This window comes from Parabacteroides caeci, from assembly GCF_023656795.1.
Taxonomy (GTDB): Bacteria; Bacteroidota; Bacteroidia; order Bacteroidales; family Tannerellaceae; genus Parabacteroides; species Parabacteroides segnis.
The window spans coordinates 1-57671 of the sequence record NZ_JAMOKT010000027.1 but is presented as its reverse complement, the minus strand read 5'-3'; the positions used below and the strand labels follow the sequence as shown (position 1 = coordinate 57671).

General features: G+C 44.0%; 42 protein-coding genes (1 of these 42 running past the window's edge). 19 read left to right on the top strand and 23 right to left on the bottom strand.

The window, feature by feature from the left end; all coding sequences use genetic code 11:
• The 3 genes from creD to NBH15_RS14735 all read right to left on the bottom strand — a co-directional run.
• A protein-coding gene (creD, locus tag NBH15_RS14745; protein ID WP_128133005.1) for a cell envelope integrity protein CreD crosses the window boundary here: on the bottom strand, positions 1-36 show its start. Its footprint begins 1323 nt before the window's first position; only the first 36 of its 1359 coding nucleotides appear in the window; it begins with the start codon at positions 34-36; its stop codon lies beyond the left edge, outside the window.
• A gap of 63 nt (positions 37-99) precedes the next feature.
• Positions 100-390 (bottom strand): winged helix-turn-helix domain-containing protein, encoded by a 291-nt coding sequence (locus NBH15_RS14740; RefSeq protein WP_128133006.1) that lies wholly within the window; start codon positions 388-390, stop codon positions 100-102.
• Complete coding sequence (locus NBH15_RS14735) at positions 387-1010, bottom strand: hypothetical protein (RefSeq protein ID WP_233566695.1); 624 nt, start codon at positions 1008-1010, stop codon at positions 387-389. Before NBH15_RS14735 ends, NBH15_RS14740 begins: the two co-directional genes overlap by 4 nt.
• A 129-nt stretch (positions 1011-1139) precedes the next feature.
• On the opposite strand from NBH15_RS14735, the gene NBH15_RS14730 reads away from it, so the two are divergent.
• Genes NBH15_RS14730 through NBH15_RS14705 form a run of 6 tightly spaced genes read left to right on the top strand, consistent with a single transcriptional unit; the run spans position 1140 to position 6168 of the window.
• Positions 1140-2135, top strand: a complete 996-nt coding sequence (locus tag NBH15_RS14730; RefSeq protein ID WP_186961599.1) for an AAA family ATPase — start codon at positions 1140-1142, stop codon at positions 2133-2135.
• Positions 2135-2671: a basic helix-loop-helix domain-containing protein gene (locus tag NBH15_RS14725; RefSeq protein ID WP_128133009.1), complete on the top strand. Its 537-nt coding sequence runs from the start codon at positions 2135-2137 to the stop codon at positions 2669-2671. Before NBH15_RS14730 ends, NBH15_RS14725 begins: the two co-directional genes overlap by 1 nt.
• A 37-nt stretch (positions 2672-2708) precedes the next feature.
• Positions 2709-3737 (top strand): agmatine deiminase family protein, encoded by a 1029-nt coding sequence (locus NBH15_RS14720; protein ID WP_128133050.1) that lies wholly within the window; start codon positions 2709-2711, stop codon positions 3735-3737.
• Positions 3734-4609 (top strand): carbon-nitrogen hydrolase, encoded by an 876-nt coding sequence (locus NBH15_RS14715; protein ID WP_186961600.1) that lies wholly within the window; start codon positions 3734-3736, stop codon positions 4607-4609. The genes NBH15_RS14720 and NBH15_RS14715 overlap by 4 nt, the downstream gene beginning before the upstream one ends.
• 1 nt (position 4610) lies before the next feature.
• Positions 4611-5597: an aminodeoxychorismate synthase component I gene (locus tag NBH15_RS14710; protein ID WP_244050928.1), complete on the top strand. Its 987-nt coding sequence runs from the start codon at positions 4611-4613 to the stop codon at positions 5595-5597.
• The gene (locus NBH15_RS14705; protein ID WP_244050929.1) at positions 5581-6168 is read left to right on the top strand and encodes an aminotransferase class IV family protein; all 588 of its coding nucleotides are present in this window, start codon (positions 5581-5583) and stop codon (positions 6166-6168) included. The genes NBH15_RS14710 and NBH15_RS14705 overlap by 17 nt, the downstream gene beginning before the upstream one ends.
• Here the strand turns inward: NBH15_RS14705 and NBH15_RS14700 are convergent.
• Both NBH15_RS14700 and recQ read right to left on the bottom strand, forming a co-directional pair.
• Positions 6161-6367 carry a winged helix-turn-helix domain-containing protein gene (locus tag NBH15_RS14700; RefSeq protein WP_128133012.1) on the bottom strand — a complete coding sequence of 69 codons (207 nt, stop codon included), beginning with the start codon at positions 6365-6367 and terminating at the stop codon, positions 6161-6163. The genes NBH15_RS14705 and NBH15_RS14700 overlap by 8 nt on opposite strands.
• 177 nt (positions 6368-6544) lie before the next feature.
• Positions 6545-8377, bottom strand: a complete 1833-nt coding sequence (recQ, locus tag NBH15_RS14695; protein ID WP_128133051.1) for a DNA helicase RecQ — start codon at positions 8375-8377, stop codon at positions 6545-6547.
• A gap of 304 nt (positions 8378-8681) precedes the next feature.
• Here recQ and NBH15_RS14690 point away from each other — a divergent pair, with 304 nt between their 5' ends.
• From NBH15_RS14690 to NBH15_RS14640, 11 genes are all read left to right on the top strand, one after another.
• Complete coding sequence (locus NBH15_RS14690) at positions 8682-9968, top strand: DEAD/DEAH box helicase (protein ID WP_007658434.1); 1287 nt, start codon at positions 8682-8684, stop codon at positions 9966-9968.
• A gap of 59 nt (positions 9969-10027) precedes the next feature.
• Positions 10028-10621 carry an RNA polymerase sigma-70 factor gene (locus NBH15_RS14685; protein ID WP_128133013.1) on the top strand — a complete coding sequence of 198 codons (594 nt, stop codon included), beginning with the start codon at positions 10028-10030 and terminating at the stop codon, positions 10619-10621.
• 79 nt (positions 10622-10700) lie between these two features.
• Positions 10701-11723 carry a FecR family protein gene (locus NBH15_RS14680; RefSeq protein ID WP_128133014.1) on the top strand — a complete coding sequence of 341 codons (1023 nt, stop codon included), beginning with the start codon at positions 10701-10703 and terminating at the stop codon, positions 11721-11723.
• A gap of 42 nt (positions 11724-11765) precedes the next feature.
• On the top strand, positions 11766-15293 hold the full coding sequence (locus NBH15_RS14675) for a SusC/RagA family TonB-linked outer membrane protein (protein WP_250822950.1): 3528 nt from the start codon (positions 11766-11768) through the stop codon (positions 15291-15293).
• Positions 15294-15303: 10 nt separating this feature from the next.
• Positions 15304-17217 carry a RagB/SusD family nutrient uptake outer membrane protein gene (locus tag NBH15_RS14670; protein WP_244050932.1) on the top strand — a complete coding sequence of 638 codons (1914 nt, stop codon included), beginning with the start codon at positions 15304-15306 and terminating at the stop codon, positions 17215-17217.
• A gap of 18 nt (positions 17218-17235) precedes the next feature.
• Positions 17236-18753, top strand: coding sequence for an arylsulfatase (locus tag NBH15_RS14665; protein WP_128133016.1), 1518 nt, complete (start codon positions 17236-17238; stop codon positions 18751-18753).
• Between the two features lie 77 nt (positions 18754-18830).
• The gene (locus NBH15_RS14660) at positions 18831-20249 is read left to right on the top strand and encodes a sulfatase (RefSeq protein WP_199676196.1); all 1419 of its coding nucleotides are present in this window, start codon (positions 18831-18833) and stop codon (positions 20247-20249) included.
• Between the two features lie 5 nt (positions 20250-20254).
• A complete protein-coding gene (locus NBH15_RS14655; RefSeq protein ID WP_250822949.1) occupies positions 20255-21784 on the top strand; it encodes a sulfatase-like hydrolase/transferase in 1530 nt (509 codons plus the stop codon).
• Between the two features lie 98 nt (positions 21785-21882).
• Positions 21883-23289 (top strand): Gfo/Idh/MocA family protein, encoded by a 1407-nt coding sequence (locus NBH15_RS14650; RefSeq protein WP_250822948.1) that lies wholly within the window; start codon positions 21883-21885, stop codon positions 23287-23289.
• 252 nt (positions 23290-23541) lie between these two features.
• Positions 23542-23832: a nucleotidyltransferase domain-containing protein gene (locus tag NBH15_RS14645; RefSeq protein WP_128133018.1), complete on the top strand. Its 291-nt coding sequence runs from the start codon at positions 23542-23544 to the stop codon at positions 23830-23832.
• A gap of 20 nt (positions 23833-23852) precedes the next feature.
• Positions 23853-24296, top strand: coding sequence for a toxin-antitoxin system antitoxin subunit (locus NBH15_RS14640; RefSeq protein WP_250822947.1), 444 nt, complete (start codon positions 23853-23855; stop codon positions 24294-24296).
• Between the two features lie 99 nt (positions 24297-24395).
• On the opposite strand, the gene NBH15_RS14635 is transcribed toward NBH15_RS14640, so the two are convergent.
• From NBH15_RS14635 to NBH15_RS14580, 12 genes are all read right to left on the bottom strand, one after another.
• Positions 24396-26318, bottom strand: a complete 1923-nt coding sequence (locus tag NBH15_RS14635) for an NAD(+) synthase (protein ID WP_250822946.1) — start codon at positions 26316-26318, stop codon at positions 24396-24398.
• Between the two features lie 49 nt (positions 26319-26367).
• On the bottom strand, positions 26368-26694 hold the full coding sequence (locus NBH15_RS14630; protein ID WP_244050936.1) for a hypothetical protein: 327 nt from the start codon (positions 26692-26694) through the stop codon (positions 26368-26370).
• Positions 26695-26891: 197 nt separating this feature from the next.
• The gene (locus NBH15_RS14625; protein ID WP_250822945.1) at positions 26892-29078 is read right to left on the bottom strand and encodes a glutamine synthetase III family protein; all 2187 of its coding nucleotides are present in this window, start codon (positions 29076-29078) and stop codon (positions 26892-26894) included.
• A 55-nt stretch (positions 29079-29133) separates the two neighbouring features.
• Positions 29134-30168, bottom strand: coding sequence for an aspartate--ammonia ligase (asnA, locus tag NBH15_RS14620; RefSeq protein WP_250822944.1), 1035 nt, complete (start codon positions 30166-30168; stop codon positions 29134-29136).
• Between the two features lie 750 nt (positions 30169-30918).
• Complete coding sequence (locus tag NBH15_RS14615; protein ID WP_128133024.1) at positions 30919-32145, bottom strand: LL-diaminopimelate aminotransferase; 1227 nt, start codon at positions 32143-32145, stop codon at positions 30919-30921.
• Positions 32146-32210: 65 nt separating this feature from the next.
• The gene (dapF, locus tag NBH15_RS14610; protein WP_128133025.1) at positions 32211-33023 is read right to left on the bottom strand and encodes a diaminopimelate epimerase; all 813 of its coding nucleotides are present in this window, start codon (positions 33021-33023) and stop codon (positions 32211-32213) included.
• A gap of 366 nt (positions 33024-33389) precedes the next feature.
• Positions 33390-35543, bottom strand: a complete 2154-nt coding sequence (locus tag NBH15_RS14605; protein WP_128133026.1) for a glycosyl hydrolase family 95 catalytic domain-containing protein — start codon at positions 35541-35543, stop codon at positions 33390-33392.
• A 70-nt stretch (positions 35544-35613) separates the two neighbouring features.
• Positions 35614-37284 (bottom strand): RagB/SusD family nutrient uptake outer membrane protein, encoded by a 1671-nt coding sequence (locus NBH15_RS14600; protein WP_128133027.1) that lies wholly within the window; start codon positions 37282-37284, stop codon positions 35614-35616.
• Between the two features lie 18 nt (positions 37285-37302).
• Positions 37303-40662, bottom strand: coding sequence for a TonB-dependent receptor (locus tag NBH15_RS14595; protein WP_250822943.1), 3360 nt, complete (start codon positions 40660-40662; stop codon positions 37303-37305).
• Between the two features lie 342 nt (positions 40663-41004).
• Complete coding sequence (locus NBH15_RS14590) at positions 41005-42027, bottom strand: FecR family protein (protein ID WP_250822942.1); 1023 nt, start codon at positions 42025-42027, stop codon at positions 41005-41007.
• 65 nt (positions 42028-42092) lie between these two features.
• Entirely contained in the window at positions 42093-42671 is a 579-nt protein-coding gene (locus NBH15_RS14585) for an RNA polymerase sigma-70 factor (RefSeq protein ID WP_128133030.1), read from the bottom strand.
• Between the two features lie 396 nt (positions 42672-43067).
• On the bottom strand, positions 43068-45287 hold the full coding sequence (locus tag NBH15_RS14580) for an alpha-N-acetylglucosaminidase (RefSeq protein ID WP_250822941.1): 2220 nt from the start codon (positions 45285-45287) through the stop codon (positions 43068-43070).
• A 173-nt stretch (positions 45288-45460) separates the two neighbouring features.
• On the opposite strand from NBH15_RS14580, the gene NBH15_RS14575 reads away from it, so the two are divergent.
• On the top strand, positions 45461-45799 hold the full coding sequence (locus tag NBH15_RS14575; RefSeq protein ID WP_128133031.1) for a cupin domain-containing protein: 339 nt from the start codon (positions 45461-45463) through the stop codon (positions 45797-45799).
• Positions 45800-46114: 315 nt separating this feature from the next.
• On the opposite strand, the gene asnB is transcribed toward NBH15_RS14575, so the two are convergent.
• The 3 genes from asnB to gltB are packed head-to-tail and all read right to left on the bottom strand — an operon-like array spanning position 46115 to position 53845.
• Positions 46115-47779 carry an asparagine synthase B gene (asnB, locus tag NBH15_RS14570; RefSeq protein WP_250822940.1) on the bottom strand — a complete coding sequence of 555 codons (1665 nt, stop codon included), beginning with the start codon at positions 47777-47779 and terminating at the stop codon, positions 46115-46117.
• A gap of 12 nt (positions 47780-47791) precedes the next feature.
• A complete protein-coding gene (locus NBH15_RS14565) occupies positions 47792-49213 on the bottom strand; it encodes a glutamate synthase subunit beta (RefSeq protein ID WP_128133033.1) in 1422 nt (473 codons plus the stop codon).
• A 33-nt stretch (positions 49214-49246) separates the two neighbouring features.
• On the bottom strand, positions 49247-53845 hold the full coding sequence (gltB, locus tag NBH15_RS14560; RefSeq protein ID WP_244050939.1) for a glutamate synthase large subunit: 4599 nt from the start codon (positions 53843-53845) through the stop codon (positions 49247-49249).
• Positions 53846-54152: 307 nt separating this feature from the next.
• Between gltB and NBH15_RS14555 the strand changes: the two genes are divergently transcribed.
• A complete protein-coding gene (locus tag NBH15_RS14555) occupies positions 54153-54977 on the top strand; it encodes a GNAT family N-acetyltransferase (protein WP_128133034.1) in 825 nt (274 codons plus the stop codon).
• A 28-nt stretch (positions 54978-55005) separates the two neighbouring features.
• Here the strand turns inward: NBH15_RS14555 and NBH15_RS14550 are convergent, their stop codons facing one another.
• The 3 genes from NBH15_RS14550 to NBH15_RS14540 form a co-directional block, all read right to left on the bottom strand.
• Positions 55006-56532: a sensor histidine kinase gene (locus NBH15_RS14550; RefSeq protein WP_128133035.1), complete on the bottom strand. Its 1527-nt coding sequence runs from the start codon at positions 56530-56532 to the stop codon at positions 55006-55008.
• A 101-nt stretch (positions 56533-56633) separates the two neighbouring features.
• A complete protein-coding gene (locus NBH15_RS14545; RefSeq protein WP_007658393.1) occupies positions 56634-57089 on the bottom strand; it encodes a GNAT family N-acetyltransferase in 456 nt (151 codons plus the stop codon).
• 15 nt (positions 57090-57104) lie between these two features.
• Positions 57105-57464: an MBL fold metallo-hydrolase gene (locus NBH15_RS14540; protein ID WP_233566705.1), complete on the bottom strand. Its 360-nt coding sequence runs from the start codon at positions 57462-57464 to the stop codon at positions 57105-57107.
• Positions 57465-57671: the final 207 nt, after the last annotated feature.

Sequence of the window (57671 nt, the reverse complement as noted above, 5' to 3'; positions counted from 1 at the left end):
ATTGATTTTTGTTACTTTTTTAATTGTTGTTTCCATAAACCAAACCTGTTTTATATAGTTTAAAAGTACTTTGTAATTCAAAGTAAAAGGATAAAAAAATTATTTGATAAGTTCTTCCAGTGCATTCAAATGCTCTTTGAAACTTTTTCGTCCTTCTTCGGTGATGGAATATTGGGTATTGGGTTTCCGTCCGATGAATTGTTTGACGGACTGGATATATCCGAGAGCCTCCAGGGCTTTCAGGTGGCTGGCCAGGTTTCCGTCGGTCAACTCCATCAGTTGCTTCATGGTGTTGAAGTCGGCTGATTCGTTTACCGAAAGGATAGACATGATACCTAATCGTATCCGGCTTTCGAAGGCTTTATTTAATTGGGACAGTATGTTTTTCATTCTTTTTTCAAATCATATTTGATGTACATAGCTGTGCCGTAAATGATATGGCAAACTCCGAATCCGATAGTCCAAAGCAAGAGGCTCCAGTCGGGGAACAGGGCGGCAACAATACCTAATACGACTTCCGTCAAACCTAAATAATGTACTTCGTCAAGGGTGTATTTGGATACATTAATTAATGCCAGGCCGTAGAAGGTCAGCGTCATGGTGATAGCCATAGCCAAATCGCCGCGTAGCAGGAAAATAAGGGCGAAGATACCTCCGGCAACCAAAGGGATACCGAGGTTATAAAGTGTCCTTTTTATCAGACTTTTGGAGGGCATCAGGTTCTTTTTCACCGATTTTCTCCAGGAGAAATAGATACCGAAACAAATAGAGAAGAGTAGCACGGCGGAAGCGTCGGTTATCAGCAAAGTGATTTCGCGGAACATGACTTCGTGTGTCGTATCGAAGTTGGCACTGGCCGGTTCCCGTAAAATATGGAAATAGGCAAGCGCTGCTCCGATAATGGCTATGGCTCCGGCTGATATGCCTGACAAACCGCTTAACGAAAGGAATTTAGATGATTTCTCCATCATCTCGCGGATAGCTTTTATGTCTTCTATTTGTTTATTCATATACTTAAAATAAAAAGTACTTTGTGCTGCAAAGTTAATGAGGTTTCTGAAGATTCCAAATAAATGGAGAAGATTTTCTAAATATTATTACCTTTGCATTTACAGTATAATTAAAGTCATACAAAAAGAATGCATACAAAAATAAGCCATGTCCATATAAATAACTTCAAATCGATCAAAAACGTTGTTTTAAATGATTGTAGAAGGATTAACCTGTTTATCGGTAAACCGAATGTAGGTAAAAGTAATTTATTGGAGGCAATGTCCTTATTTTGTCTTCCTTATTTAAAATTTGCAAAGAAAAGGAGTATTCAGCAGTTTATTCGTGTTGAAAGCGATGCAGAACTTTTTTTTGATGGTCATATAGAGACACCTATACGGATAGAGACGGATGTTGTAAATGCTGAGGTTCATTTAGATAGTATGGGACTTTCATTTCTTTTAAATTATAAAGACCATACTGATGCGGAATTTTCTTTATCTTTTTCCAATATGCTCTTGTCTGGGAAAAAGAATATTGAGATCTCGGCAGCAAACCCATTCAGGAGTTATTTTTATCCAAATTCCTTTGAAAAGGAAAAATTGCCGTTAAATTATCTTCTGCCTCCGAATGGAAGTAATTTAATGAACATAGTAACTTTGTTGCCTGATTTGAAGAGGGAGTTAACAGCCATATTCAAAGATTACGATTTGAAGTATGTGTTCGATACGAATAGTCAGGAAATTAAAGTTCTTAAAGAGAAGAATCCGGGAGAGATTTTTTTGATTCCGTTTCATTCTATTGCTGATTCTTTGCAACGTATGATTTTCTATACAGCTGCTATTGAAAGTAATGATAATGCAGTTCTGATTTTCGAAGAACCTGAGGCACATTCTTATCCGCCATTTATATCTAAAGTAACACGAAGTATTATAGATTCGGAAAATAATCAGTTTTTTATTACTACCCATAGTCCTTATGTCGTAAATGACTTTCTGGAACTGCCTGGAAATGATTTGGCTATTTACTTAGTAGATTTCAGAAATGGAGAAACAATAGTGAAGAGGGCGGCTGAGAGTGAGTTACAGGAAATGTATGAATTTGGGGCTGATTTATTTTTTAATACGGAAACTTTCTTAAAATAATGGCAGAACTTTACATAATTCCGGAATGTTACGTTGACACTAATTTGCTCGAAACATTAGTTCCTACAGCAAAAGGTTATAATCACCAGAAAGGCTGTAATAACGTTGTTAAAGTCATGAAAGAGAAGCTTGCTGATGAGTTTGCCGTTGGAATTGTCGATAAAGATAAAAGGCAAATTCGTTATGTGGATGAATTTGAAGAGGTGGGGCATACTGATTCTCTGTTTTTTTATAAACATCCTGACAAAGCTCATTATCTGGTCATGATTTCACCGGCAGTAGATGGGTTTATTCTTAAATGTGCAGAAGATGTGGAAACTGATATGGAACAGTTTGGTTTTTCATCTGATCTGAAGTCTTTTACAGAGCAAACGAAAAAGGTTTCCAGCAAGGAAGATGCTACGTTCAAGAATTTATTTCAGGAACTCAAAAATGCGGATGAGGTGGTAGTCTTAAAGAAAGCATTGAAATACTTGAAAGAAAATAAATATCAATCGGACCCAGAGACGCTTAAAGCTATTATTGAAGGGATATGATATTTTTGTTAATGGTTTGAAAATTAAATTAGCAGACATGGATAATAAAACGATATTACCGGCAGAATGGTATCCTCAGAGTGCTGTTCAACTGACCTGGCCGCATGAAGGGACCGATTGGGCTCCGATACTGGACGAGGTGGTTCCTTGTTTTGTGGAGATTGCCAAAGAGGTGATCAAACGGGAGAAGTTACTGATTGTTTGTCCGGATGAAACGGCGGTACGCTCGCAGTTGGGAGAGGTGGATTATAGCCGTGTTATTTTCCGTGAGATGGAGACGAACGATACCTGGGCGCGTGACCATGGGGGGATTTCCGTGTTTGATGACGGGGTGCCGGTGGTGTACGATTTTGTGTTCAACGGTTGGGGGATGAAGTTTGCTGCCAACCATGATAATCTGATTACGCGGAAACTGTTTCATGGCAAGACTTTTGCCGATGAAGTGGTTCCTGTCAATATGCAGCCGTTTGTATTGGAAGGCGGCAGTATCGAGTCGGATGGAAAGGGAACTTTGCTGACTACGGTCGAATGTCTATCTTCCGTGAACAGAAACGAATATCTCCAGCAGGAAGAACTGGAAAATTATCTCAAGCAGGTGTTCGGGCTGGACCGTATCCTGTGGTTGGAAAGCGGTTATCTGGCGGGAGACGATACTGACAGTCATGTCGATACGCTGGCGCGTTTTTGCAGTGAGGATACGATAGCCTATGTGCAGTGCACGGATGAGGAAGACGAGCATTTTGCCGAACTCCGGGAGATGGAAGAGGAATTGAAGGAGTTCACGCAGGTAAATGGCGAACCTTATCGGTTGGTTGCTTTGCCGATGGCGGATAAAGTGGAATGGGAAGGTGAGCGTTTGCCGGCTACCTATGCCAATTTCCTGATTATAAACGGGGCGGTGCTTGTTCCGTTCTATAATTCGCCGAAAGATGAAGTGGCGAAAGCGGCCTTGCAGACGGCGTTTCCGGACAGAGAGATTGTAGGTATTAATTGTTTACCGTTAATTAAACAACATGGCTCATTGCATTGTGTGACGATGCAGTACCCGAAAGAATTTATTGTATGAAGATAGGATTGATTCAACAGGCAAATACCTGTGACCGGACAGATAATATAAAGAAACTGAAAAATAGCATCCGGCTTTGTGCCGACGAAGGTGCGGAACTGGTTGTCTTGCAGGAATTGCATAACGGCCTGTATTTTTGCCAGACGGAAGATACGCAGATGTTCGACTTGGCGGAAACGATTCCGGGACCGTCTACGGAAGAGTTCGGGGCTTTAGCAAAAGAGCTGGGCGTGGTTTTAGTACTTTCCCTGTTCGAGCGGCGTGCTCCGGGATTGTATCATAATACAGCCGTGGTGATTGAGAAAGACGGTTCGATTGCCGGAAAATATCGTAAGATGCATATACCGGACGACCCGGCTTACTACGAAAAGTTTTATTTCACTCCCGGCGATTTGGGATTTGAACCGATAGAGACGTCTGTCGGGAAGTTGGGCGTATTGGTTTGCTGGGACCAGTGGTATCCGGAAGCAGCCCGCCTGATGGCGATGAAAGGTGCTGAGATGCTGATTTATCCGACGGCTATCGGCTGGGAGAGCAGTGATACGGAAGAAGAGAAAAAACGTCAGCTGGGTGCCTGGATAACTGTGCAGCGCGGACATGCCGTGGCTAACGGACTTCCGGTGATTACGGTAAACCGTACCGGACATGAGACGGATCCTTCGGGACAGACAAACGGTATCCAGTTTTGGGGAAATAGCTTTGTAGCAGGTCCCCAGGGAGAGTTGTTGGCTGAGTTTCCGAACGACCATGAAGAGGTGCGTGTGGTAGAGATTGATAAAGCACGGAGTGAGAATGTGCGCCGTTGGTGGCCGTTCTTCCGTGACCGTCGTATCGATGCTTTCGGCGGACTGACAGAGCGATTTTTGATATAATATGAAGTTTTGCAATAAAGAAGAAGCTGTCCGGTATATGAATCGATTGGGATTATCCGGGCGGCCTTTTATATTTGTCGTTGATTATAAGCAGGAGCAAGTTTGGGTGGCGGAGCCGGAGGAGGTAGAGCCGGGTGAGGTGTTGTATGATTTGAATGGCGTTACCAATGTGACGTCAAAAGCGGAAGCCTTTCCTGAAAAACATGTTGAATGGGAGACTAATCCGGTTTCTTTTGAAACTTACTCCCGGTCTTTCCGGACAGTGACCGAGCATATTTATGCCGGTAATTCTTATCTGGTCAATCTGACTTGTGCGACTCCGGTACGGACGAACCTGACGTTGAAAGAGATTTTTTATCTTTCCCATGCTCCTTATAAATTATGGGTGAAAGAGCGTTTTGTTGTTTTCTCACCTGAAATATTCGTGCGTATCGAGAATGGATTTATCTATTCTTATCCGATGAAAGGGACGATCGATGCCTCTTTGCCTGATGCGCGGGAACGGATTCTGGCAGACAGAAAGGAGGAGGCGGAACATGCCACGATTGTCGATTTGATCCGTAATGACCTGAGCCAGGTGGCATCGGAAGTGACGGTGTCGCGATACCGGTATATAGATGAGTTGCAGACAAACAGGGGAAGACTGTTGCAAGTCAGTTCAGAAATTAGAGGTAAGCTACCGGAAAACTGGAAAGCCTCATTGGGAGACATACTATTCCGGCTGTTGCCCGCAGGCTCTATCACCGGAGCTCCCAAGAAAAAGACGATGGAGATTATCGGGGAAGCTGAAACATACGAACGGGGATTTTATACCGGGGTTATGGGATATTTTGACGGCCATCGTCTGGACAGTGCCGTGATGATTCGTTTTATCGGGCAGGAGGGAGGAGATTTCCTGTTTAAGAGCGGCGGTGGGATTACTTCCCAAAGCGATTTAGAAAGTGAATATAATGAAATGAAACAAAAAGTATATGTGCCAATTTATTGAAACAATCCGTATCGAGGATGGAAAGGCGGTTAATCTGGCCTTTCATAATTACCGCTTCAACAAGACGCGGAGAGATGTGTTCGAATGTAACTTGCCTGTAAACCTGGCGGATTATATCCAGCCCGGAGATTATTCCGGACGTACCAAATGCCGGGTCGAATATCAGGAGGAAGTGGAGAAGGTGGAATATCTACCTTACACCGTTCGTCCGGTGAATCGTTTGAGACTGGTCACGTCGGACGGGCTGGATTATACTTATAAAAGTGCTGACCGTCAGAAGTTGGATGACTTATTTCGCCAGAAGGGAGATGCGGACGATATCCTGATCGTGCGTGATGGTATCGTGACGGATACTTCGATTGCCAATATTGCTCTATGGAATGGTAGCCAATGGGAGACACCCGAGGTCCCTTTGTTGGAAGGAACGATGCGGGCATCTCTATTAGGAAAGGGGAGGATTGTTCCGGCTGTTATTCGTCCGCAGGATTTGTCCCGTTATTCGTTGGTTCGCTTGTTTAATGCGATGATCGGGTTTGGTGAGGTCGAATTTCCGGTGGAGAACATTATTTAATAATGTAATAAACGGTATTGCTGATACGTGCCTGATATACTTTGTTGTCGTGCATGAGCGAGCATAGAGCCAAACAGAGCTCCGTGTCTTTAAAATTTGTTGCTCGTTGTAATTCAGCAAATGTACTCTTTCCAACCTGACACAAAGTCTCATACAATTGAGAGATGCTATGAGACAACTTTACACTTAGCGTATTCATAAGCTGTTATTTTATAAGTTAATACTATATAGAACCGGCGGTAGAGGGATACTGTCCGGTTCTTTTTTCGAAGACTAAAGTACCAGATATTTTTGTAAGAACCGTCTCTTTTTTTACTGTAACGGTAATTTTTGCTTCTTAAACGTATTATTGGGAAACTGAAATAAAAACGGGCGGTTATCTGTCTTTGGGCAACCGCAGTACGAACCGTATCAGTGCCACGAATACCTTTCCGTATTTTTCCAGTTTGATTTCTCCCACACCACGTATTTCGCTGAACTCTTCCAGGGTAACAGGCTTTTTTTGTACCATATCTTCCAGTGAATCATCGGAAAAGATGATGTAGGCTGGTGTCTGTTCGCGTTCGGCAATCTGCTTGCGGAGTTGCTGGAGCGAGTCGAGCAGCGTTTCTTCGACCGATGCCGATTGGATGGGTTTGATGGGGCGGTATTTGAATTTCGAGTCTTTTCTTCTGAAATAAGTTTTTTCTTCCGGCTCTTTATAGATAGCCATCATCGCTTTCTGTTCACCGAACAATACTTTTCTTCCCAGTGGAGTGACTTTCAGTATTCCGGCATTGACGTAATCGATTTCGATATATCCCAATTGAAGCATCTGGTAAAGATATTCTTTCCATTCTTTATAGGAAAGGTCTTTTCCGGCACCGTATGTTTTTAATTTATCGTATCCTTTTTCTGTGATTTCTGTTTTCTCCGAGCCGCGGAGGATATTAATCAGCATATTCATGCCGACAAATTCACCGGTACGGAAGATGGCGCTTAACGCTTTTTGGACGAGTATGCTGCCGTCGAACCGTTGGGGAGGGTTTTTGCATACATCACAGTTGCCGCAGTCCTGGTCGCTTTCTTCTCCGAAGTAACTGAGGAGGATACGCCGGCGGCAGATGTCCGCTTCACAATAACGGCGCATGCGGTTCAGTTTCTGGAGGTTGGTGTCTTTTTGCCCGCTTTCTTCGGCAAAACGGCGGAGGACGAGCAGGTCGCCTACCGAATAGAACAGCAAGGTGTCGCTTTTCATCCCGTCGCGTCCGGCACGGCCTATTTCCTGGTAGTAGTTCTCGATACTTCCGGGCATATTATAATGTACGACCCAGCGCACATTGCTTTTATCTATTCCCATCCCGAAGGCAACGGTTGCACAGACCACGTTTACCCGATCGTTGATAAAATCATCCTGTGCCTTTTCGCGTTGAACGGGCGGGAGTCCGGCATGATAGGCAACGGCCTTGATCCCGTAAGAAGAGAGTTCTTCTGCCAGGTTCTCGGTACTGTTCCGGCTCATGCAGTAAACGATGCCGCTCTGATGGCGGTGGGCATGGATGAAATGGACGATGGCGGAAGTTTTCTCCTTTTTGTTCAGTCCCCGGCGGATAGTCAGGGACAGGTTCGGACGGTCGAAGGACGAAACGAAAACTTCCGGATCACGCAGCTTCAATTGGGTGACAATGTCGGTACGTGTGACTTTGTCGGCTGTAGCTGTCAGGGCGACGATCGGAACTTTAGGGAACTGTTCTTTCAAAACGGACAGTTGGGTATATTCAGGACGGAAGTCGTGTCCCCAATGTGAGATACAATGGGCTTCGTCGATGGCGATCAGGGATATATCCATACGGGGAAGCAGCCAATGCAGTTCGCCAACCAGTGCTTCGGGCGACAGGTAAAGCAGTTTTATTTTACCCTGGATGCAGAGTTGTTTTATTCTGTGTCGTTCTTCTTCCGGCATCATGCTGTTGAGTGCGGCTGCCGGGATACCGTTGGCAACCAATCCGCCTACCTGATCTTTCATCAGGGCGATCAACGGAGAGATCACGACGGCTGTTCCCGGCATATAAATGGCCGGTAACTGGAAACAAATTGATTTTCCTCCACCGGTAGGCATCAGCACCAGTGAATCCTCTTTCCTCAAAATACGTTGTATGATCTCCGCCTGTAACGGGCGGAAAGAAGTATATCCGAAAAACTTCTTTAGCAGCAACTGTAACTCTTTCATCATCTAAAAATCAATTTACAAAGATAATATATTATTTGATACAATATTCAAAGGTTATTTTTGCTCTTATATTATCGTTTTAGAGAAAGAGGTACGTCTGATTTTATTTAGAGGTAGGTGTAAATTGAATTAGACGTACCTCTAAATTGATTTACACCTACCTCTTTTTATAAAGTATACAGAATGTCTTTCGGAAGTATTCTTATACATTTTAGTAGTTGATTAGGATGATTCCCGTTTTATTTATTACCTTTGCATTCAATTATTTATTTAACGAGCCGCGATGGCTCAACATTATTATTAGATGACATTTGAACAATTAGAACTGATAGAGCCGATACAAAAAGCTCTTACAAAAGAAGGTTATACAATTCCAACCCCTATACAAGCAGAAGCAATTCCCTACGTTTTAGACGGATATGACTTATTAGGTTGTGCACAGACCGGAACAGGTAAAACGGCTGCATTTTCCATTCCTATTATTCAGAATTTGTATAACGAACGTCAGCATGGTAAAGTGCGTGGTATCAAAGCATTGATACTGACACCAACCCGCGAACTGGCTATCCAGATCGGAGAAAGTTTTACGGCATACGGTAAATATACCGGTGTGAGGCATACCGTTATATTCGGTGGTGTAGGACAGAAGCCTCAGACCGATGCGCTCGAACGTGGCGTAGATGTATTGATCGCAACCCCCGGACGTCTGCTTGATTTGATCAACCAGGGATTTATCAGCCTGAAATATCTCGATTATTTTGTATTGGATGAGGCCGACCGTATGCTGGATATGGGATTTATCCATGATATCAAACGTATTTTGCCTTTGTTGCCCAAAAAGCGCCAGTCGCTGTTTTTCTCGGCAACGATGCCGCCGGAGATAGAACGCCTGGCGGGAACGATCCTGCATGAGCCGCAGAAGGTGGAAGTTACTCCGGCTTCATCGACGGTGGATAAGATCGACCAGTCCGTTTATTTCGTGGAAAAGGCGGAGAAGGTAAGCCTGCTGACGCATTTGCTAAAAGATTCTTCTTTGGAATCGGTACTGGTATTCACCCGTACGAAACATGGGGCGGACAAAGTGGCCCGTGTCCTGGCAAAAGCGAATATCGGAGCGGAAGCTATCCATGGAAACAAGAGCCAGACAGCCCGCCAGCGTGCACTGACTAATTTCAAGGACCATACCACCCGTGTACTGATCGCTACGGATATTGCTGCCCGCGGTATCGACGTGGACCATCTTTCGCATGTGATAAATTACGAACTGCCGAATGTGCCGGAAACATACGTACACCGTATCGGACGTACAGGCCGTGCCGGACGCAGCGGTGTCGCTTATTCATTCTGCGATGCAGAGGAAGTGCCGTACCTGAAAGATATCCAGAAGCTGATAGGCAAACAGATACCTGTTGCCGGCGGAAATGAATTTGAAACGGCAGATGTAAAAGCAGCCGTGGCAGAGAAGAAAGAAGCCATCAAGCAGGAATCGAAAAGACGTAATATGTTCGGCAGCAAGCGCGACGGTAGTTTCTGGCGGAATAAGAAGCGGGCTGAGGCGGGAAACCAGAAGACTGCCAAAAAGAAATCATAAAGTACCCGATACTTTGCAGAATTTTAGTATTTTTGCGCAAAGTATGAAATGGAGTATAAATGCCGGAAATAAGAGAGGATACTATAAAACGATTAAATAAGGGAGATACAAAATCATTTGAATTATTGTATTCCACTTACTATGTGTATCTTTGTGCTGTTGCGACTAAATATATTTTTAATTCCGAAACAGCTCGCGAAATAGTAAATGATGTATTTTTAAGTGTGTGGAACAATCGTTCCACACTGACATACCCAGCACAACCCTACCTGATTCGTTCCGTACAGAATCGTTGTCTTAACCACCTTCGTCAGAAACGTATTCAAATGGTTCCGATATCGGATGTGCGGGTAGATTTACTGGATATGCAGGAACAGCAAATTGCGGCTGAATCTCATCCTTTAGCTTATCTGGAGAATAAAGAGTTCGAAGAGAGGATTTATAATGCCATAGACCAATTACCTCTAAAATGTCGTACTATATTTATTGAATACCTTTATCATAATAAAACTTACGAAGAGATTGCTCGGACACATCAGATCTCTACAAGTACGGTACGTGGACAAATAAAAATAGGCTTGGCCAAGCTTAGAGTTCTTTTAGGCGATTTATACCCACTATTTCTACTCTTGTGTGATTTTTCTGAAAAATAATCGTATTTCCTTTAAACGCAATGTTCGTTTCTTGTGTATATAAGAGCAGGTAGCCGAAAAAACGCTGCCTTGAAATAATATGCAAGAAAGAAGGAATGAACATATAGAAGAGCTGGTTTTTGACTATTTAATGGGGGAACTGGCTGAGGATCAAAAACAAGAACTGCTCGCTTGGTTGCAAGCTGATAAGGAAAATAAAAAGTTGTTTTCTGAGATGACAGATAGATGGGCTATTGCTCATGTTCCTCTTTTTGACTTGAACAAGAAAAGTGATTTCAAAAAGAACTTTGATTTTTTAAATGTTTCCGATTGTATACGATCGAAGAAACAGAAAGTCCTGAATTTCTGGATAAGAGGTGTTGCCGTAATTTTGCTGGCATTAACCATAGGTAGTCTGTCGTATTATGCCGGAATTCAACATAAATATGTAGAGGATTTGCAAGCCTTTGAGACGGTCATACCGATGGGGGCACGCTCAAAGATTATTTTACCCGACCGTTCTGTCGTTTGGATGAACGCAGGTTCCTCTTTGAAATACACTACTGCTTACGGAGATGAAAAACGTGAAGTCTGGTTGAGCGGAGAGGCCTATTTTGAGGTTGAGCCGGATTCGTTGGTTCCGTTTTATGTTAATTCCGAGGATATTGATGTAAAGGTTTTAGGTACGAGTTTTAATGTGAAGGCATACGATGACGACGACGAGGTTTCGGTGACTTTACTTTCTGGAAAAGTCGATGTGCGTGCAGCATGTCCGGGAGATAAAAACGGAATTCAAGATGCAATATTATTCCCGGATCAGATGTTGCGATACGACAAGAAAACCCATCTGATGAAAACGATGACCGTAAAAGCTTCGGATGCTTGTTTGTGGATAGACGGTTATATGAAATTTACTGATTTATCATTTGCTAGAATAGCAAAAGAATTGGAGCGAAAGTATGATGTTCGCATAACGATATTGAGCGAGGTGTTGAAGAAAGAGATCTTTTCAGGAAGTTTTTCAGCAGATTATAGTTTATCTCATATTTTAAAGGAGATAGATGTGGAGAAGAAATACAAATGGTCTAGAAAAGGAAACAATATAATAATTGTGGATAGATAATTTTAAACAGATATAATTGTATAATCTTAATTTTTGTGATTTATGAAAGTAACCAAATGGGGAAAAACTTGTAGATTAGCGATTGCAGTTAGTGTTTTTGGTGGGTTACCATTAACTACGGAAATGTTATCAGCTACGGAATTGCAGACCGCTTATTTATCTGTGCAAATGGAGAGCGCTACGCTTCGGGAACTTTTCGATTTGATCGAAAAACGATTTCACTATTCTTTTCTGATCAGGAATAATGATATTAACCTGGAAGAGAAGATACGGCTGGATGTCGATAAAATGTCAGTAGAGGAAATACTTACTAATGCGTTAAAAAATCAGCATGCTGATTTTTTTATAAACGACAAGAGAATTGTCGTTTATAAAAAAATATCTAAACCTGTATCTGATAAAAATACAATACTTCCCGGTATTCAACAATCTAAGGGACAGGTAAAAGGACAGGTCATAGATGCGGTGACCGGAGAGCCAGTTATCGGTGCAAGTATTATTGAAAAAGGAACTACGAACGGAGGGATAACGGATATCAATGGTAATTTTTCTTTAAAATTAGCCGGAAATGAAAATACTATACAGATATCTTATATAGGCTATATTACACAAACGATCAAAGTCACCTCTGATAGAATGTTATATGTTAGATTGAAAGAAGATACTCAAGCTTTAAGTGAAGTTGTTGTTGTTGGATATGGAGTTCAAAAAAAAGAAAATTTGACAGGGGCTGTTTCTATGGTTTCTATGTCGGAAGCTTTAGGAGATCGCCCGGTGACAAATGTAGGGACGGCTTTACAAGGAACAGTTCCTGGTTTGGTTATAACTGGAGATGCTATTCCCGGTAAATCGAAAACTTTTAATATTCGTGGAACAACCTCTATTAACGGTGGAGGGCCTTTAATACTTGTCGATAATGTTCCTGCGGATATCGATTTAATCAATCCTGAAGACATCGAATCTGTATCAGTATTGAAAGATGCGGCTTCTGCTGCTATTTACGGGGCCCGTGGTGCTTTTGGAGTTGTTTTGATCACAACAAAGAAGGCTAAAAAGAATAGTCGGTTACAATTGAATTATAATAATAATTTCGGATTTATAAAAAGTATCAATAGACCGGAACAGGCTTCGATTATAGATATTTTGGAAACCCATTTGGCTTGGGATAATGATGGTAAATATTTCTCGGAAGGACAAAATCTGGCCGATTGGATTGGATATGTGAAAGAATATAATGCTAATCCGTCAGCCTTTCCTGAAAATGGGATATATACTCCGGAAGGAGAAAATATATATTATTATCTGAAAGACAATGATCCGCAGGGGGCCGTACTCGATAAATACGGTTTTCAACAAACCCATAACGTATCAGCAAGCGGAGGAGGTGAAAAAATTACCTATCGTATTTCTTTAGGTTACACAAACCATGAGGGACCTCTGATTACTGATAAGGATAACTATAGCCGTATCAATATGTCGTCATATATCAGTGCTGATATAACTTCCTGGCTGAATCAATCATTGGATGTCAGGTATGCCAATGGGAAACGCTCTAATGTAGAAGCTGATGCCGGTGTGTATAAAACGAACCTGCCTCGTTTTTATCCGCAAGGTGAAATGGTTCGGAGTAATGATCCCAATGGTCCGGCTTATCCGGTAAATACTCCGGAAAATTATATTTTGCTGAAGGATCCGGTGCGATATAAAAATGAAAATCCCCGTATCTTTTCCCGCACACAACTAACGCCTTTTAAAGGTTTTGATGCTGTATTCGAGTATACATTCGATAAAGCCAGTAATGATAAAAAAAATTACAGTAGTCCATTTCAAATGACTAACGATCAGATGGGGTTACTTTGGTCGAATAATCCAGCTGGAGGGCGATACAGGCAAGATAAAACTTCTATTGATTATAATGCGATCAATACGTATGCTACTTATCAGTTTGATTTGAAAGAACAGCATAACTTTAAAGTGATGGCTGGTTATTCACAGGAATCACGTGATTATGAACTAGTCTGGGTTCAGCGAGATGAAATGATCAATCCGGATATGCCTTCGCTTAGTGGAGCAACTGGCGAAATTCAAACAAAAGATCAGTTTAAGCAATATGCGATACGTAGTGGCTTCTTCCGTGCGAATTATGATTATTGCGGACGTTATTTGGTAGAAGTAAATGGACGTTATGACGGTTCTTCTAAATTTCCTAAAAAATCACGATTTGGATTCTTCCCTTCTTTTTCATTGGGTTGGCAAGTTGGTCAGGAGAAATGGATGAAGTGGAGTGAAGAGTGGTTGAATGAACTGAAAGTACGTGGGTCCTGGGGACAGGTTGGTAATCAGGCTATTGATGAATATGCCTACACTCCCTTGATGGATTCAAAACAGTCTTTTTGGTTGATTGACGGCAAACGTCCGATAACACTTAATTCTCCGGGATTGGTACGTAATGATTTTACCTGGGAAGTTGTCGAAACATTGGATATCGGTATAGACTTTAAAGCGTTTAATAACCGTCTTACCGGAATTTTTGATTGGTATCAGCGTGATACGAAAGGTATGCTTATGCCCGGTGCGGAGTTTCCCAGTGTAGTGGGAACGGAAGCTCCGGAACAAAATGCTGCCGATTTGCGGACAAAGGGATGGGAAATTGCGATTAATTGGCGCGATCATATTGGTGATTGGGGATATAATGTTGGTTTTAATCTTTATGATTCGAAGACTAAAATTACTAAATATGATAATGCGGCTGGATTATTTTATGACCAAAACAGTGCTCAAGATGCAAAACGTTACCGTGAAGGTATGGATTTGGGTGAAATTTGGGGATATGTAACAGAACGTTATTATACAATAGACGACTTTCAAGACGGTTGGCAAAATGGCATTTGGAAATTGAAAGATGGGGTAACAACTATCAAAGGTAATAATAATATCCGTCCGGGTGATATCATGTATAAGAATCTTCGGGATGATCCGGATAATGAGAGTGTAAATCAAATAGATAATGGACGGGATAATGTGAATGATCCTGGAGATCGCACTATTATTGGTAATGAAACGCCACGCTTTCAATTCGGTACAACTTTGGGAGTTAATTATAAGGGTATCGATCTTTCGGTGTTCTTACAAGGAACGGGTAAACGTGATGCATGGTTGAGTGGTGACCTTCGTTTTCCGCTTTCTTTAGGATCATTTGGTACCGTGTATTCTCATCAACTGGATTTCTGGAAACCTGTAGATCCGGAAAACGGAAATTGGAATCCTGTTAATCCTGATGCAGAATTTCCACGTTTATATGATGAGAGTAAAAATGCGGGTTCAAATAATCGCATACAAACCAAGTATCTGGTTAATGCTGCCTATTTGCGTTTGAAAAATATAACTTTAGGATATACATTACCGAATTTTTTGGTTTCTAAGGTTAGTTTATCTAATGCAAAAATATTTTTTTCTGCAGAAAATATCCATACGTGGGATAAACTTCCTAAAGGATATGATCCGGAGCGTCTGAGATGGGGATATCCTTTCTATGCAACTTATTCATTTGGTATTAATGTAACTTTATAATTTGATTGAAATGAAAAAAATATATTATATAATATCTGTTATTTTATCTTTGTCTTTAGGGGCTTGTAATAATGATTTTTTGGAAAAATATCCGATTGAATCTCAAACTGAAGCTACAGCATTTAAGACATATGATAATTTTAAAACTTATGCTTGGTCTCTTTATTCCATATTTGACAATGCTGAGAAAATAAATGGGGTAGATAATAAAAATAATTTTGTTCAATCTCTCATAACTAATTTTGGACGGTATGAAGGTGACTTTAAGGCTGGGTATTTATCAACTTATTCGACGACGGAGAATAATCCCTACAGAAATCAAACAGCAACGACTCCATCCAATGGCGGTGGTTGGGATTTTCAATATATACGGAAAATAAATCTGATGATCGATAATGTTGATAAATCGGATATGAATGAAACGGATAAGGAACATTGGCGTTCGGTCGGTTACTTTTTCCATGCTTACAATTATTTGGAATTGGTTTCCCGTTTTGGAGATGTACCTTGGATAGATAAAGTATTAGGTGAAGCCGATGTAGATATTATATATGGTAAACGTACTCCTCGTAAAGAGGTTACGAATAAAATTTTAGAGCGTTTGCAATATGCTGAACAGAATATTAAGAAAGAGGGTGATGGTCCTAACACAATAAATATTCATGTAGTTCGTGCTCTTATGTCTCGTTTTTGTCTTTTTGAGGGTACATGGCGTAAATATCATGGTTTGGGGAATGAGGCCGAATTCTTATCGGAGGCAATTCGAGTATCTTTAGAATTGATGAGAGCATTTCCTTCTGTAGATGATAATTATGATGCCTTGTTATGTAGTGATGATTTGAGTAAGTATGAAGGTATTATTCTTTATAAGGAATATGCAAAAGATATCCTATTGAATTCTGTAGGACATACTGAACGAACATCTTCTGGTAAATATGAGATGCATAAAGCAACAGTGGAGATGTATTTGTGTTCGGATGGAAAAACTATTTCTAATAGTTCTGTTTATGATGGTGATAAAAGTATGTACGATGAATTTCGTAATCGTGATCTCCGCTTATTGATGCAAGTAGTTCCGCCATATTTTATGACTAATGGTGTAAATCTTGATTTTTCCCTGAATGGAACAAAGAATGCATCAATTTATGCCGGAGATGACAACGTTAATGAATATGTAGAACTTATCAAAGAAATTTTACCTAATAATGGAGCGAAGCGTCTTCCGGTCTTTAACTGGTCGGGTACAATGAATTGGATGTCTCCGAATGTAAATGGACCGGGACAAGCTCCAATGGGATCGCGCTCTGGATATTTTATGTGGAGACATTATAATTTGTGGGATGCAAACAGTAATATGTCTGCTGTTAATACTTGTGATAAACCTTTATTCTATATCGAAGAAGTTTTATTGAATTATGCGGAGGCTATGTTTGAAAATGGGCTGTTCACACAGCAGGTTGCAGATGCGACAATAAATAAATTGCGTAAACGTGCTGGTGTAGCGGATATGAAAATATCAGAAATAGGTACCGATTTTGATCCTCAGAGAGATATGACGGTAGATCCTGTTTTATGGGAAATTCGTAGAGAACGAATGGTAGAGTTGATGGGGGAAGGTTTTGGTTTCCAGGATATCAGACGTTGGAAAAAAGGTCCTTGGTACATAAATAGAGATCAAATGGGAGTTTATATTAATAAAGAAGATTATCGGAATGTTAAAGGAGAGATTGTATCGGCTTGGACTAAACTTAAACTTGTGGATCGGAATGGTACAGAAGTAAATGGAAATGAAGGATATTTGCAGCGTTTTGTAAATCCTGCCAAATTGGGAAAAGGTTGGAAAGATCAGTATTATTTATTCCCAATTCCTTTGAATGATTTATCTTTGAACACAAATCTGGTTCAAAATCCGGGATGGAATTAATTTAATTATATAGAGATCATGAAAAAAACAAATTTATTATTGACTTCCTCTTTCTTGAGTGTGTTTCTGGTTTCCGGATGCACAAAGGAAAAAGAATCCAAGCAGCCTAATATTATCTACATTCTGGCAGACGATTTGGGGTATGCGGAATTGGGTTGCTACGGGCAACAACAAATCGAGACGCCGAATATAGACAAGTTGGCGGAGCGTGGTATGCGTTTTACACAAAACTATGCAGGTACAGCAGTTTCGGCTCCGTCGCGTTGCATTACTTTTACAGGTTTGCATAGTGGGCATGCTTATATTCGCGGAAATGATGAAATGCGCGAACGCGGTGAAGTCTGGAGCCATGAAGCGATGCTGGCCGATTCGACATTGGAAGGGCAACGTCCTTTATTAGCCGGAACCGTAACGATTCCCTCCGTCCTTAAAGAAGCCGGCTATACGACCGGATGTATCGGTAAATGGGGGTTGGGATATCCAGGTTCGGAAGGAACACCTAATAAAATGGGGTTTGACTTCTTTTATGGGTATAATTGCCAACGTCAGGCGCATACTTATTACCCACCATTCCTTTACCGGAATGAGGTGAGGGAGTATCTTCCCAATCATTTGTTGATTCCGGGCACGAAGCTGGATGAAGGAGCAGATCCTTATGATGAAAAGAGCTATGATAAATATACCCAGAAGGTATATAGTTGTGATCTGATGTATGATGAAATTATTAAATTTGTGGAGCGTAGCAAGGATGAGCCTTTCTTTTTGGCATGGACTACTCCACTACCGCATGTACCGTTACAGGCTCCGGAGCGATGGGTGAAACATTATGTCGATAAGTTCGGGACAGAAGAACCTTATGTCGGAAATAAGGGTTATTTTCCTTGCCGTTATCCTCGGGCAACCTATGCGGCGATGATCAGTTACTGGGATGAGCAAATCGGTGGACTTGTAAAGAAGCTGAAAGAGTTGGGTATTTATGAGAATACGGTTATTGTTTTTACAAGCGATAACGGCCCGACGTTTAATGGTGGTAGCGATTCTCCTTGGTTTGATAGTGCTAAGCCCTTTAAATCGGAAGCCGGATGGGGTAAAGCTTCTATCCGTGAAGGTGGAATCCGTGTCCCGATGATTGTCACTTGGGAAGGAAATATCAAACCGGGTACGACGAGTGATCATATCTGTGCATCCTGGGACGTAATGCCGACGGTTTGTGAATTGGCTGGTATTGCTTCTCCTCGGACAGACGGTATTAGTTTTGTTCCTGAATTAATCGGGAAGAAACAACCAGAACATGAGTATTTATATTGGGAGTATCCCGAGGGAGGCGGATCGAAAGCTATCCGTATGGGTAAATGGAAAGGATTGCTCCTGAATATAAAGAAAGAAGGAGAAGGCAATATGATGTTGTTCGATTTGGAGAAAGATCCAAGAGAACAAGTGAATGTAGCTGCTGATTATCCGGAAATTATCAGTACGATGCGGGAAAAGATGAAAGAAGCGCATGAAGAACCGATAATTAAAAGATTTGCAATGTAGCTCTTTTAACGGATTTATTTATACATTTGTCGGGACAGATATTTTTTATCTGTCCCTGCTTATATTCTATAATACCTATGAAGGACACGAAATTACTGATGGCTTGCGGTTTATTATGTGTGGTAAACAGCAGCATGGCTGTAACGAAAAAAACTTCGGCACAACCGAACATTATTTTGATAAATATTGACGACCTTGGATGGGCCGATGTCGGATATAACGGAAGTGTATATTATGAAACTCCTCATATTGACAGGCTTCATAAAATTGGAGTCAGTTTTCAGAATGCCTATGCCGGAGCAGCTAACAGTGCTCCCAGCCGGGCTTGCCTGATGACTGGACTGAATACTCCCCGTCATGGTATCTACACCGTTGCTCCTGCCGAACGTGGCAAAGCGGAAGACCGCAAACTTATTCCTTGTGAAAATAAAAAAGTGCTGGACGATTCGACTTGGCTTTTACCACAGGCATTACGTGCAGCCGGATACCAGACCTGCCATGTGGGAAAATGGCATGTCACGGCCGACCCTTTGAAGAATGGCATGGAGGTGAATATCGGAGGCTATGAGGGCGGACACCCGAAAAGCTATTTTTCTCCTTATAAGAACCCGAATTTGACAGATGGGCCTGAGGGTGAATACCTAATGGACAGGCTTGCCTCGGAAGTGGTTCGGTACATAGATACGGTAAGTCGTGAACGGCCTTTTTTCTTGTATTATGCTACTTATGCAGTTCATACACCTTTGCAAGCAAAACCGGAATTGATAGAGAAATATAAACGGAAACCAGCAACGAAAGCTCATAACAATCCGGTTTATGCGGCGATGGTCGAGAGTATGGATACCGGTATCGGGCGTGTGCTCGATGCGGTCGAAAAGAATGGGCTGTCGGAAAATACGTTGGTTGTTTTCACTTCGGATAACGGAGGTGTCTACCATATTTCACGTCAATGGCCGCTGCGGGCCGGAAAAGGTTCTTTTTATGAAGGAGGAATACGAGAGCCGTTTATTCTCTATATGAAAGGGAAATATGAAGGGGGAATCACTCGTACAGAGCCGGTTTCGCAGTTGGATTTGTATCCGACCTTGGTTCATTTGGCTGGGGCCGATCCGATAATAACTCCCGATGGCGAAGATTTGTTGCCATTGCTGGACGAGGGAAAAACGACTTATTTGAATGACCGGACGCTTTACTGGCATTTTCCCGCTTATCTAGAGGCGGGAGGACATCCGAATGAAGGACGTGACCAGTTATTCCGTTCACGCCCCGTTTCCGTAATCCTTCAAAAAGGTTGGAAATTAATTGAGAATTATGAAGACGGTACTTTGGAATTGTATGACCTGAATCAGGACCCGTCTGAGAAGCAGGATGTTTCTGGTAAATATCCCGATAAAACCGTTCAATTATATGAACAGCTGAATGTCTGGAAGAAGGAGACTAACGCTCCTGTTCCGGATCGTTTGAACCCATTGTATAAACCTGAAAACAAGAAATAACCAGTATGAAAGTAAAAGGATTTAATTTGAATTGTCTGATTGCCGGATTGGCTTTTCCGGCATCAACTATTGCACAAGCTACTCCGCAACAGCCCAACGTCGTAATCATTGTAGCCGACGATTTAGGGTATGGCGATTTGAGTTGTTACGGAGCCACCCGTATACAGACTCCGGGTATGGACCGGATAGCAAACGAAGGATTGCGTTTTACGCAGGGATATTGTACGGCAGCGACTTCCACGCCCAGCCGTTATTCGCTTCTGACCGGGTTATATCCCTGGACGAATAAGGATGCAAAAATCCTTCCCGGTAATGCCGCTCTGATTATCAATACGCAGCAAGTCACTTTGCCGAAGGTCATGAAACAGGCCGGCTATGTGACCGGCTCGGTCGGTAAATGGCATCTGGGACTGGGTGACGGAGCGGTAGACTGGAATGAAACGGTTTATCCCGGAGCCAAGGAAGTGGGATATGATTATTCGTTCATCCAAGCAGCGACCAACGACCGTGTGCCTTGCATCTTTATCGAAAACGGGAAAGGAGTCGGACTGGAACCGAATGACCCGCTGTATGTCAGTTATAAGCATAATTTCCCCGGTGAACCTACCGGAAAAGATAACCCTGAACTACTCCGGATGCATCCGAGTGTGGGACATGCCGGTTCGATTGTAAACGGTGTGCCGCGTATCGGTTTCCAGAAAGGCGGTAAGGCTGCCCAGTGGAAAGATGAAGATATGGCTGAGTTATTCCTGGAGAAAGCCAAAGGCTTTTTGAAAGACAATAAAGATAAACCTTTCTTCCTGTATTACGGATTGCACCAGCCGCATGTGCCCCGTGTACCGAATCAGAAGTTTGTCGGTAAATCCGGTATGGGACCTCGCGGAGATGTCATCCTGGAAGCTGACTGGTGTGTGACTGAATTTCTGAAAGAACTGGATAAACTGGGATTGACGGAGAATACTCTGATTATTCTGACCAGCGATAACGGTCCCGTATTGGATGACGGTTATCAGGACCAGGCTGTCGAAATGGTTGGCAATCATAAGATGGCTGGCCCTCACCGCGGAGGAAAGACCAGCTTGTATGACGGCGGTACCTGCATCCCGTTCCTGTTGCGTTGGCCAGCGGTTGTAAAACCGGGAGTATCCGATGCATTGGTTTGCCAGATGGATTTGCTGGCTTCATTGGCTGCATTGACCGGGCAGACGTATTCGGATAAGACGGACAGCCAGAACACTTTGCCCGTCTTTTTGGGAAAAAGCGACCAGGGACGTAAGGAACTGGTGACGGAAGGTTATTTCAATTATGCTCTCCATCAGGGCGACTGGGTGATGATTCCACCGTATCCCAGCTATTATGACGACCCTGACGGTACCGGTTTTTCGGGATTGGGAAATTGTTACCAGTTATATAATGTAAAGGAAGATGTCGGACAGAATCATAACTTGGCGGATAAAGAACCTAAACGGTTGCGCCAAATGATGATGACCTTCGAGAAGCTGAAAAGGGAGACCGGAAAGATTACAAACTATTAATAGATTAAAATGATTGACTCTTTTTTTCTAAACATATTTGAGAAGTTGATTAAATATTATAAATTTGCCCACTTAACATAAAATACTAAATAAAGAACATGGAAAACACTCGTCGTTCCTTTCTTAAGAAAATGACTGCCGCCGGAGTTGGTGCAGCAGGTTTGGCTATGGCAGGTACTGCTTCGGCCACTACAGTAGCAGGTTCTTCAGAACCTCAGAAGAAAAAAACAGCCGGAAAAGATGACGGCAAACTGCGTTTCGGATTTATCGGAACAGGTTCACGCTGCCATGAGCACATCAATAATGTGCTGGCTATCCCGGGAAATAAGATTGTTGCTATTTGCGATATCCAGCAAGGCCCGATCGACCGTACATTGAAACACATCGCTAAATTCAACGTGGATGCCCCGAAAGTGTATAAAGGTGGCGAACGTGAATTTGAAAAGATGTTGAACAATGAAGAGTTCGACTGCGTGATTATTGCCAGCCCGTGGGAATGGCACGTACCGATGTCGGTTGCAGCCATGAAAGCCGGTGTTCCTTATGTTGGCGTAGAAGTTTCTGCTGCCAATACGCTGGAAGAATGCTGGGATTTGGTTAACGTATCGGAAGCAACAGGCAGCCATCTGAATATCATGGAAAATGTTTGTTATCGTCGTGACTGCATGGCTGCTTTGAACATGGTTCGCGAAGGTTTGTTCGGTGAGTTGCTGCACGGTGGTTGCGGTTACGAACATGACTTGCGTGAAGTGAAGTTCAATGACGGTAAAAACTATAACTATGTACCGGGTAGCGGTGACTTGCGTATGGGCCCGACAGCTTTTGCTGAAGCTCAGTGGCGTACACAGCATTCTGTAACACGTAATGGTGATATTTACCCGACTCACGGTATCGGACCGATTGCAAACTGCATGGACATCAACCGTGGTAATCGTTTCCTTTCTCTGTCTGCTATGGCAACTCAGTCTCGCGGATTGCATAAGTTTATCGTAGACAATGGCGGTGAAAACCATCCCTTGGCAAAAGTTCGTTTCAACCTGGGTGATATCGTAACTTCTATGATTAAATGTGCGAACGGCCAGACGATCATCGTTACACACGATACAAACTCTCCTCGTCCTTACTCTTTGGGATTCCGTGTACAGGGTACTGAAGGTTTGTGGATGAACGATGGCAACCATGTATATGTACAGGGTAAATCCAAACCTCACCGTTGGGATGACTCTGACGAATGGTTCAAGAAATATGACCATAAGCTGTGGGCTCAGCTGGATGCCCAGGCAAAAGAAGCCGGTCACGGTGGTATGGACTTCATCATGATGTACGACCTGATCGATGCCATCAAGAATAAGAAACCGGCTCCTATGGACTGCTACGATGCAGCTGCATGGAGTGCTATCTCCGGTTTGTCTGAAATGTCTATCGCCCGTGGCGGTGCATTGGTTGACTTCCCCGACTTTACACGCGGACAGTGGATTCACCGTAAACCGGCATTCGGCATGTAATTGATAAGTAAGCGATAAAAAAACAAAAGGCTATCGGGATTCCGGTAGCCTTTTTTATATAATAGCACAGTAGTCCTACTGTTGGTCACACTACTGTGTCAGTATAGCTAGCACAGTAGTGCTGGTAATATTGACACAATAGTGCTAATAGTGTTGGGGAGGTAATTGTTTAAACTGTTACGAGTAAGAATTCGGAATGTGGAGTATTGAATACAAAATAAAAGTATCTATCTTTGTAAAAACAGAGATAAAATGCGTTTAAATAAGAAAGACATACAATCGATTGTCCGTGTAGCAAAAGAAATTTATGGGGAAGGTGTCGAAGTTTATCTGTTCGGTTCACGAACAGATAACGAGAAACGTGGTGGAGACATTGATCTGTTAGTACGTACTACATCCGAAAAGAAAGGTGTCTTAGCTCGTATACGCATGATTGCTCGGCTGAAACAATTTTTAGGCGATCAGAAAATCGATGTGATAGGCGACCATGAAGAATCGTTGGTTGCAAAGGAGGCATTAATAACAGGTATACGATTAATATGACAAATCGAAAACAGGAATTGATGGAACGATTGAGTCGTGAATTTGATATTTGCGACCGGCACATTCAACGCATAGATGAGGCTTTAGAGGCTATGCATACGGATATCCCTATGTCTGTTGATAGCTATACGAATTTGGATGAGAACCAAATCCGTTGTATGGATCAGTTTATTTTTCGTTTCTCCAAACTACAGGATGCTATGGGGGCTAAGATTTTCCGATATGTGTTGGAGTATTTGGATGAAGATGTTTCTGCTTTGCCAATGCGGGATATTCTAAATCTTTTGGAGCGTTATCATTTTATAGATAGTGCAGATGAGTGGGGATATATTCGGGAATTGCGTAATGAGATTGCCCATGATTATCCATTGATGGAAAATGATATTGTTTCTGTATTGAATGAATTAATATCCAAGGTGCCAATATTAAAAAGTATTTATAAACGAATGAAAGCTGCTGTCTGAGAGAAGATAGTCAGGATTTAATAAAACGGAATTTAGAAATAAAACGTCCCGCATCTAAACTATCAAATTTGGATGCGGGACGTTTTATCTTTTGTTTTTTTAGTCTAACTCTTTCAGCCAAAGTGTCGCCATGGCATCGCTCGGCATACGCCAGTCGCCACGGGGGGAGAGGCTGACGGAACCTACTTTCGGGCCGTCCGGCAGGCAACTACGTTTGAACTGCTGCTGGAAGAAACGGCGGAAGAAGGTGTGGAGCCATTTCCGGATGGTCTCTTTGTCGTAACTGCCACCGAAAGCCTGTTGTGCCAGGAAATAAATCTTGGCGGGGGAGGAGCCGAAACGGAGGAAATGGTAGAGGAAGAAGTCGTGGAGTTCGTAAGGGCCTACGAGGTCTTCCGTTTTCTGTTTGATGTTTCCGTTTTCGTCGGCGGGTATCAGTTCGGGACTGATTGGAGTGTCGACGATATCCAGCAATGTAGCACGTGAGGCTTCATCCACCCGGTTGTGGGCAACCCATTCTACCAGGTATCTGACAAGCGTCTTGGGGATACTGCCGTTTACACCGTACATCGACATGTGATCTCCGTTGTAGGTAGCCCAGCCAAGGGCCAGTTCGGAAAGGTCGCCGGTACCGATGACCAGGCCGTTTTCCTGGTTGGCTACGTCCATCAGGATTTGGGTGCGTTCGCGGGCCTGGCTGTTTTCGTAGGTCACGTCGTGAACCGATGGGTTGTGACTGATATCTTTGAAATGCTGGAGGCAGGCATCCTTGATGGAGATTTCCTTTAATGTGACACCCAGTGAACGGATAAGGTCGCAAGCGTTGGTGTAGGTGCGGTCTGTCGTTCCGAAGCCGGGCATGGTGATGCCGAGTATCTGGTTGCGTGGGATATTCAGGGCATCGAATGTCATGACGGTTACCAGCAATGCCAGTGTGGAATCGAGTCCGCCGGAGATACCGACTACCGCTGTCCGGGAGTGTGTGTGGACGATACGTTTAGCCAGTCCGGCTACCTGTATTTGGAAAATCTCTTCGCAACGTTCCTTCAGTGCGTCGCCGGAAGGGGTGAACGGATGCGGGTCGACAGAGCGGGTCAATACCGGCTGGCCGGAGTTTTCAGACAGGGCGAACGGGATTGTTATTGTTTCACCCCCCAGCAGGGTGGAGGCGCCGTGCATGAAGCTAGTATTTACCTGGCGGTCGTTTTGCAGGTTCTCGATGTCAATTTCACTGATGACGAGTTGTTCCTGCATGGTGAAGCGTGGGGATTCTTCCAATAGAGTGCCGTTTTCTGCAATGATCCCGTTGCCGGCAAAGACAAGGTCGGTGCTGGATTCTCCGAAACCGGCGGAGGCATAGACATACCCTGCCATGCAGCGGGCGGACTGCTGGCATATCAGCGAACGGAGGTAATGATGTTTTCCGATCAGTTCGTTGCTGGCGGATATATTGACAAGGATATTGGCTCCTTCCATCGCCAGTAAGGAACTGGGGGGGATGGGAACCCACAGGTCTTCGCATATTTCGATGCCGACTTTTACCTGTCCGGCGGTGAAGAGCAAGTGGCTGCCCAACGGATATGTTCTGTCTCCGATTGAGACGGTCTTGTCCCGTAATTCGGTGGCGGAAGTGAACCAGCGTTGTTCCTGGAACTCCTTGTAGTTCGGTATGTATGTTTTGGGGACTACGCCTAATATCTTTCCGCTCTGGAAAGCTACGGCGGCATTTATCAGTCTGTTTTCCGTCACTAACGGGGCGCCTGCGATTGTGAGGGTATTCAGGTCGGCGGTGTCGCTGACCAGTTTCAATAAGGCTTGTTCTGCATTTTTCAGCAAAGCCTGCTGGGCGAACAGGTCCAGGCAGGTATAAGCCGTTACCGACATTTCGGGGAAGGCAATGATTTGTACGCCTTTGTCCGAAGCCTGGCGCATCAGGCCTTCCATCTGCTGAATATTATAAAAACAGTCTGCCACCTGTACGTGTGGGACGGCTGCTGCTACTTTTACGAATCCGTAGTTCATATGAGTTTATTTTTATAGGATAATATTAGATGATGCAGACCAGCGCAGATTAAATATCTTCTTTGAACCATGATTCAATCTCCTTTTCCATATCTTCGTTAGTGATGTATTCTCCGCGTTCAATCTCTTTTTCAGATTCCGTGATTGCTGCAATCATCTCCTCTTGGGAGTTGATGACACAGGGGCGGGGAGTTTTTCCCTTATCAGATAAGCGAACTCGGATGTTTTTGAAGAAATGTTTCATTTCTGTTTCAGTGACACCTGCCCCTTCGGCTAGTTCTTGTTCTGCCGAGTTTATTTCTTTATTGGCATCTTCGATACTAAACGCAATAGGAGATAACATCGCATCTTTTTCCTTTTGTCGTGTTGCCGTCATAACGTAAACTCCTTTCTTATATAATGATGGTCCAAAGGTATATAATTCTCCGGGAATATAAAAGAAGGGAAGCTATACTTCACAGCATGCTCCCCTTGCAAACACAAAACAATCAACAAAAAACTACTGTCTGAGTGAGATGATAAGATAAGCCGGGATGCTTTGGAGGGACACCCCGGCTCAAGGAATGTGTGGTCTTATCGGATAAACAATAATTCGCGATACTTCGGCAACGTCCACATCTGGTCGTCTACTACCAGTTCCAGTTTGTCGATGTGGTAGCGGATTTCTTCCAGCATTGGGACAATGGTGTCGTGGTAGGCGATTGCCTTTTCGCGTTCGCTTTCGATTTTGTTGGCGACCTTGCGGGCTTTGACCATTTCGTCTACCTTTTCCTTGATGAAGTTGGTGCGGCAGGCGATGTCTTCGATAATCTCCAGGTTACGGGCGGAGAGGACGGAGGCTTTTTCTGCCGGGAAGAGGTCCTTCATCTTATATACGTTGTCAATCAGCGAAGACTGGTAGCGGGTGGCGATAGGGATGATATGGTTCATCGTCAGGTCGCCCAACACGCGGGCTTCGATTTGGATTTTCTTGGTGTACGTCTCCCATTTTACTTCGTTGCGGGCTTCTAGTTCCTTGTGGGTCATGACGCCGGTCGATTCGAACATCCGGATACTGCTTTCCTTCAGGTAGTTGTCGAAGATGAGCGGTACGCTGGTTTCGCAATCCAGACCGCGGCGACGGGCTTCTTCTTTCCATTCATCGCTGTAACCATTGCCGTCGAAGTGGATGGCTTTGCAGGCTTTGATGTCTTTGCGGAGGACTTCCAGGATGGCGGCGAATTTCTCTTTGCCGGTGGCAATCTTTGCGTCTACTTCGGCTTTGAAGAGTTTCAACTGTTCGGCCACGGCAGCATTGAGGGCGAGCATGGCAGACGCGCAGTTGGCTTCGGAACCTACGGCACGGAACTCGAAACGGTTGCCGGTGAAGGCGAAAGGCGAAGTACGGTTGCGGTCGGTATTGTCAATCAGCAACTCGGGGATGCGGGCGATGTCGAGCTTCATGCCTTGTTTGCCGGCCAGCATCAGGTCTTCGGGCTCGCTTTTTTCAAGGTGCTCCAATACCTGCGACAGCTGCGTGCCGAGGAAGCTGGAGATGATGGCGGGAGGTGCTTCGTTGGCTCCCAGGCGGTGGGCGTTGGTGGCACTCGAGATGCTGGCTTTCAGCAGTCCGTTATGACGGTAGACGGCCATGAGCACGTTTACTACGAAGGTGATGAAACGGAGGTTGTCTTCCGGTGTCTTGCCCGGACCCATCAGGCCGATGCCGGTGTCGGTGCCCAGCGACCAGTTGTTGTGCTTGCCCGAGCCGTTGACACCCTTGAAGGGCTTTTCATGCAACAGGACACGGAAACCGTGCTTGCGGCTGATTTTACGCATCAGCGCCATGACCAGCAGGTTGTGGTCGTTGGCGAGGTTGCATTCCTCGAAGATAGGGGCTAGCTCGAACTGGTTCGGGGCCACTTCGTTATGACGGGTTTTCAATGGGATACCCAGTTTGAGGGCCTCTATTTCCAACTCTTTCATAAATTCCATGACGCGGGTGGGGATGGCACCGAAGTAATGGTCCTCGAGCTGCTGGTTTTTGCTGCTCTCATGGCCCATCAGCGTACGTCCGCTGAGCAACAGGTCGGGGCGGGCGGCGTAGAGTCCTTCGTCTACCAGGAAATATTCCTGTTCCCAGCCGAGGTAGGAATATACTTTCTTTACCTCCGGGTTGAAGTAATGGCATACGTCGACGGCAGCCTTGTTTACGGCTTCAAGCGCTTTCAGCAGCGGGGCTTTATAGTCGAGGGATTCGCCGGTGTAGGCGATGAAGATGGTCGGGATACACAGGGTGTCACCCACGATAAAAGCAGGAGAGGAAGGGTCCCAGGCGGAGTAACCGCGGGCTTCGAATGTATTACGGATACCACCGTTCGGGAAGCTGGAGGCATCGGGCTCCTGTTGTATCAGCAGTTTGCCGGAGAACTCTTCGACCATGCCGCCTTTGCCGTCGTGTTCGACGAAAGCGTCATGTTTTTCGGCTGTCCCTTCGGTGAGGGGGTGGAACCAGTGGGTATAATGTGTTGCGCCCATTTCGATGGCCCATTTTTTCATGCCGGCGGCTACGGCGTCGGCAGTCTCGCGGTCGAGGGGGATACCGTTGTCGATGGAGTCGACTAGTCTGGCATAGGCTTTTTCCGGAAGATACTTGAACATCTTCTCGCGGTTGAATACGTTCTTTCCGAAATATTCCGACGGACGTTCTGCCGGGGCGGCTACTTCGGCGGCTCTTTTCTTGAAGGCCGATTCTACTACTCTGAATCTTAACTTTGACATAATACCTGATTTTTATAGTAAGTGTTTGTTTTTATTTATATCTGATGGTAACTTATCATAACAAGATGATATTGTTTTGCTTACAGATGTCAGCCTGTTCTTCCGGCCATATCGAAGCCTGTACCTCGCCGATATGTGCTTTGCGGAGGAAGAACATGCAGAGGCGGCTCTGGCCGATGCCGCCACCGATGGATTGCGGGAGGCGGCCGTCGAGCAGCATCTTGTGGAACTCCAGGCCGGCACGTTCGGGGCATCCGCGTTCTTCCAGCTGCCGGCGCAGGGCCTCTTTGTCGACACGGATACCCATGGATGACAGTTCGAAGGCACATTGCAAGACGTCGTTCCAAAGGATGATGTCACCGTTCAGGCCGTTGAAGCCGTCGGAGTTGACCGTACTCCAGTCGTCATAGTCGGGGGCACGTCCGTCGTGTTTCTCCCCGTTTGTCAGTTCGCCGCCGATGCCGATAACGAAGATGGCACCGAATTTGGCGGCTGCTTTGTTTTCGCGTTCACGGGGAGAAATGCCCGGATACATCTTTTGTAATTCTTCCGCATGGATGAAGGTGATGTTGTCCGGCAGGGAAGGAGTGATGTGAGGATACTGGTTGTAGACCATCTCCTCGATTTCTTTCAGTAGCGTGTAAATGCAACGTACGGTGCGTTTCAGGTAATCCAGATTGCGGTCTTCCGGGCGGATGGTTTTTTCCCAGTCCCACTGGTCGACATATAGCGAGTGAAGGTTGTCGAGATCTTCGTCGCCGCGGATGGCATTCATGTCGGTATAAAGTCCGTAGCCGGCAGGGATGCGGTAGGCCGCCAGTTTCATCCGTTTCCATTTGGCGAGCGAGTGGACGACTTCTGCCCGCCGTTCGCCCATGCAGTGGATGGGGAAGCTGACGGCACGTTCCACCCCGTTCAGGTCGTCGTTGATGCCGGTTCCCGAGAGAACGAATAAAGGGGCGGTTACGCGGCGCAGGTTCAACGCTTTCGACAGTTTCTCCTGGAAGCTGGTTTTTAACATCTGAATCGCTTGCTCGGTCGTTTCCGGCGTAAGCGTCTGTTTGTAATCTTTTGGAATAATCAGTGACATGTGTATATAGTTTAAAATGTTGATTGTCTTTGTCGGTATGGGAAGAGAGGGGGTGCCTCCCTTCCCGTATCCTATGGTACCGCACCCGGATGCGGTAGTCTACCTCATCCCGATGATGTGAACCGCCGCATCCCGGTGTGGTAGATAGCCGCATCCGGATGAGGTACTATCGTATCCGAGGGGAGGGGCTTGCCCTATCCGAGTGGTGCGATTCACACCATCCCTTTTCTTCCACATTTTCGAATTTGGTTTTGCGAATAATAGCTTCAATCTTTTTCATAACCTTACTTTTTTGATAGTTGATAAAAAGGAGGTATAGAGCTGCCTGCCATAGTCAGGTGTGGTCAAGCGGTATAACATTCTATAAAATCGAAAAGCAGCGGCCGACTTCTCTATACAGTCCTTTTTATGAGATAACCTAAATCAAATACTTAAATAATCTTTGTTCTTCATTGCGTAGCTGCTTCTGCCAGGTGTCCTCGTAGTACGCAGATGACACAGACGGGCGCACATGAACGTCGTAAAAGACATAAGTAGAGCCGTAGCAGCCAAAACTGGTTGCCTGAAAGTCATTGTTTTCATAATGTTTCTTTTTTTGTTTATTACTAATAGAGGTCTTTGCCGGTAACGTTGCAGAATGCGCCTTTCCTGCTTCGTTCTTATTTGCCTGGAGAAACGTTCGCTCCTTAATTGTCAGTCGCTAATTGCAAATCCTTAATTTTCAATTTTCAATTATCAATTTTCAATTCTTCAGAGCCACTTCTTCAGCCTGGCCATAGCTTCCAAAGTGTCGTCCCTGTCGCCAAAGGCGGTGAGTCTTAGATAACCTTCGCCACTCGGGCCGAATCCTACGCCCGGTGTCCCAACGATGTTGACTTCGTACAATAGTTTATCGAAGAACTTCCAGGAGCTGAGACCTTTCGGGGCTTTCACCCAGAGGTAAGGGGCGTTCTCGCCGCCGTACACCTTCAGGCCGCAACCTTGGAGGGCTTCTCTCATAATCCGTGCGTTGGTCATATAGTAATTAATCGTTGCCTTTACCTGTTCTTTGCCTTCCGGAGAGTAAACCGCTTCGGCACCCCGCTGGGTGATGTAGCTGGTTCCGTTGAATTTGGTCGTCTGCCGGCGGTTCCACAGTTTGTTCAACTGTACCCGTTCGCCTCCCAGCGTGAAGCCGTTCAGCTCCTTCGGGACAACCGTGTATCCGCAGCGTACTCCGGTGAAACCCGCTGTCTTCGAGAAACTGCGGAATTCGATGGCTACTTTCTTCGCCCCTTTGATTTCGTAGATTGAGTGGGGGATGTTCGGGTCCTGGATGTAGGCCTCGTAAGCCGAGTCGTACATAATCAGGACGTCGTTTGCCAATGCATAGTTTACCCATTTCTTCAACTCGTCTTTCGTCAGGGTCGTTCCCGTCGGGTTGTTCGGGTAACAGAGGTAGAGTATGTCCACCCTGCGGGCCGGCAATTCGGGCGTGAAGTCGTTTGCTTCCGTGCAGGGGATGTAAACAACATCGCTCCATTTGCCGTCTTCCAATACTCCGGTGCGTCCGCTCATGACGTTGGAGTCTATGTAAACGGGGTAGACCGGGTCGAGTACCCCGATACTGTTGTCGTGGCGGAGAATATCGCCGATATTTCCGCAATCGCTTTTGGCACCGTCGCTGACGAAAACCTCTCCCGGCTCCAGGAATACGCCGCGGCTGGCATAATCATTCTTGATGATTGCGTCGATCAGGAAGCTGTATCCCTGTTCGGGGCCGTAACCGTGGAAATTCTCTGTAGAAGCCAAATCATCCACCGCCTTATGCATGGCTTCGATGACGGCAGGTGCCAGGGGCTGTGTTACATCACCGATTCCCATGCGGATTATTTTGTCTTTAGGGTGTGTCACTTTGAAACTGTTTACCTTTTTCGCGATGTCGGAAAACAGGTAACTGCTTTGCAGTTTCAGGAAATGTTCATTAATCAGTGCCATATTCGTTCAATTGTTTTATGTTGTTGTTTTGTCGGGGTTGTTGGCCCTTTGTTTTGCTTTTTGTGTTATTTCTCTATTATTCCTTCAAATACGGTGACTGCTCCTCCGGTCATGTAGACCTTTCCTGAGTTTTCGTCCCAGTGGATAGTGAGCGGGCCGCCGTCCATGAATACTTTTGTTTTCCGCTTAGTCTTACCGCATACGACACCGGCTACAACTGTAGCACAAGCTCCTGTTCCGCAAGCCTGGGTGATGCCCGAGCCCCGTTCCCATACCCGCATCCGGACTTCATCGTCTTTTAAAACCTGTACAAACTCAACATTGGTCCGGTCGGGGAAGAAGGCGTGTGTTTCCAGCTTAGGTCCGATAGCCGGTAAGTCGATATCGTTTATATCATTAACAAAAATAACCAGATGAGGGTTGCCCATCGACACGACGGTTCCGGTGTAAACCTGTCCGCCGGCTTCCAGTTCGAGGGCTGGTTCGCCGATTCCGGGTGTTCCCATATCGACTGTTACTTCACTGACGGTATCATCATCCGAAACGGTCAGCTGAAGTTCTTTAATGCCGGATAATGTTTCGAGGGTAACTGTCTTTTTATCGGTCAGTCCTGCATCATATACATATTTGCCGATGCAACGGGAAGCATTTCCGCACATCATGGCCTCGGAACCGTCTGCATTGAATATCCGCATGCTGAAATCGGCTTTTTCAGATGAACCTATCAGGACTAATCCATCCGACCCGATGCCTGTATGGAGAGCGCTCCATCTAATAGCTTGCTTTTCCGGGTTTTCCAGGGGATAAGCCATCGTGTTTATGTATATATAGTCGTTACCGGCTCCGTGCATCTTTGTGAATCTAACTGGATTTGTCATTTTATTTGTTTTACTCCTATTCTTGTTTCCTTTTGTTTTGTTACGATGCAAATATACGACGTTTTGATATATTATAATCACTAAATGTATCCAAATGCCCTTTAAATCTATATTGTGTGATAATTTGATTCAATAAAGCGGTTTTACGTAATAATTCGTAACTGTATAACAAATAATCTGTGGATATTGTAAGTTGTTGTAAGTGAAAAGTTGTTGAAATATCGTTAAAGCTACACTTGTTGGCGGGTTTGGTTGTGTCTTTATGTTCATAGAAGGGTATAAAAAGGACGGCATTTCCTACGAATTGTCAGTAATTCTAGAGAAATGCCGTCTTTTTGTAAAATGGCATACAAATGTGGTCTATTCTTATTTTCTTATTATTGTCACTGTTTCTCCTTTAGGAATAGATAAAATGAGACTGTTGTTTTCACCAGTTTGTATTGTGACGGTCTTTGAGGTTTCTATCTTTCGCTCTTTATCTGGGATATCGCAGTAGACTTTACATTTACCACCGTATAAACTTTTGAGTGAAATATTTTCTGTCAGGCCATTAGACCTTTGTGCGCTTACTTCAAAACCTCCTTCTGCCAACAAATTATCGAATTTGATATTTTTCCAAGTGTCTGGTATTGCCGGCATGATTCGTATTGTTTCGTTATTACTGGAAAGTAGCATTTCTGTAAATGAAGCTAATGCAGACATTGGTGTTTCAAATACAGGGCCGGCTTCTTTATACAGTGTGTTAGGAGTCATGTACTTGTCAAAGAAGATATTCAAATAATTGTATGCCCGATTCCCTTCACCCATCAACGTAGACATGGAAGATGCTCCCGTATATGTATATCCACAGTAATAAGCATTTTTGAATCCTAACCAATAATTAATAGACTTTTTTGCTATTTCGATATTTTCAGCTGTCGTAAGTGGAAAATTTTGTAATGGATAAAGCATTAATAAATGTGAGTAATGCCGGTGTCCCGACTTTAATTTGGTATTCTTACCTATCAGGAAGCCATCCTGATCTGCGGGATAGGGAACAAGATTATTCAGAATATTTTCCCATTCAGGTAATAATGGGTCGTTGATTGTGAATCTTTTATCGGTTTTTATCAGTGTTTCGCATCCCCAGCGAAGCAGGGATAGTTCAAAATTACAATCTTCTGTATCGGCATATTCCGGAGAGTGGCTTGAAGGTAAATGTAAGTATTTGTCTTCCCCTTTAAATAATAGATATCGGTAATAATTTATCGAAAGTTTGAGTAAAGGAAACAGTTTTTCTTTTAGACGGGTATCATCCATAGTGTAACTGCAATATTTCCAATAGTAAAATAATGTCCAGAGTAATAGCCCATGTTCTTTTTCAACAGTCCTTTTACAATTATATGTGCTGGATCTTCCAATAGCAATGGCTGGATAGGGGCAAAGAGCCGGAACATTTCTTTTGAGATTTTCGACATTATCGTCCAGCATTTTTAATAAAGGAATAGACAGTTCGCTATGGTTAATAGTAAACATAGGGGAATAAGTTAATTGAATATTTAGATTCCACCAAATAGCGGGCCAGGGAGTTTCATTGTGAAACCAGGGACCCATTAAGTCTATTGGATAACGATTGCTGCGTGTGGCTGAACCTAATTTGTAAAGTTGAGACCAAAAAAAGGCGTTATATCTGTCTTCCGGAACGGATACGTAACTTTTTGAATAGAAAGTATGCCACCATTTAAGGTGTCGCTTCTCGACTTTCTTTAAGGTTTCCTTTTGAACGGTTTTGATGTTATTGATAGCTTCTTTCTCAGTGTCTGTATGAACTTGAGAATAGGCTATGGATGCAATCAGTACTTTTTTATTTTTGCGGTTGCTGATTGTCCAGACGGTAGTATATTCACCTCCTGCTAAAAGAGGTTGTTTGCAGATGGAAAATTCGTTTTTTGTATAGACAATAGGGTCCGGATTTGCTGTGTATCCTACTAAAAAGTCGTTATTACGATAGGCCTGGTCTTTATAGGTATATCGGGGACTGATTGACTGCTCGGGTTTGAAAATGATTTCAGGAATATTTTCTCCTTCCAGTTCAATGATGAAGACATTATGTTCTGCTGGAGTTAAAGTTCTCCAGGAAACCGTTCCATCTATGTTTTTTATTCTTCCGGAGACTTCACATTTATATAGGTCGGTTAACATGGAGGAAGAACCTTTTGCCATGGGAACTAGGAATTTACCGATGGGCAAACGACAATCTGTATATAATATGGAATAGTTCTCTTTTCTATGATCACATACATCTGTACGTCCGAGTTCCCAACAGAGCGTATCTCCCTGCTGTTTGTAGACCGAAGCTCCCAGTAGCCCGTTACCGATTAGTCCGCTGCTATAATAATCATTGATGACGGAATCTGTATAAATACTATATTTTTCAAGAACCTTTTTATACTTGTTGTCAAAATTGGATATAGAAGCATTTATACAGTAAATATTAATTAAGCAGCCTATCAAAATTGCTGTTGTTCTATAATTCTTCATGATAATAAAAAAAACAGGAGCCAGAATAAATAGTTTATTTAGCCCCTGTTTATAATTAAGTTATTTACTATTACAGTCCTGCCTGCGGATCGAATGTACCATTTTCCCAACCTTTTGTTTGTTCCAGGTTAGGGTTGTTACTCATTTCGCCTCGTTTCATTGGTAGGAAATACATTTGTTCGTTTGTGATCATAGGGGTATTGTCACGGTCGAACAGATGGGTGGAATAGTTACCATCTCCTTTTTTGGTCATCACTAATGCATGACGTTTTTCCTGACCTGTCATTAATTTGTCGTAGATCATCCAACGACGCATATCCCATATGCGTTTTTGTTCGAACAACAACTCGATGAAACGTTCTTCATGTACAGCTTCACGCATTTCTTCTTGACTCATGTTCGGATTCAAACCGTAAAGCATTCCTTTCATGTCCGGATTAGAACTGGTTTCTTTGATACCGGCACGTTTACGGATTTGTTTTAGCATATCGAATGCTTCATCCTGTTTACCAACCTCTACCGCTGCTTCTGCATAGTTCAACATAACTTCGCCTAAGCGGATGTCAATGTAGTCGGTTCCTGATTTCTGACATTCATCAATTGACAAACTCTGATTGATACCTTTTTTGGAATAATATCCAGTTCGAGTACCCATGTTTTTTCCATACGCATAGTCATTTTGAGCATCTTCATTCAATTCCATTTTTTCGTTGAAATAGGTACTACCTTGGTAAACTATTGTTGCATAGAAACGATTGTCACGGTTTTCCCACAACTTAAAGATATCTCCGCTACCTTCTTTTTCCCAATCGGCATAGGTGTAGGTTCCACCATCGATAGTCGGGAAGCGGTCGATAACCTCTTGTGTCGGATGGCATCCACCAGAAGCATTTTGTGAGAATTTGATCGGACGAACTGCCGCATCGCGGTTATGCGTACGGGTCGGGTTTTCATAGCGGATGGCAAAGATTACTTCTTTGTTCATTTCTTCCAAGAATAATTCACCGTAGTCTTCGTATAAAGCATGTCCTTGACCGATCAGATATTCAAGTGTCACCTTGTTGTGGTCATATGCTGTTTGCCAATGCTCGATCTTGTTGTTAGGATTGAATTGTGGGCTGGCACGAAACAACAATACTCGTCCTAAGAAAGCTTTAACCCCTCCTTTGGTAATACGTCCCAATTCACTGGCATCGTATGTAGCGGGCAATTTTTCAGAACAAGCGTTTAATTCATTGATAATGAACTCGAAGCACTCTTCGGTTGAATTACGTTTGACAAAGAGGTCGTCTGTTATCTCTTGAGGTACTGTTATCAAAGGCACGCCGCCATAACGTTTTACCATTTCAAAATAGAGGTAAGCCCGGATGAAACGAGCTTCATGGATCAAACGGTCTGCCAGTTCACGGTCAATGGTACATACCTCCGGGTTTGAAGCATTTTGTATAAAAATGTTACAATTGCGTATGTTTGCATACGGCCAGTACCAGATAGGACTATCCGGGGTAATGGTACCGTTTGTCCAAGAGCCGCCACCTGTGGCCTCGTCTGAGGCATCAGCTACGGAGGTATCCCAAGCCGGAATAGAGGCATATAATGCATTCAGGAAAGAGGTTGTTAATGTTTTATCAACCCAAACTTGCTCTTCTGAGATAGAACTCAGGTCTTCTTTATCCAATATGCTGGAACATGAAGATGATAAAGCCAAAATGGCTGCACATGTAATAAATATTTTTTTCATATCGAATTACTCAAATGATTAGAAACTAACATTAACACCGAAGTTAAAACTCTTTGTCAACGGATATTGGTAAGCACCGCGGTCGCCGCTATTTTCCGGATCGTAAATGCCGATGTGGTCTAACACGAACAAGTTAGTCCCTGATACATAAAAACGGCAACGGTCTACACCGATCGAACTCATCCATTGCTTAGGCAATGTATAGCCGATTTCGATATTTTTACAACGGAAATAGTTACCGTTCATCAGCCAGAATGTAGAAGCTTGGCTATTGGCCCCTACAGACCCTGTACCTCCTACACGCGGATATTCACCATTGATATTATCGGGAGAATAAGCATCCGACCAGATATTCAAAACCGTTTGCTCTGTCCACGTATCACCACGGTTAGGGAACATGATTGAACGATGGCCGACTCCTTGGAAGAATGCTGTGAAGTCAAGCCCTTTCCATTCACCACCTAAACTGATACCGTAGATAATTTCAGGATCTTTACTATATAATGAAAGGACTGCTTTATCATTACCATCGACTACTCCATCGGGACCACCAACACCACCGGCACCATGTATATCTTGCAAGATGATATCTCCTTTTGACCAACTGAAACCTCCATTATATTTAGGTAAACCAACAAGATCTTCGTCGGTACGGGCAATGCCATCGGCGATATAGCCAGTGATAAAGTTAATTGGACGACCTGTTTTCAATTCCCATTCGTAAGCATTAGCAGATTCATCAATTTTAGTGTAATGGTTACGGGCGAAAGAAAAGTTGGTTGACACATAGTAGGTCACATTACCAATTTTGTTGTCGTGACGTACTAAGAACTCGCAACCTTGGTTGATCATTTCGGCATAGTTTTCTTTCGGAAGGCTGGCACCAAACGTCTCCGGTATCGTACGTGTACGAGCCATCAGAATATCTTTGGTCTTTTTATGGAAGTAATCGAATTCCAAGCTCAATAATCCGTTCCATAATCCGAGGTCGAAACCGACATCAGTCGTTGTGGTTGTTTCCCAAGTAATGCCTCTACTAGGATAAACCCCAGGTAGAATACCGGTTGCCCCACTTCCAAATACAACGTTGCTACCGGTGTTGAATTTGCTCAAATATTGGTAATAAGCAACATCGCTTCCTCCATCATTACCTAAGGTACCATAAGATGCACGAAGTTTCAAATTGTTAATGAAGCTTAGTTTTGCATTTGATTTGAAGAAATTTTCTTCTGTTACACGCCATCCGGCAGATACCGACGGGAAGAATCCCCAACGTTTTCCTGGGATCCATTTTACAGAAGAGTCGTAACGAAAGTTAGCTTCTAACAAATATTTGTTGTCAAAGCCGTAATTGACACGTCCTACATAACCGATACGTCCGATTTCAGATTCGTTACCGCTGGCATCTTTCCATTGGCTATCGGCACTACCTGCAAACAATTGTTCCAAAGATGGTGAAAGCAATTCTTTGCGTTGAGCCCAAAAATTATCACCCCATTGTTCGAATTGTTCATATAAGAACATGGCTCCAATGTCATGTTTCCCAAATGTATGGTTATAGTTCAATTGCAGGTTCAATGTATACGAACTGGTTTCGTTGAAATCTTTCCGAACAAAGTTTCCGTTTTCTGTTCTTGTACGTGTTCCGGTAACGGGCGCATCATCACGGATGATGTGGTTGTGCTCACCGGATGTTTCGTGCATATACAATGTATAGGCTTTACCAACGGTTTTGTAGTTTTCATAATACCGACGGTAGTTGAACATCGCATTGGCGGTCAATCCTTCTACCCAAGGAATATCCCAGTTAGCACTTAATTTGGTATTCAGGGTGTTCTTTTTCTTAGATCGGTGTCCGTTTTTAATGGCTTCCAATACGTTCCAGTTATAAATAGTAGCATTCGGTTTTCCGTTTACATAAGCTGGTTCGGTAGATGGGAAGTTTAATAAAGCACGATACATATCATTCATCAATTCCTGGTCGGAATCGTAAGGCCAATAGGGAGTCCGCTGATCGCCCATGTTTCCGTCAACGTCCAAACCGATCGTAAAATTGTCAGCTACTTTAGCATCTACATTTGAACGGAAGCTGTAGCGTTGGAAATCCAAATTATCAAATGTTCCGCTTTGATCGAAATAACCAATTGACATGTAATAATTGATACGATCGCTACCTCCATTGACACTCAGGTTATGCTGCATTATGAATGGATTTCTCCAAGCTAAATCTACCCAGTCTGTACTATGCGTCTTGAAATATTCTTGTTCGTCGGCGGTGTAGTAACGGGTGTCGGTTTCAGGAATACCGTTGTACATAAATTTGTTATTCAGATACACCGTTCTATCGTATGCGCTCAACACTTCCGGCTTGCGTGTCGATCGTTCGGTACCGAATAATCCTGAATAGCTGAATTGTGGTTTTTGATTCTTACCGCGTTTGGTTGAAACAACAATCACACCGTTTGCTGCGCGCGAACCATAAACAGCTGCCGAGGCTGCATCTTTTAGTACAGAGATGTTTTCGATTGTATTCGGATCTAACGCATCGAAGTCGGCTTTTTCACGAACAACACCGTCGATTACGTAAGTTGGATTTGTATTGTTGGGTGTATTGGTTCCACGAATGGTGATCGGGGAAGATGCACCTGGCAGACCGGATTTGTTATAAGAGAAGATACCTGGCATACGTCCGGCCATCGCATTGGAAATATTGGAAACCGGAATAGTTGCAATGTTTTCAGCAGAGATTGTAGCTACAGATCCTGTTAGGTTCATTTTCTTTTGTGTACCGTAACCGATAACAACCACTTCATCCAATTTTTGTGTATCCTCTTTCATGGAGATTGTAAAATCGGTTTGTCCCTCCACTTTTACATTTTGAGTCAGGTAACCGATAAAAGATACTTGTAATGTCGCATTTTCCGGAACCTCCAAAGTGAAACGACCATCCATGTCGGTGATTGTACCGATAGTAGTACCGTTTACAGAAACGTTTGCTCCGGTAATAGGACCTAATTGGTCATTGACAATACCTTTGATGGTTTTTGTTTTTTGCTGAGTAGCATTTGCTTCCATGCTTTTCGGGCGCAGGATGATTTGCTTGTCATTTACGCTATACTCAATGTTTGCAGCCTTGCAAATTTCATTTAAGATAGTTTCAATTGACTTGTCTTTGACTTTGATGTTTACTTTGCGGTCAACATTAACGAGCTTGCTGTTGTACATGAAGTAAAATTCGGAACTTTCTTCAATTTCCTGCAAAACTTGTTCAACAGAAGCATTCCTCATGTCCAAAGAAATTCGGGCAGATTGTGAGTACAAGGTGCCTGCACTTGCCGTACTTAAAAAGCAGGTTAAACAGAATGCAGCGAGTTTCATACGCATTGGAATTTTTGGTAATAAGTCAAAATTAGACTTAAAACCTTCTAGGTTTGATAAATTCTTCATAATTTCACATTATCAAATTTAATTAGGTTTGAAAATAACTTAATTGGGGATTACCATTCGTCAGGTGAGATTTTCGGATTGGTAATTTGTTTGATTGAAGCAGGAAAATGTAACCAGCGTTTTCCTGCTTTTTCTTTAAGTGTCTGTTTTCATATAATACTTCTTTTAAGTTAACATTTATAACATTTGTTTTTATTTTTATATTAGACGTGACGTGCGGGCAAACACCCTATGTTAAAATCCACTTTTTTCTTTTTTCTTTGATGGTGTGTGTTACTTTATCGTTTTTATGATAACGGTGCGTTGTGAATAGGTGAAATCATCTGTTTGTTTAGGTTCTATCACTGTACATTTTATAGGCGCTGTTTTTTCCAGTAGGAGTAATACTTCACTTAGTGTCTCTGTGGTAAAAGTAGCAGAATAGTTATAGTCATACAATTCTTCACCTTCCAGTTTGATGTCGACATTGAAATGGCGAGCGAGTCGTTGTACGATTTCATTCATGTTAGCTCGTCTGAATATCATTTTTCCGTCTTTCCATGAAGTTTCGACAGCCAGATTAACTTTGTCAACTTCCATTCTACTGGTATTTTTATAATATACGACCTGTTCTCCCGGACGTAAGGTCCTGGAAACCGGCTGGCCTATTTCTGTGACTTCAATATGCCCTTTTGCTAAAGTTGCCTCTATTTTATCTTCATCTTCATATGCCTTAACATTGAACTCCGTACCGTAGGCACTGACTTGCAATCCATTGGGCGTTAATACATCGAAGCGGTTCGATTTATCAGAAGTTACTTTAAAATATGCTTCTCCCGTCAGTTGTATATTTCTTTTGTTGTCAGTAAAACGTTTGGGATAGGAGATGGAGGAACCGGAGTTTAGCCATACCTCGGATCCGTCGGGAAGGGTGATTTTGGAAATCAAACCATAGGCTGTTGTCAATTCCACTTGTTCTACCGGCAGGTTGTTCCAATCCTTCAGCGTATTGAACAGGGAATAGGTCGCGATCAGAACAGGGATTAGCAGTACTGCTGCTGAAGTCCGGATAAAACTCAGGATTTTCTTTTTGTACTTATCAATAGCGATTTGTCTTGAGACTTTTTCCCAGTTCTGCCGGGTGTTTATTTGCTTATGCAGTTTAAGTTCTGCCGTAGTTTCCCAGATAAAACGAATATCATCTACTTCCTTTTTGAAGTCGGGGGAAGATTGTAGCTGTTGCTCGAAAGCGTTCTTTTCTTCTTTAGATAAACGTTCTTCAAGATATGCTATTATATGTTCTGTATGAATATCCACTTTCGTTCTTTTATAAATTAGACGTATAGCATAAAAGACACCCTATGTTAAAGAATGTTTTTATATTACCAGAGTAACAGGATTATAAGTGGGAGGTAATCTTTCAATTCAACACGAAGATGTTTTAGCGCTTTTGTCATATAGGCCTCTACTGTCTTGACTGAAATATTATGTTCGACTGCAATCTCAGCATAAGTCATACCTTCGAATCTGTTTTTTTCAAAAACAATCCGTATGTTGTCAGGAAGTTTGGCAAGTGCTGCCGAAAGCATCTGTTCTAGTTCAATCGTTGAGTAGATATCTCCGGAGGTATACCATGAAGTATTGTTCTCGATCTCTTTTTGTTGCCAGTTTTGTTCTGTTTCCTGTTTACGTAGGAAATCTATGCAGGTGTTTTTTACACTTGTGATAAGAAAGTTACGGCTAGATGTATTGATTTCTATATTCTTTCTGTTTTTCCATATTTTGAAAAAAGTTTCTTGTACAATGTCTTCGCATGTATCCCTGTTGTCTACATATCTATGAGCGAAAACACATAATGGAGAGAAAAACTGGAAAAAAAGAGAACGAAATGCTATTTCATCATCTTTTATGGCAATTTTCCAAAATAAACTATCAATAGAACTTATCTCCTTCTCCTTCATTTTGCTTATCACAATGGAAATTATGATTTCTAATAGTATATAGTTCTTGAAGAACTATGATAAATATCTTAAAAGTTATCTTGTTGATTTATAGTATCTATCACAAATTGGCAAGTCAATATTCATGACACATAGGAGTGCTTATACTGATTTTTAGAAGCAAATGGAATATTGATTAATATCAAGTATTGAGCGACTTGTAATAAAAATGTATTATATTTGCATCATGCGGATGCAATAGTTCTTCAAGAACTTAAGTGTAATAATTTAATATTTTGTTTATGGGAGCTTGTTTAGGATAGGATATTGTAAAAAAGATGCAATTTTTGTTGTAGATATTTCTAAACAGTTTAATTGCATCTTTTGTGTGAATTTTAAAAAGAAGATTTATATATCTTATTTATTTAACTGTTTCACCACAGGAAGCCATTTGGCATATAATTCTTTTACGATTTCAATCTCGTCTCCCTGCGAAGTATCCGGATAAACGTCTTTGTTAAACGCCCAATCATATTCCCAATTCGTTAAACGAGTATAGAAATCGCTGGCATCCAATGCGGGACGTCCTCCTAATGATTTACGGATATATTGTTCGTCATAGCGCCATTCTCCTTTGGGCTGGGCTTTCAGGTAGCTGATGAATTTCTCCCAACGTGGTTTATAATACCCTTTCATTAAGCCGGCCCATTGACGGTTTGAATATTCAAACAGGTGAGCGGAAGAATGATTTGGACCCCATACTGTAACTAATGTACGGGCATTCCATTCATATAGATCTTTTTCCTCTTCGGTCGTTCCCCATTGGCGTGCTTCTTTAATCCATTTGCCAAGCAGGAAAGTAGAGCGAGTACCCAACAGGCGGTCGAAGTCATCGATCAATGTCAGAAACTGCTCTCCGGCTTGTTGTAACTTTTCGTTATCTCCGGCCAGATAGGCTTCTGTGATTTGTTTTTGTAGAGGTAAAGACAGGTCGGAAAGACACTGGCGCATCACATCCACCAGGTCATAACGATAGGTGTCACTTTTTTTCAGATCGTTGGAAGCCTGAAGGAAATGATCGACCGCATCCCATAAACGAACGGTAGAATAAGGGCGACTCAAATCTCCATTAGCGGCAACTTTCTGGATGGTCAAAGCCGGACGGGCGCACATGACACTTTCTGTGCTGGGTAATCTACCGGCTTTACTTCCATAGACTGTTTCCAGTAAGACTTTCCACCCCTGTTCTGCACCGGCCGGTAGTTTTCCGTAGCGGGCACGTGCATAATCGGTAATCCATTTTTCCAAGTCCGGTGCATCCTGCATCCAGGTTATTTCGGTAGACAGTTCGTAAACGACCGGATTATGTTCGATTGCTTCCGGGAAGAGGCCAATGCCTTGTATATTGCCTCCTTTGGGGCTTTGCTTCAGTTCGTGTGCATTTTGGGCGTATAAGGCCAGGTTACCACCCATGTAAACACGTCCGCCATAGTTATGCAGTACGCCGGCCACATACGGATAGTTCCAGAAGCTATTGAATTTTTCCACATTCCAGCCTCCTAAATCCAGTAATAACAAACGGTCCTGAGGGAATGTGCGTGCAATAGCTTCACGTAACGACCAGGTTTGCATGGCAATAACAGCTTCGGGATCGAAACCGGCAGCGACTTCCCATATCACTTTCCCTACCGCTTCGAGATATGACTTTTCGTTGCTGGGAGCTGCTCCTTCATGGAAGGGATCGGCTGCATATATATGATTGGTTCCGTATAATTTCTGTTGTTCTTCCAGAAAGGCTTGTCCCATTTCTTTGAATAAAGGATCGAGAGGATCTAACTGAACGGTTGCTGTGAATGCGTTGCACCAACGATTTTTGTCTTTGATGCGGGCGTCCGGATATTTTTCTTTCAATTTGATGGGGACAAAACCAGTAAAACTTTGCAGAATCGGTGTCATTCCCAGTTCACGCTGGCGTTCAAGTATCTGTTGTCCGAGTATCTGGTGAGAATCAATCCATGATTGAGGCAACGGGCCTCCGTATGTTTCGATGTTTGTCATCCATTGCCATGCCTGGAAAGCCGGACCGACTAAGAAGGTACGGATTTCGTCGTCATTCATTTTAAACCGGCGTAAGGTGTTTTGCCAGACAGCTTCCTGTCCGATCACTGCCAAAGGCATATTGATTCCGTGCATTGCCATCCAGTCTATTTCGCGTTGCCAACGTTCCCAGTCCCACCAGGCCATCGTGTAACTGACTGTGCAGTAATTCAGATAAACGCGGTGGTCGAAAGCGGTGGGGCAGGCCACCTTTTCCGGCACTTCAGGCAATCGCGACGGAAGATTCAGGTTATCTCCGTTCCAGGAAATATGGGCGTTGCAGTAGTATTTCAGATAATGGTATAAAGCGGAGGCCACAGATACTCCGTTGTTACCGCGTAATATGATCTTATGACCTTTCGATTCAATTTCAAAACAATCTTTTCCATCTTTCGCCTGGAGCATTTCCACTTTGAACGAAGAGGCTCTTTCGGGAATGACCCTTTTGATAAGGGCTTCCGAAGCCTTGCGTGCATCGTCTTTAGCCCATATACTGCCTATGGAAAGTAATAGGCAACATACAATCAATCTTAATTTCATTTGGTAAAATATTAATTTAGTATTTATAATGTTTTTCATGTGTAATTACTAAGCAAAGTATCTGAATGTCGAATAATTGACGTATAAAAGCACCGGATACCCTATGAATATTTGAAAAAACTACATTATCATCTATCTTTACAGCCTGAACAGGAATTAATAAATAAGAATTTATGAATCACGAAAGTACTAATTTTCAGTTTGAAAAAGAAATAGGATGGCAGGATCTCGGTGGAGGTGTGCAACGTCAGATCATGGGATATAATGGTGATCTGATGATGGTGAAGGTGAAATTTGAAGCGGGAGCGGTCGGTGCACCTCATACGCATCCCCATACGCAGGTTACTTATGTGGCAAGCGGCGTTTTTAAGTTTACGACGGATGGGGAAACCAAGGTTGTCCGGACTGGGGATGGCGTTTATATGAAACCGGGAGTTTTGCATGGTTGCGAGTGTGTGGAAGCCGGTGTTCTGATTGACACGTTCAATCCGGTAAGAAAGGATTTTCTATAGAAAGATATGAATCAATTAGTGACGGTGTCTTCAGGCTGTATTTTGAGACTTTATTAGCCGAGGAATGTTTTTTTCTTGTTAGAAATTCCCCACATTCTTTATTTATGTGGGGAATTTTCCCCCACTGGAGGGGAATGATCCCCATTGCAATGGGGAAAAATTCCCACTGTCATGGGACGTACGTTATAGTTCGGTCCTATAACAGGCTTTTACACACCCCTTATCCCCTCTCAAGAGGGGAATTGGTTACAACCAGTGCTATAAATAAAGATTCACTTCTGGCAATCATATTGACTATTTCTGGTCGTAAGGAGTTTAATAAGCAGCTTCGTGTACCCCTTTGATGGAACGTCCGCTCGGTTCGTTCATATTCCTGAAGGCGGCATCCCAAGCCAGTGCTTCGGCTGTCGAGCAGGCAACGCTCGGGACGGATGGTACGCTGCGTGCGGCACTCTCACTCGGGAAGTGTTCTTCGAAGATCGTACGGTAATAATATTCTTCCTTGTTTTGCGGCGTGTTGATCGGGAAACGGTCGGCGGCTTGTTTCATCTCTTCGTCGGTGATCAGTTCGGAAGTGATCTTTTTCAATGTGTCGATCCAACTGTAGCCAACGCCGTCGGAGAACTGTTCTTTCTGACGCCAGGCGATCTCTTCGGGCAGCATATCAGCAAAGGCTTCGCGGAGGATTTTCTTCTCTATCGTCTTGCCCGGACACATTTTGGCGGCCGGGTTCAGGCGCATGGCAACATCGAGAAATTCTTTGTCGAGGAAGGGAACACGGCCTTCCACACCCCAGGCACAGAGGCTTTTGTTGGCACGCAAACAATCATATAGATAGAGTTTACTTATCTTACGCAATGTCTCTTCGTGGAATGCCTTGGCATCCGGCGCTTTGTGGAAATACAGATAGCCACCGAACACTTCGTCGGCTCCTTCGCCACTCAAAACCATTTTGATACCCATGCTTTTGATGACGCGGGAAAGGAGATACATCGGGGTAGAAGCACGTACGGTCGTTACATCGTAGGTTTCGATATAATAGATAACGTCGCGGAGGGCGTCCAGACCTTCCTGGATTGTGTAGTTGATCTCGTGGTGGACGGTTCCGATCGCATCGGCTACCTTGCGGGCGGCGATCAGGTCGGGGGCACCTTTCAAGCCGATGGCGAAAGAATGAAGTTGCGGCCACCAGGCATCGGCTTTACCTCCGGTCTCGATACGCTTGGCGGCATATTTCTTGGCGATGGCGGAAGTAATAGACGAATCCAGGCCACCGGAAAGGAGCACGCCATAAGGTACGTCGCTCATCAACTGGCGTTGCACGGCAGTTTCGAGAGCGTCATGGAGTTCTTCTATGCTGGCGGGGTTGTCTTTCACGTTTTCGTAATCCATCCAGTCGCGGACATACCATTTCGTAAGGTCCGTATCTTTGCTGTAAAAGTAGTGACCGGGCTTGAACTGGTCGTAGATGGTGGCGAAGCCTTCCAGACCTTTCAGTTCGGAGGAGACGAGAAGATGTCCGTGGTCGTCGTAACCCATATATAAAGGTATGACGCCGATCGGGTCGCGGGCAATGAGATAGGTATCGTTTTCTTCGTCGTAGAGGGCGAAGGCAAAGATTCCGCTTAATCTTTCCACGCAACCGGTACCGTATTTGCGGTAGAGGGCGAGGATGACTTCGCAGTCGGAGCCGGTCATGAATTCATATTCTCCTTTCAACTCTTCACGAATCTCACGGTGGTTGTAGATTTCACCGTTGACGGTAAGGATCAGTTTACCGTCTTTGCTTTTCAGCGGTTGGCCACCGGAAGCCGGGTCGACGATGGAAAGACGTTCGTGGGCGAGGATGGCGGTTTTACCCTGATAAATCCCGCTCCAGTCCGGGCCGCGGTGACGGATACGTTTACTCATTTCAAGCGCCTGTTGTCGGAGGGCGGAGGCTCCTTCACGAATGTTGAAGATTGCTGTAATACCACACATGATCCTGTTGTTTTATTTTGTTAGATATTTGTCAATTGCTTTTGCTGCCTTGCGTCCCGAGGCCATTGCCCGTACGACCAGGCTGGCTCCGCTGACGGCATCGCCACAGGCAAAGAGGTTACTGCCGGCGATTTGATTTTGACTGTCGACGGCGATATTCTTACGTCCGTCCACTGCCAGTGAGAGTTCTTTTACAAGACCTTCCTGTTCGGGATGGACGAAACCCATTGCAAGGAAAACAAGGTCGGCTTCGATGATCTCTTTCTTTCCGGTCATTTTCATGTCGGGACGGCCTCCGTTTTCCGACGGTATCCATTCCACTTCTTCCACTTCCACCCCTTTCAGTATGTTTTTATCGCCGATAAAGCGGCAGGAAGCCAGGTTCCAGCGGCGGATGCAGCCTTCTTCGTGACTGCTGCTGGTTTTCAGTACCTGCGGATACATGGGCCAGGGAGTTGCGGGATTGTGTCCGACAGGCGGCTGGGGCATGATCTCGATCTGGGTGACGCTGGCGGCACCATGGCGGTTGGCTGTCCCGACGCAGTCGCTGCCCGTATCACCGCCACCGATTACCAGGACTTTCTTGCCTTTACAATTGATGATGTTTTTAGGGGGAATGGCGATGCCTTCGAGGAGGCGGTTCTGTTGTCCCAGCAGTTCGAGGGCGAAATGAACGCCTTTCAGGTTACGGCCTTCGATCGGAAGGTCGCGTGGTATTTCCGAACCGATGGCGATGCAGACGGCATCGAAGTCTTTGACAATATCCCGGGCTGTCACTTCTTTGCCGACCATCGTGTTTACACGGAATTTGATTCCTTCTTTCTCCATCAGGCGGATACGGCGGTCGATGATGTTTTTCCCCAATTTGAAATTGGGAATGCCGAAACGGAGCAGGCCACCCGGTAATTCATCTTTTTCAAAGACTGTCACTTCATAACCTTTACGGTTCAGTTGGTTGGCGGCGGTAAGTCCGGCGGGGCCACTTCCGACTACGGCAACGCGTTTGCCATTGCGCCGGGGTTGTTGCGGCTGGATATAACCTTCGCGGAAGGCGGCTTCGACGATGGCAGCTTCGTTTTCGCGGATGGTGACAGGTTCGTCGCAGCTTAGTTTCAGTACACAGCTTTTTTCGCAAAGGGCGGGACAGACGCGGCCGGTGAATTCCGGAAAGTCGCAGGTCTGTTCCAGTACCTGGTAAGCCTCTTTCCATTGCCCTTTGTAGAGGAAGTCCTGCCATTCGGGTTGTTTGTTGCCGATGGGGCATGCCCAGTGGCAGAAAGGTACGCCGCAATCCATGCAACGGGATGCCTGGCGGCGACGGTCGCTGCTGTTGAGTGTTTGTTCTACTTCGCTGAAATCGTCGATACGATCTTCGACAGGACGATAACCTGCCTCTTGTCTATGTATGGTGAGGAATGCTCTTGGATTTGCCATTGTTGTTTCGATTTTAAGAGTGAAAAGTGATATTTAATAATCCCGCTGCATCTCTGCGATCTTCTGTTGCAACTTCTTCATCTGTTCTTCCTGCAATACTTTCTTGTATTCGATCGGGACGATCTGGATGAATTCGTCTACCTGTTTGTCCCAGTTATCCAGCATCTTGCCGGCCAGGTGGCTGCCTGTATAATGATAATGCTTGCGGATCAGTTCATGCAGCTCCTTGCGGGTGGCACTGTCTTCGATCAGGGAAAGTTCGACCATTTCCATATTGCAATAGTAATCGAAATCGCCGGCCTTGTTCCATACATAAGCCACACCGCCGCTCATGCCGGCGGCAAAGTTTCGCCCCGTCCGGCCGAGCACGACGACGCGGCCTCCGGTCATATATTCGCAACAGTGGTCTCCGACACCTTCCACAACGGCAATAGCTCCGCTGTTCCGTACACAGAAACGTTCGCCGACACGGCCATTGATGTAGACTTCCCCGCTGGTTGCCCCATATAATAATGTATTACCGGCGATGGTATTATCTTCGGCAACGAAGGTGGAACGTACCGGAGGCATCAGGCTGATGCGGCCACCGCTAAGGCCTTTTCCCAGATAGTCGTTTGCTTCTCCTTCCAGGCGGAAATGAACGCCGTGGGCGAGGAAGGCACCGAAACTCTGTCCGGCTGAGCCTTTGAACTTGATGTTCAGGGTGTGATCCGGCAGGCCGGCATTCCCGTAACGTTTGGCAATCTCGCCGGAAAGCATGGCGCCGACGCTCCGGTCGGTATTGGCGATGGCATAATCCAGCGATACTTCCTGCTGGAACTCGATGGCTCCTTTAGCATGAAGAATGATATCCGTATCCTTTACATTCTCTATTTGATGCACCTGGTTTGTCGTATGATGGATAGGTGTATGAGCCGCCTGCTCCGGGAGGTGCAACAGATGGGAGAAGTCCAGTAAATCATATTTATGGCACGCAGATGACACAGATATGGGGGATTTACGCAGATTGTTTAAATTTTGATCTGTGGCCATCTGTTCGATCTGCGTCATCTGTGTGCCATGGGTTCGTTTATCAACAATGAGGTCTGTCCGTCCGATAATATCATCCAGCTTGCTATAACCCATCTCTGCCAAGTGTTCGCGAACTTCTTCAGCTAGGAAGGTGAAGAAATTCACCAGATATTCATGGCGCCCGTGGAAACGTTTGCGCAACTCTTCATCCTGTGTCGCTACGCCGACCGGGCAGGTATTCATATGGCATTTACGCATCATCACACACCCCAGTACGATCAGTGCGGAGGTGGCAAAGCCAAACTCTTCGGCTCCCAACAGGGCCATCAGCACGATGTCGCGTCCGGTTTTCAATTGTCCGTCTGTCTGCAGGCGGACCTGTCCGCGCAGGCTGTTCATGACCAGTGTCTGTTGTGTTTCCGACAATCCCAGTTCGGGCGGCAGTCCGGCATAACGGATCGAGCTGACCGGTGAAGCACCTGTTCCGCCTTCGGCTCCGGAGATGACGATGCGGTCTGCTTTCGCTTTGGCTACACCTGCCGCGATGGTTCCGACGCCGCTTTCCGAAACCAGCTTGACACTGATCTCCGCTTTCGGATTGACATTCTTGAGGTCGAAGATCAGTTGTGCCAGATCCTCGATCGAATAGATATCATGGTGAGGAGGAGGAGAGATCAGCGAGATGCCCGGAATGGAATGACGCGTCTTTGCAATGATGTCGTTCACCTTGTACCCCGGCAACTGTCCGCCTTCTCCCGGCTTGGCTCCCTGGGCCACCTTGATTTGTATCTCATCTGCATTTACCAGATATTCCGTTGTTACGCCGAAACGTCCCGATGCCACCTGTTTGATGGAAGAGCGGAGAGATAAACCGTCTTCGCGCGGAGTGAACCGGGCAGGATCTTCGCCACCTTCTCCGGTATTGCTCCGGCCATGTATCTTGTTCATGGCCATCGCCATTGTTTCATGCGCTTCCTTGCTGATCGAACCGAAGCTCATGGCACCGGTAACGAACCGTTTCATGATTTTTTCCACCGGTTCCACCTGTTCGATCGGAATGGATTTTTGTTTCCTGAAAGTCAGGAAATCGCGGAGAAAGATGGGAGATTCCTTCTCGTCCACCATCTGCGAATATTCCTTGAATTTCTTGTAACTACCCAAACGGGTTGCCAGTTGCAGGGTAGAGATGGTTTCCGGGTTCCAGGCATGTTTCTCACCGTCTTTCCGGAAACTGTAAATACCTTTGTGTTCCAACATGCCGTCTACCGGTTGGTCGAATGCCTGGTGGTGCATGGTGATCGAATCGCGTGCAATCTCATCCAGGCGGATGCCACCGACGTTGCTGGTCGTACCGCCGAAATAAGTGCGTACCAGTTCCGCATCCAGGCCGACTGCTTCGAACAATTTGGCTCCCCGGTAACTGCGGATAGTACTGATCCCCATCTTGCTCATGACTTTAAACAGTCCTTTACAGATGGATTTTATATAATTCTTACGGGCCGTTTCATAGTTTAATTGTATCTCGTGTTTGTCTTCTAGTTCTTTCAGGATGGCAAAGACCATATAAGGATTGATGGCGCTTGCCCCGTATCCCAGCAACAATGCGGCATGCATTACTTCACGCATCTCACCCGTTTCAACAACCAGGGCTGTTTGTACCCGTTTCTGTACGGAGATCAGATGGTGATGAACCGCACTGACGGCAAGGAGGGAAGGGATCGGTGCCAGCTTTTCATCGACATTTTTATCACTCAGGATGATGTAATTCACTCCGTCGGTAACGGATTGTTCCGCTTTTTTGCACAGTTCGTCAAGGGCCGACTTCAGACCTTCACGTCCTTTGGCTGCTTCAAACAGCATCGGGAGTTTGACGGCGTTGAAACCTTTGTACCGGATATTGCATAGCAAGTCCAGTTGTGTGTTGGTCAGGATCGGATGATTCAACCGTACCATCTTGCAATGGCTTTCGCTAGGCACTAGAATATTGTTACCTACCGCGCCGATATATTCTTCCAGGCTCATCACCAGTTCTTCGCGGATCGGGTCGATCGGCGGGTTAGTCACTTGTGCGAACTGCTGGCGGAAATAGTTGTATAATAACTGCGGACGGTCGGAGAGGACAGCCAACGGTGTGTCGTTACCCATGGAACCGACTGGTTCGGCACCTCCGGTACACATCGGGACAATGATCTTTTCTATGTCTTCACGGCTGTAACCGAAAGTACGCAGTAATTTGTCGTAGTTATCTACCGTATGCGGAACTTTGCGTCCGGATTTCAGTTCGTCCAGTTCTACGCGGTTATTTGCCAGCCATGTCTTATACGGTTTGGCTTCAGCAAGTTGTTTTTTTAGTTCGCCGTCATAATAGATCTCCCCTTTTTCGGTGTCGACCATTAATATTTTTCCCGGTTGCAGGCGTCCCTTTTCCTTGATCTCATTAGCTTCAAAATCCATAACGCCGACTTCGGAAGCTACCAGCATCATATCGTTTTTAGTGATCAGATAACGAGCCGGACGCAGACCGTTGCGGTCGAGCATTCCGCCGGCAAACCGTCCGTCGCTGAAGAGCAGGGCTGCCGGACCGTCCCAGGGTTCCATCAATATAGAATGATATTCATAGAACGCTTTCAGGTCTTCCGATATCGGATTCTTTTCATTCGAACTTTCGGGCACGAGCATCGCCATGGCATGCGGCAGGCTCAACCCTGATGCCACCAGAAACTCCAGCACATTATCCAGCGAAGCGCTATCGCTCATCCCTGGCTGAATGATCGGACGGATACTCTCAATGCTGCCGATGGTAGGAGAGGTGAGTACACTTTCACGCGCTTCCATCCATCCCCGATTCCCGCGGATCGTATTGATCTCTCCGTTATGAGCCAGCAGGCGGAAAGGTTGTGCCAGGCTCCAGGTCGGAAATGTGTTCGTACTGAAACGGGAGTGAACCAATGCCAGCCCGCTTGTAAAGTAGTTATTTGTCAGGTCCGGGAAGTAGTGACGGAGCTGCATGGATTCCAGCATTCCTTTATATACAATATTCCTGGTAGATAAAGACGTTACATAGAAGTCATTCTTTGCTGCCAGGTCAGAAATTGCAACCTTGTTTTCTATGCGTTTACGTATCACATACAACTTCAATTCCAACTCCTGCTGATTATCGCAGCCAGTGACGAAAATTTGTTTGATATCCGGTTCCGTTGCCAGTGCGTCTTTTCCCAGTATGTCACTGTTCACAGGAACTTTCCGCAGATGCATCAGGGTAAGACCTTCCTTTTCAATCTCCTCGATCATGATACTGAGGATGGCCGAGCGTTGTGCTTCGTCTTTAGGAAGAAAGACTAGACCTGTCCCGTATTTTCCCTTTTCAGGAACGGGAATCCCTTGCAACAAAATAAATTCGTGAGGGATCTGAAGTAGGATACCAGCACCGTCACCAGTCTTGTTGTCGGCACCTTCTGCACCCCGGTGACGCATATTTTCCAATACTTTAAGGGCTGACTCTACAATGTCGTGCGACTTTCCTCCGTGAATGTTAACCAACATTCCGACTCCACACGCGTCATGTTCATTCGCAGGATCATATAATCCTTGCTTTCTGTTCAAATAGATCTGTTCTTTCATCGTTTGTTGACCTTATGTTTGCTTAATACCTGTTTTGTTGTCAAATTGTTCGACAAATATAGTTTGTTTCTTGCATAATGATATGTGTGTCCGTGTTAAATACTGACGTTTTTTTTGTTTATTAGAGTGGTTGATTTCTATTTGACATGATAGTGGCTGTTTTAATGTTAATATGAAATCAATGAGCGGTTGTTTGGTTGTAAAATGAAAGATGCTATTTCTTTTAATAGTTTGAAATAACTATCATTTTGATAATGTAAACCCTGTATTTTGTTTATCTTTGTTAGAAATAAAATGAAATCTTTGTATGATTGATATTATTTACAATGGGAGAGTTCCGGCTTGCGGTGTCTTTTGTGGAGGCTGCCCAAACTATACGCGGATAAAGAAACCTTGCAAGGGTGCCGAATATTCAGATAAATGTGAACGGTGTAAAACCTTTCATTTGTGTTGTAAGGAAAAAGGTATTACCCATTGTTTCCAATGCCGGATTTTTCCATGTAGTAAATTTAAGTTATTTACCAAACGATGGCTCAAATATGGACAGAATTTTATTGAAAACCAACGTCTTATCGCATTAGGTACTGATGTTTTTCTTGATAACTATAATCGTATGGTTCATTTTGAAACGGAAAGACTGGTAATAAAGGAAATTACCATAGAAGAGGAACTGAAGGCTCTTTTAGCTATCTATACTCAGGAAGAAAATATGAAATACATCCAGTCCGGCAGGTATGACTGGACTTTGCAGGAATTAAAAGCTCGCTATAAGGCAACGAATGAAACCGGATACCCGAAAGGATATGGTGTGTTTGCTGTTAAGTTGAGGGGAGAAAACAAGATTATAGGTGAAGCCGGATTGTTCAACTCATTTTCGGATCCTGGGAAAATGGAGGTTGGTTACATTATCGATCAAGCGTATTGGAATAAAGGATATGGAACGGAAGTATGTCAGGGTTTGATCGATTATGCTTTCAGCCGATTAGGTTGTACGGAACTTATTGCCCGTATGTACGATCAGAATATGGCATCCGTCAGGGTTTGTGAGAAGTTGGGTTTTGAATATCTTCTTACGGGGGAGACGACAAATAAAAAAGTCTTCCGGGAATATCGGAAGACTTTTATTAAATGAGCTTTTCGTAAATAGTGAACAGTTTCCTTTATATCTGTAATACCAGAATAAACCGGCATCCCTTTTTATAATCCATATCAATTGAAAGGCTGCCGTTCAGTTTGTTGGCGATCAGGGCACAGATAGGCAAACCTAGTCCGTCACCTTCTGCCAGGTCCTTGACTTCGTTGAATGGTTTGAAGAGATTTTCTTTCAGTTCGTCGGGAATGCCTGTTCCGTTATCAGTTACGATCATGTGGCAAAGGTGTGCTCCCTTTCTCTTGAATTCCAGCCATATTTTACCGGAAGTCGTATGTGAAGCTGCATTATTCAACAGATGTAATAAAATACGTTCCAGTTGTTCTGCGTTTGTTTTTACTTCCAGTTGAGGGGCATCGACAATAACTTCTACATCCGGATGGATTTTATCTTTTACCTTATCCATCGTTTTTTTGCAGAAACTACCCATATTGAACGATTGTACTTCGTAGGGTTCCATTAAAGAACTTTCAAGAGAAGATAATTCCTGGATGTTTACACTGAATTGCTTCAAGGCATTTACACGTGTCAGGATTGCTTCGGCCCGCAATTCTCCTGCCGATACATTGAGCTTATTGAGAGTCGGCTTCATTTGCTCCGATATGCTTTGGATAAATTTGGTCTGCTGTTCGCTGTGCTCGTTGGTTGTCTGGATGATGTTTTTCAGCTTTTTGTTGAGCACAATGAAGCGTAATAACAGGAATGCTACGAAAAGCAATCCGGCGATAAGGATGACAACCAGTGTGCAAAGACCTACTATCATGTATTGTTTGCCTGATAGTTTGTCATCTTTTTCCTGTATGGTTTTCAGGCTGTCGTCATACTTTAACTGCAATGCTCCCAGTTCATCCTGTGCATTAAGTGCTTTAACGGAATCGGTCCAGACGATATATTTTTCGTAGGTACGTTCCATTAACGGGGCATTATTGGCTGAGCGGGCTATTGTGATCAGGTGCTTGTAACATTCGCTTACCTTGTCGTACTCTTTTTTATCCTTATATTGGTTGATGAGTTTGCTGAAGCTGGCATCTCCTTGTTCGTTTTGTCCGAATGTATAATAATAACTTGCCTGGGTATATAAAAAGTCTTCGGCGAGTTTTTCGCTACCAGCCTGGCTTACCAGATTATCCAATGTGTTGAGTTGAAGCTGTGCCTGTGCCGCGTTTTTGAGTTTTATGTACATCTGCAGCCGTTCTTTTGTCAATTGGAAACGTTGGTCGTAGAAGGTCTTTTGCGCTTTCTGTTCTTCGGTTAAAAGAAACTGCGTCATTTGCCGGCAAAGCTCGAATGCTTCCTGATAATAGTTTTCGCGATAGTAAAGATACGTCGCTTTTGTTCCGCAATCAATGGCTTGTGTATAGTCCCCTTCGTTCGAGAAGGCTTTGTAAGCTTGCAGATAAAGATAACGGGCTTTGGTAAAGTCCTTTTGTTCCAGGCTGTTTTGGGCCTGTTTCATGTAATCATTTGCTTTGTTTTCCGCATGGAGAGACATGCAGAAGCAAATCGCGAGGGTGATGATAAAATACGTGATTCTCATAAACATAATTTTTTATTAGAAGCAAATATATGTATTTATTCAAAATCAAAGCATGACTTATGCTGAAAAAGTTTCAGTATAATCATTGTTATCCGGTAGAATTATGTTTTTACCTCTATTTCATAGATGCGTGATTCGTCTTCCCAAGGATGGTAACCTTGACCTATATATTTGAATCCCAGCTTTTCATAGAATCCGATATGTTCCGTACTGAGGTATAATCTGCTAAAACCGGCTTTAATCGTATCTTCTTTGGCTTTCTCCAATAAAAGTGTACTGTAAAAATGTCCCCGGTGGTTTTCATCTATATATACGGCACAAACCCACGGGTACAAATCCATCCGGCTGATAAAATCATTGGTGATCAGTCCCGCACAACCGATTATTTCATTATCCTTTTCCAATAGATACCATTGAGGAAGTGGATTCGGAGAATCTATACTGTGATTAATAGAATCTTCATAGAGCACGGGGTATACGGAAGGCCATTTGCTTTGAAAATAGTTGATAGCGATATCCTTATAGGCCGGATTTTCTCGTATTGATATAATTTTCATGATGTTGAATTTAAATTAATGATTAAAGACTTTTCCATTGGAGCATGTTATTCTCAAAACTGACGGATAATTTACCGAGATCTTTGAGCCAGGAAAGATAGGAACGGATAGTACTCCATTTGCAAAGACAGGGCAGCCGACTTGTTGTTGCAAATAGGCATTCCCTCCGATATGGTCGGCATTGGAATGGGTATTGACAATTCCTTTTATCGTCCAGTTTTGTTGTGCGGCAATTTTAATGATTTTCTTGGCGGCTTCTTTGTCGTTGCCACTGTCGATCAGATAAATATCTGTCTCATTTTGCCGATAGATACCGATTTTCGCCGGAGAATTTATGTAGTAGCTTTTTTCGCCAACTTGCTGAAGTTCGTACATGGCTGTAGTCTTTAGATTGATATTGAAAATAACAGTTCAAATATACTATTATTCTAATGAAAAATTGAACTCTTCTGTTTAATTCCAGGGCGACCGCACCAAAATTCCTCTAAAAAGTTTATCATTGCAAAATGAATACCTCTAATTATTTTTCAGAAGTGACAGATCCTCGTGTAACAGGTCGCTGTCTACATTTGTTGTCAGATA

What these genes read in the sequence shown, in the direction of transcription:
- NBH15_RS14715 (WP_186961600.1), top strand. Translation starts at nt 3,734, where the DNA reads ATGAAGATAGGATTGATTCAACAGGCAAATACCTGTGACCGGACAGAT.
- NBH15_RS14600 (WP_128133027.1), bottom strand. Translation starts at nt 37,284, where the DNA reads ATGAAAAAAATATTTATTACATGTGCAGCCATTTTGGCTTTATCATCT.
- NBH15_RS14740 (WP_128133006.1), bottom strand. Translation starts at nt 390, where the DNA reads ATGAAAAACATACTGTCCCAATTAAATAAAGCCTTCGAAAGCCGGATA.
- NBH15_RS14705 (WP_244050929.1), top strand. Translation starts at nt 5,581, where the DNA reads ATGTGCCAATTTATTGAAACAATCCGTATCGAGGATGGAAAGGCGGTT.
- NBH15_RS14540 (WP_233566705.1), bottom strand. Translation starts at nt 57,464, where the DNA reads ATGTACGAACTTCAGCAAGTTGGCGAAAAAAGCTACTACATAAATTCT.
- gltB (WP_244050939.1), bottom strand. Translation starts at nt 53,845, where the DNA reads ATGAAAGAACAGATCTATTTGAACAGAAAGCAAGGATTATATGATCCT.
- NBH15_RS14665 (WP_128133016.1), top strand. Translation starts at nt 17,236, where the DNA reads ATGAAAAAAACAAATTTATTATTGACTTCCTCTTTCTTGAGTGTGTTT.
- dapF (WP_128133025.1), bottom strand. Translation starts at nt 33,023, where the DNA reads ATGACAAATCCAGTTAGATTCACAAAGATGCACGGAGCCGGTAACGAC.
- recQ (WP_128133051.1), bottom strand. Translation starts at nt 8,377, where the DNA reads ATGAAAGAGTTACAGTTGCTGCTAAAGAAGTTTTTCGGATATACTTCT.
- NBH15_RS14675 (WP_250822950.1), top strand. Translation starts at nt 11,766, where the DNA reads ATGAAAGTAACCAAATGGGGAAAAACTTGTAGATTAGCGATTGCAGTT.
- NBH15_RS14565 (WP_128133033.1), bottom strand. Translation starts at nt 49,213, where the DNA reads ATGGCAAATCCAAGAGCATTCCTCACCATACATAGACAAGAGGCAGGT.
- asnB (WP_250822940.1), bottom strand. Translation starts at nt 47,779, where the DNA reads ATGTGTGGTATTACAGCAATCTTCAACATTCGTGAAGGAGCCTCCGCC.
- NBH15_RS14680 (WP_128133014.1), top strand. Translation starts at nt 10,701, where the DNA reads ATGCAAGAAAGAAGGAATGAACATATAGAAGAGCTGGTTTTTGACTAT.
- NBH15_RS14730 (WP_186961599.1), top strand. Translation starts at nt 1,140, where the DNA reads ATGCATACAAAAATAAGCCATGTCCATATAAATAACTTCAAATCGATC.
- NBH15_RS14725 (WP_128133009.1), top strand. Translation starts at nt 2,135, where the DNA reads ATGGCAGAACTTTACATAATTCCGGAATGTTACGTTGACACTAATTTG.
- NBH15_RS14685 (WP_128133013.1), top strand. Translation starts at nt 10,028, where the DNA reads ATGCCGGAAATAAGAGAGGATACTATAAAACGATTAAATAAGGGAGAT.
- NBH15_RS14735 (WP_233566695.1), bottom strand. Translation starts at nt 1,010, where the DNA reads ATGAATAAACAAATAGAAGACATAAAAGCTATCCGCGAGATGATGGAG.
- NBH15_RS14645 (WP_128133018.1), top strand. Translation starts at nt 23,542, where the DNA reads ATGCGTTTAAATAAGAAAGACATACAATCGATTGTCCGTGTAGCAAAA.
- NBH15_RS14640 (WP_250822947.1), top strand. Translation starts at nt 23,853, where the DNA reads ATGGAACGATTGAGTCGTGAATTTGATATTTGCGACCGGCACATTCAA.
- NBH15_RS14575 (WP_128133031.1), top strand. Translation starts at nt 45,461, where the DNA reads ATGAATCACGAAAGTACTAATTTTCAGTTTGAAAAAGAAATAGGATGG.
- NBH15_RS14720 (WP_128133050.1), top strand. Translation starts at nt 2,709, where the DNA reads ATGGATAATAAAACGATATTACCGGCAGAATGGTATCCTCAGAGTGCT.
- asnA (WP_250822944.1), bottom strand. Translation starts at nt 30,168, where the DNA reads ATGTCACTGATTATTCCAAAAGATTACAAACAGACGCTTACGCCGGAA.
- NBH15_RS14700 (WP_128133012.1), bottom strand. Translation starts at nt 6,367, where the DNA reads ATGAATACGCTAAGTGTAAAGTTGTCTCATAGCATCTCTCAATTGTAT.
- NBH15_RS14660 (WP_199676196.1), top strand. Translation starts at nt 18,831, where the DNA reads ATGAAGGACACGAAATTACTGATGGCTTGCGGTTTATTATGTGTGGTA.
- NBH15_RS14635 (WP_250822946.1), bottom strand. Translation starts at nt 26,318, where the DNA reads ATGAACTACGGATTCGTAAAAGTAGCAGCAGCCGTCCCACACGTACAG.
- NBH15_RS14550 (WP_128133035.1), bottom strand. Translation starts at nt 56,532, where the DNA reads ATGAGAATCACGTATTTTATCATCACCCTCGCGATTTGCTTCTGCATG.
- NBH15_RS14625 (WP_250822945.1), bottom strand. Translation starts at nt 29,078, where the DNA reads ATGTCAAAGTTAAGATTCAGAGTAGTAGAATCGGCCTTCAAGAAAAGA.
- NBH15_RS14580 (WP_250822941.1), bottom strand. Translation starts at nt 45,287, where the DNA reads ATGAAATTAAGATTGATTGTATGTTGCCTATTACTTTCCATAGGCAGT.
- NBH15_RS14670 (WP_244050932.1), top strand. Translation starts at nt 15,304, where the DNA reads ATGAAAAAAATATATTATATAATATCTGTTATTTTATCTTTGTCTTTA.
- NBH15_RS14630 (WP_244050936.1), bottom strand. Translation starts at nt 26,694, where the DNA reads ATGACGGCAACACGACAAAAGGAAAAAGATGCGATGTTATCTCCTATT.
- NBH15_RS14605 (WP_128133026.1), bottom strand. Translation starts at nt 35,543, where the DNA reads ATGAAGAATTATAGAACAACAGCAATTTTGATAGGCTGCTTAATTAAT.
- NBH15_RS14615 (WP_128133024.1), bottom strand. Translation starts at nt 32,145, where the DNA reads ATGGCACTGATTAATGAACATTTCCTGAAACTGCAAAGCAGTTACCTG.
- NBH15_RS14650 (WP_250822948.1), top strand. Translation starts at nt 21,883, where the DNA reads ATGGAAAACACTCGTCGTTCCTTTCTTAAGAAAATGACTGCCGCCGGA.
- NBH15_RS14655 (WP_250822949.1), top strand. Translation starts at nt 20,255, where the DNA reads ATGAAAGTAAAAGGATTTAATTTGAATTGTCTGATTGCCGGATTGGCT.
- NBH15_RS14690 (WP_007658434.1), top strand. Translation starts at nt 8,682, where the DNA reads ATGACATTTGAACAATTAGAACTGATAGAGCCGATACAAAAAGCTCTT.
- NBH15_RS14545 (WP_007658393.1), bottom strand. Translation starts at nt 57,089, where the DNA reads ATGAAAATTATATCAATACGAGAAAATCCGGCCTATAAGGATATCGCT.
- NBH15_RS14555 (WP_128133034.1), top strand. Translation starts at nt 54,153, where the DNA reads ATGATTGATATTATTTACAATGGGAGAGTTCCGGCTTGCGGTGTCTTT.
- NBH15_RS14585 (WP_128133030.1), bottom strand. Translation starts at nt 42,671, where the DNA reads ATGAAGGAGAAGGAGATAAGTTCTATTGATAGTTTATTTTGGAAAATT.
- NBH15_RS14595 (WP_250822943.1), bottom strand. Translation starts at nt 40,662, where the DNA reads ATGAAACTCGCTGCATTCTGTTTAACCTGCTTTTTAAGTACGGCAAGT.
- NBH15_RS14710 (WP_244050928.1), top strand. Translation starts at nt 4,611, where the DNA reads ATGAAGTTTTGCAATAAAGAAGAAGCTGTCCGGTATATGAATCGATTG.